This window comes from Pseudoalteromonas sp. P1-13-1a, from assembly GCF_001401875.1.
Classification (GTDB): domain Bacteria; phylum Pseudomonadota; class Gammaproteobacteria; order Enterobacterales; family Alteromonadaceae; genus Pseudoalteromonas.
On the sequence record NZ_LKDV01000008.1, the window covers coordinates 1 to 57,671 of the forward strand.

Annotated in this window: 51 protein-coding genes and 2 pseudogenes (1 of these 53 running past the window's edge); 25 read left to right on the forward strand and 28 right to left on the reverse strand. The window is 39.2% G+C overall.

Features of this window, described 5'->3' with window-relative positions; translation table 11 throughout:
* The 3 genes and pseudogenes from AN391_RS07150 to AN391_RS07160 all read left to right on the forward strand — a co-directional run.
* Positions 1-587: pseudogene (locus tag AN391_RS07150) on the forward strand (transposase); the annotation flags it as partial.
* 448 nt (positions 588-1,035) lie between these two features.
* On the forward strand, positions 1,036-1,347 hold the full coding sequence (locus AN391_RS07155; protein ID WP_055014764.1) for a hypothetical protein: 312 nt from the start codon (positions 1,036-1,038) through the stop codon (positions 1,345-1,347).
* A 95-nt stretch (positions 1,348-1,442) separates the two neighbouring features.
* Entirely contained in the window at positions 1,443-1,808 is a 366-nt protein-coding gene (locus tag AN391_RS07160) for a hypothetical protein (protein WP_055014765.1), read from the forward strand.
* 148 nt (positions 1,809-1,956) lie between these two features.
* On the opposite strand, the gene AN391_RS07165 is transcribed toward AN391_RS07160, so the two are convergent.
* Both AN391_RS07165 and AN391_RS07170 read right to left on the reverse strand, forming a co-directional pair.
* Positions 1,957-2,985, reverse strand: a complete 1,029-nt coding sequence (locus AN391_RS07165) for a methionine synthase (protein ID WP_055014766.1) — start codon at positions 2,983-2,985, stop codon at positions 1,957-1,959.
* A 29-nt stretch (positions 2,986-3,014) separates the two neighbouring features.
* Positions 3,015-3,989 carry a DUF1852 domain-containing protein gene (locus AN391_RS07170; protein WP_055014767.1) on the reverse strand — a complete coding sequence of 325 codons (975 nt, stop codon included), beginning with the start codon at positions 3,987-3,989 and terminating at the stop codon, positions 3,015-3,017.
* A gap of 557 nt (positions 3,990-4,546) precedes the next feature.
* Between AN391_RS07170 and AN391_RS07175 the strand changes: the two genes are divergently transcribed.
* The 4 genes from AN391_RS07175 (at position 4,547) to AN391_RS07190 (ending at position 7,265) form a co-directional block, all read left to right on the forward strand.
* Complete coding sequence (locus tag AN391_RS07175; RefSeq protein WP_055014768.1) at positions 4,547-5,560, forward strand: DUF5924 family protein; 1,014 nt, start codon at positions 4,547-4,549, stop codon at positions 5,558-5,560.
* A 71-nt stretch (positions 5,561-5,631) separates the two neighbouring features.
* Entirely contained in the window at positions 5,632-5,868 is a 237-nt protein-coding gene (locus tag AN391_RS07180) for a hypothetical protein (RefSeq protein ID WP_055014769.1), read from the forward strand.
* A gap of 17 nt (positions 5,869-5,885) precedes the next feature.
* Positions 5,886-6,329 (forward strand): hypothetical protein, encoded by a 444-nt coding sequence (locus tag AN391_RS07185; protein ID WP_055014770.1) that lies wholly within the window; start codon positions 5,886-5,888, stop codon positions 6,327-6,329.
* Between the two features lie 30 nt (positions 6,330-6,359).
* Positions 6,360-7,265, forward strand: a complete 906-nt coding sequence (locus AN391_RS07190; RefSeq protein ID WP_055014771.1) for a cation diffusion facilitator family transporter — start codon at positions 6,360-6,362, stop codon at positions 7,263-7,265.
* A gap of 13 nt (positions 7,266-7,278) precedes the next feature.
* On the opposite strand, the gene AN391_RS07195 is transcribed toward AN391_RS07190, so the two are convergent.
* A complete protein-coding gene (locus AN391_RS07195; RefSeq protein WP_055014772.1) occupies positions 7,279-8,478 on the reverse strand; it encodes an Nramp family divalent metal transporter in 1,200 nt (399 codons plus the stop codon).
* A gap of 638 nt (positions 8,479-9,116) precedes the next feature.
* Between AN391_RS07195 and AN391_RS07200 the strand changes: the two genes are divergently transcribed.
* Positions 9,117-9,776: an NADPH-dependent FMN reductase gene (locus tag AN391_RS07200; RefSeq protein WP_055014773.1), complete on the forward strand. Its 660-nt coding sequence runs from the start codon at positions 9,117-9,119 to the stop codon at positions 9,774-9,776.
* A gap of 41 nt (positions 9,777-9,817) precedes the next feature.
* Here the strand turns inward: AN391_RS07200 and AN391_RS07205 are convergent, their stop codons facing one another.
* Positions 9,818-11,833, reverse strand: a complete 2,016-nt coding sequence (locus tag AN391_RS07205; RefSeq protein ID WP_055014774.1) for a TonB-dependent receptor — start codon at positions 11,831-11,833, stop codon at positions 9,818-9,820.
* A 234-nt stretch (positions 11,834-12,067) separates the two neighbouring features.
* Here AN391_RS07205 and AN391_RS07210 point away from each other — a divergent pair, with 234 nt between their 5' ends.
* A complete protein-coding gene (locus AN391_RS07210) occupies positions 12,068-13,885 on the forward strand; it encodes a protein kinase domain-containing protein (RefSeq protein WP_055014872.1) in 1,818 nt (605 codons plus the stop codon).
* 48 nt (positions 13,886-13,933) lie between these two features.
* Here the strand turns inward: AN391_RS07210 and AN391_RS07215 are convergent, their stop codons facing one another.
* A complete protein-coding gene (locus AN391_RS07215) occupies positions 13,934-14,458 on the reverse strand; it encodes a hypothetical protein (RefSeq protein ID WP_082429307.1) in 525 nt (174 codons plus the stop codon).
* Between the two features lie 23 nt (positions 14,459-14,481).
* Positions 14,482-15,471, reverse strand: coding sequence for a YHYH protein (locus tag AN391_RS07220; RefSeq protein ID WP_055014776.1), 990 nt, complete (start codon positions 15,469-15,471; stop codon positions 14,482-14,484).
* Between the two features lie 166 nt (positions 15,472-15,637).
* Here AN391_RS07220 and AN391_RS07225 point away from each other — a divergent pair, with 166 nt between their 5' ends.
* On the forward strand, positions 15,638-16,069 hold the full coding sequence (locus tag AN391_RS07225) for a DUF3859 domain-containing protein (RefSeq protein WP_055014777.1): 432 nt from the start codon (positions 15,638-15,640) through the stop codon (positions 16,067-16,069).
* Between the two features lie 255 nt (positions 16,070-16,324).
* Here the strand turns inward: AN391_RS07225 and AN391_RS07230 are convergent, their stop codons facing one another.
* The 3 genes from AN391_RS07230 to AN391_RS07240 all read right to left on the reverse strand — a co-directional run bounded on the left by AN391_RS07230 (position 16,325) and on the right by AN391_RS07240 (position 18,487).
* Entirely contained in the window at positions 16,325-16,741 is a 417-nt protein-coding gene (locus tag AN391_RS07230) for a VF530 family DNA-binding protein (RefSeq protein WP_055014778.1), read from the reverse strand.
* 73 nt (positions 16,742-16,814) lie between these two features.
* A complete protein-coding gene (locus AN391_RS07235; protein WP_055014779.1) occupies positions 16,815-17,804 on the reverse strand; it encodes an MDR family oxidoreductase in 990 nt (329 codons plus the stop codon).
* A gap of 50 nt (positions 17,805-17,854) precedes the next feature.
* The gene (locus tag AN391_RS07240) at positions 17,855-18,487 is read right to left on the reverse strand and encodes a TetR/AcrR family transcriptional regulator (RefSeq protein WP_055014780.1); all 633 of its coding nucleotides are present in this window, start codon (positions 18,485-18,487) and stop codon (positions 17,855-17,857) included.
* 440 nt (positions 18,488-18,927) lie between these two features.
* On the opposite strand from AN391_RS07240, the gene rmf reads away from it, so the two are divergent.
* A complete protein-coding gene (rmf, locus tag AN391_RS07245; protein ID WP_004586522.1) occupies positions 18,928-19,098 on the forward strand; it encodes a ribosome modulation factor in 171 nt (56 codons plus the stop codon).
* Between the two features lie 66 nt (positions 19,099-19,164).
* On the opposite strand, the gene fabA is transcribed toward rmf, so the two are convergent.
* Positions 19,165-19,680 carry a bifunctional 3-hydroxydecanoyl-ACP dehydratase/trans-2-decenoyl-ACP isomerase gene (fabA, locus tag AN391_RS07250; RefSeq protein WP_004586523.1) on the reverse strand — a complete coding sequence of 172 codons (516 nt, stop codon included), beginning with the start codon at positions 19,678-19,680 and terminating at the stop codon, positions 19,165-19,167.
* A 205-nt stretch (positions 19,681-19,885) separates the two neighbouring features.
* On the opposite strand from fabA, the gene AN391_RS07255 reads away from it, so the two are divergent.
* The 3 genes from AN391_RS07255 to AN391_RS07265 are packed head-to-tail and all read left to right on the forward strand — an operon-like array spanning position 19,886 to position 21,994.
* A complete protein-coding gene (locus AN391_RS07255; protein ID WP_055014781.1) occupies positions 19,886-20,743 on the forward strand; it encodes a 6-carboxytetrahydropterin synthase in 858 nt (285 codons plus the stop codon).
* A complete protein-coding gene (locus AN391_RS07260) occupies positions 20,736-21,554 on the forward strand; it encodes a M23 family metallopeptidase (protein WP_055014782.1) in 819 nt (272 codons plus the stop codon). The genes AN391_RS07255 and AN391_RS07260 overlap by 8 nt, the downstream gene beginning before the upstream one ends.
* A 5-nt stretch (positions 21,555-21,559) precedes the next feature.
* Positions 21,560-21,994, forward strand: coding sequence for an acyl-CoA thioesterase (locus tag AN391_RS07265; protein WP_055014783.1), 435 nt, complete (start codon positions 21,560-21,562; stop codon positions 21,992-21,994).
* A 294-nt stretch (positions 21,995-22,288) separates the two neighbouring features.
* Here AN391_RS07265 and AN391_RS07270 read toward each other — a convergent pair whose 3' ends face one another.
* Genes AN391_RS07270 through AN391_RS07290 form a run of 5 tightly spaced genes read right to left on the reverse strand, consistent with a single transcriptional unit; the run spans position 22,289 to position 27,872 of the window.
* Complete coding sequence (locus AN391_RS07270) at positions 22,289-23,611, reverse strand: Na+/H+ antiporter family protein (RefSeq protein WP_055014784.1); 1,323 nt, start codon at positions 23,609-23,611, stop codon at positions 22,289-22,291.
* An 8-nt stretch (positions 23,612-23,619) separates the two neighbouring features.
* Positions 23,620-25,581: a DUF3488 and transglutaminase-like domain-containing protein gene (locus AN391_RS07275; RefSeq protein ID WP_055014785.1), complete on the reverse strand. Its 1,962-nt coding sequence runs from the start codon at positions 25,579-25,581 to the stop codon at positions 23,620-23,622.
* Entirely contained in the window at positions 25,574-26,518 is a 945-nt protein-coding gene (locus AN391_RS07280) for a DUF58 domain-containing protein (RefSeq protein ID WP_055014873.1), read from the reverse strand. The genes AN391_RS07275 and AN391_RS07280 overlap by 8 nt, the downstream gene beginning before the upstream one ends.
* A 52-nt stretch (positions 26,519-26,570) precedes the next feature.
* Positions 26,571-27,476 carry a MoxR family ATPase gene (locus AN391_RS07285; RefSeq protein WP_055014786.1) on the reverse strand — a complete coding sequence of 302 codons (906 nt, stop codon included), beginning with the start codon at positions 27,474-27,476 and terminating at the stop codon, positions 26,571-26,573.
* Positions 27,477-27,488: 12 nt separating this feature from the next.
* Entirely contained in the window at positions 27,489-27,872 is a 384-nt protein-coding gene (locus AN391_RS07290; RefSeq protein ID WP_029772290.1) for a response regulator, read from the reverse strand.
* 676 nt (positions 27,873-28,548) lie between these two features.
* On the opposite strand from AN391_RS07290, the gene AN391_RS07295 reads away from it, so the two are divergent.
* The 6 genes from AN391_RS07295 (at position 28,549) to AN391_RS07320 (ending at position 35,283) form a co-directional block, all read left to right on the forward strand.
* Positions 28,549-29,871 (forward strand): hypothetical protein, encoded by a 1,323-nt coding sequence (locus AN391_RS07295; protein ID WP_082422682.1) that lies wholly within the window; start codon positions 28,549-28,551, stop codon positions 29,869-29,871.
* Positions 29,872-30,010: 139 nt separating this feature from the next.
* Entirely contained in the window at positions 30,011-31,315 is a 1,305-nt protein-coding gene (locus tag AN391_RS07300) for a sugar ABC transporter substrate-binding protein (protein ID WP_055014787.1), read from the forward strand.
* 114 nt (positions 31,316-31,429) lie between these two features.
* Positions 31,430-32,302 (forward strand): carbohydrate ABC transporter permease, encoded by an 873-nt coding sequence (locus tag AN391_RS07305; protein WP_024033631.1) that lies wholly within the window; start codon positions 31,430-31,432, stop codon positions 32,300-32,302.
* Positions 32,303-32,304: 2 nt separating this feature from the next.
* Positions 32,305-33,135, forward strand: a complete 831-nt coding sequence (locus AN391_RS07310; RefSeq protein ID WP_004586533.1) for a carbohydrate ABC transporter permease — start codon at positions 32,305-32,307, stop codon at positions 33,133-33,135.
* 10 nt (positions 33,136-33,145) lie between these two features.
* The gene (locus AN391_RS07315; protein WP_055014788.1) at positions 33,146-34,159 is read left to right on the forward strand and encodes an ABC transporter ATP-binding protein; all 1,014 of its coding nucleotides are present in this window, start codon (positions 33,146-33,148) and stop codon (positions 34,157-34,159) included.
* A gap of 164 nt (positions 34,160-34,323) precedes the next feature.
* Positions 34,324-35,283: a sugar-binding transcriptional regulator gene (locus AN391_RS07320; protein ID WP_004586535.1), complete on the forward strand. Its 960-nt coding sequence runs from the start codon at positions 34,324-34,326 to the stop codon at positions 35,281-35,283.
* 820 nt (positions 35,284-36,103) lie between these two features.
* Here AN391_RS07320 and AN391_RS07325 read toward each other — a convergent pair.
* The 4 genes and pseudogenes from AN391_RS07325 to AN391_RS07340 all read right to left on the reverse strand — a co-directional run bounded on the left by AN391_RS07325 (position 36,104) and on the right by AN391_RS07340 (position 39,429).
* Positions 36,104-36,792 (reverse strand): annotated as a pseudogene (locus AN391_RS07325) (DNA/RNA non-specific endonuclease).
* A gap of 973 nt (positions 36,793-37,765) precedes the next feature.
* The gene (locus AN391_RS07330) at positions 37,766-38,338 is read right to left on the reverse strand and encodes a tRNA-(ms[2]io[6]A)-hydroxylase (protein WP_055014789.1); all 573 of its coding nucleotides are present in this window, start codon (positions 38,336-38,338) and stop codon (positions 37,766-37,768) included.
* A gap of 75 nt (positions 38,339-38,413) precedes the next feature.
* Positions 38,414-39,043, reverse strand: a complete 630-nt coding sequence (locus tag AN391_RS07335) for a sulfotransferase (RefSeq protein ID WP_055014790.1) — start codon at positions 39,041-39,043, stop codon at positions 38,414-38,416.
* Between the two features lie 11 nt (positions 39,044-39,054).
* Positions 39,055-39,429, reverse strand: a complete 375-nt coding sequence (locus tag AN391_RS07340) for an MAPEG family protein (RefSeq protein WP_055014791.1) — start codon at positions 39,427-39,429, stop codon at positions 39,055-39,057.
* Positions 39,430-39,548: 119 nt separating this feature from the next.
* On the opposite strand from AN391_RS07340, the gene AN391_RS07345 reads away from it, so the two are divergent.
* Positions 39,549-40,907 carry a DUF2254 domain-containing protein gene (locus AN391_RS07345; protein WP_055014792.1) on the forward strand — a complete coding sequence of 453 codons (1,359 nt, stop codon included), beginning with the start codon at positions 39,549-39,551 and terminating at the stop codon, positions 40,905-40,907.
* On the opposite strand, the gene AN391_RS07350 is transcribed toward AN391_RS07345, so the two are convergent.
* The 3 genes from AN391_RS07350 to ggt form a co-directional block, all read right to left on the reverse strand.
* The gene (locus tag AN391_RS07350; protein WP_055014793.1) at positions 40,897-41,625 is read right to left on the reverse strand and encodes an SIMPL domain-containing protein; all 729 of its coding nucleotides are present in this window, start codon (positions 41,623-41,625) and stop codon (positions 40,897-40,899) included. The genes AN391_RS07345 and AN391_RS07350 overlap by 11 nt on opposite strands.
* Before the next feature lie 151 nt (positions 41,626-41,776).
* Positions 41,777-43,471, reverse strand: a complete 1,695-nt coding sequence (locus AN391_RS07355) for an NAD-dependent malic enzyme (RefSeq protein ID WP_055014794.1) — start codon at positions 43,469-43,471, stop codon at positions 41,777-41,779.
* Between the two features lie 142 nt (positions 43,472-43,613).
* Positions 43,614-45,392, reverse strand: coding sequence for a gamma-glutamyltransferase (ggt, locus tag AN391_RS07360; RefSeq protein WP_055014795.1), 1,779 nt, complete (start codon positions 45,390-45,392; stop codon positions 43,614-43,616).
* A 97-nt stretch (positions 45,393-45,489) separates the two neighbouring features.
* On the opposite strand from ggt, the gene rrtA reads away from it, so the two are divergent.
* Complete coding sequence (gene rrtA / locus AN391_RS07365; protein ID WP_055014796.1) at positions 45,490-46,083, forward strand: rhombosortase; 594 nt, start codon at positions 45,490-45,492, stop codon at positions 46,081-46,083.
* A 29-nt stretch (positions 46,084-46,112) separates the two neighbouring features.
* Here the strand turns inward: rrtA and AN391_RS07370 are convergent, their stop codons facing one another.
* From AN391_RS07370 to AN391_RS07390, 5 genes are all read right to left on the reverse strand, one after another.
* A complete protein-coding gene (locus AN391_RS07370; protein WP_055014797.1) occupies positions 46,113-48,617 on the reverse strand; it encodes a prolyl oligopeptidase family serine peptidase in 2,505 nt (834 codons plus the stop codon).
* Positions 48,618-48,721: 104 nt separating this feature from the next.
* On the reverse strand, positions 48,722-49,885 hold the full coding sequence (locus AN391_RS07375; protein WP_055014798.1) for an endonuclease/exonuclease/phosphatase family protein: 1,164 nt from the start codon (positions 49,883-49,885) through the stop codon (positions 48,722-48,724).
* Between the two features lie 103 nt (positions 49,886-49,988).
* On the reverse strand, positions 49,989-51,140 hold the full coding sequence (locus tag AN391_RS07380) for a 5-(carboxyamino)imidazole ribonucleotide synthase (protein WP_055014799.1): 1,152 nt from the start codon (positions 51,138-51,140) through the stop codon (positions 49,989-49,991).
* 2 nt (positions 51,141-51,142) lie between these two features.
* A complete protein-coding gene (gene purE / locus AN391_RS07385) occupies positions 51,143-51,625 on the reverse strand; it encodes a 5-(carboxyamino)imidazole ribonucleotide mutase (protein ID WP_055014800.1) in 483 nt (160 codons plus the stop codon).
* A 150-nt stretch (positions 51,626-51,775) separates the two neighbouring features.
* Positions 51,776-53,365 (reverse strand): ABC-F family ATPase, encoded by a 1,590-nt coding sequence (locus AN391_RS07390; RefSeq protein ID WP_082429310.1) that lies wholly within the window; start codon positions 53,363-53,365, stop codon positions 51,776-51,778.
* A gap of 634 nt (positions 53,366-53,999) precedes the next feature.
* Here AN391_RS07390 and AN391_RS07395 point away from each other — a divergent pair.
* A complete protein-coding gene (locus AN391_RS07395; protein ID WP_055014802.1) occupies positions 54,000-55,211 on the forward strand; it encodes a porin in 1,212 nt (403 codons plus the stop codon).
* 103 nt (positions 55,212-55,314) lie between these two features.
* On the opposite strand, the gene AN391_RS07400 is transcribed toward AN391_RS07395, so the two are convergent.
* Positions 55,315-56,229 carry a LysR family transcriptional regulator gene (locus AN391_RS07400; RefSeq protein ID WP_055014803.1) on the reverse strand — a complete coding sequence of 305 codons (915 nt, stop codon included), beginning with the start codon at positions 56,227-56,229 and terminating at the stop codon, positions 55,315-55,317.
* 106 nt (positions 56,230-56,335) lie between these two features.
* Between AN391_RS07400 and AN391_RS07405 the strand changes: the two genes are divergently transcribed.
* Together AN391_RS07405 and AN391_RS07410 are read left to right on the forward strand one after the other, a co-directional pair.
* The gene (locus tag AN391_RS07405) at positions 56,336-57,511 is read left to right on the forward strand and encodes an MFS transporter (RefSeq protein ID WP_055014804.1); all 1,176 of its coding nucleotides are present in this window, start codon (positions 56,336-56,338) and stop codon (positions 57,509-57,511) included.
* A 23-nt stretch (positions 57,512-57,534) separates the two neighbouring features.
* Positions 57,535-57,671, forward strand: partial view of an MFS transporter gene (locus tag AN391_RS07410; RefSeq protein WP_055014805.1) — the beginning only. The gene runs 1,003 nt beyond the window's last position; only the first 137 of its 1,140 coding nucleotides appear in the window; its start codon is at positions 57,535-57,537; the stop codon falls past the right edge of the window.

Below are 57,671 nucleotides of genomic sequence, written 5' to 3' on the forward strand. Positions count from 1 at the left end.
GAGAGCGCCTATCAAGTATCAGCTGGTTTATGCGGTTGTTAAATGAAAACATTGCTCGCAGAGCAAATAAAGAAGATAACTGCACAGGACGATTCTGGGAGGGAAGGTTCAAATCGCAAGCATTACTAGATGAAGCAGCACTTGCAGCCTGCATGGCCTATGTCGATTTAAATCCCATTAGAGCTAAAATAGCTAACAAACCAGAAGAGTCAGACCATACCAGTGTACAAAATCGCTTAACATGCGCGGCAGAAGGTAAACAACCTAAGCAGTTACTACGTTTTGCAGGTATGCCACGTCAGATTATGCCTAAAGGGCTGCCGTTTGAGCTTAAATCTTACCTTGAACTTGTTGAGTTAACAGGGCGAATAATACGAGAGGATAAACGGGGGCACATTGATAATATGAACCCTCCTCTGCTAGAAAGACTTAATATATCCCCCGAAAACTGGTTAAAACTCACTACGCAATTTACGCGCGTATTTCATGGTGCAGTAGGCAGACCCACTTCACAAGTAAGTTACTGTGAAAATTTAAAGCGCAAACGGCGTTCAAATATTAGCAACTGCGAAAAGCTACTCGCATAAATTAAAAATTACTCAGTAAAAATTAAAACTGCAATCTTGCAGTTATTTTCATGCGTGTAATTCAGGTTTGAGAATGCCACTGACTTATTTAATCGATGAAATGAAAATGACCAAGTAATAAAAAATTAATTCTGCACCCGAGGAGCATGTTTAGTGGCACAGTTCGGTTCGCTGATTTATATTGGGTGTCAAATTTAATAATTAGTTCGCTGATTTATATTGGGTGTCAAATTTAATAATTAGGTGTCAAATTTAATAATTATGAGATTTAATAATTATTCAAAACGCCATTTAAAACAATATCAAACACTTCAATCTTCTGTGTAAAAATACAGTAATCAATTGAACCAAAATAGGAACTCAGCTATGGTTTGTTAATCAATAAAAACAAATTTAATAACGAGTTAATCTACAGGCTCATCATATGCCTAAAAGGGAGTTTTAAACAATGAAGCTTTTTCTAATACCATTATCAATCGTTGTTCTTTGCTCTTGCGCTACAACATCAATTCCAGAAGCTACAAAAACGGAAATGGATAGTGATATAAAAAGATATCTTAATTATAGGAATCAGAAAGCTTATGCAGTTGCCGTGGAAAAAGACGGCGCATGGGTAAGTGGCTATGGGTATGGATATCCGAATCAAGAACTCGCCAACAAAAGAGCTTTACTAGAGTGCGAATTACAAAAACATTCTCGTAAAATTAGTGCAGACTGTTTTGTTCTTTATGAAGATGGACGTAGAAAAAACGGCATATAACAAAACGCTAAACACGTTCACTGGGACAGTAACGCAGCGGCTCTTCGCAATTATGCAGCTACGTCACTGCTCGTTAGCTTTACAAGGAAAATTTGGTGTTTGATAGGATAAAAGTAGCGATGTCAAAGGGGGTTTGGCACGCTTTGGCGGTAATCATAGTCATGCTATTAGCTGGGCCAGAAATAATGGTAAGTATTGAACTTATGGCCATGGTCGAAGTGCTTGGGGCTTCTACCTTTGTAGTGATGTATCTCTCAGGTATTAAGCTGTTTTTCTCAAAGGTGTGGGATAAATATAAAAATTTTGAAAAGCATTCTTTTTTCTTTTTCCCAACTTTTCCTGTTTTAAAAAAAATGCCATCACTGATAGTTCATTCTATTCCTGAGCGGACTGTAGTTATTGGACTTTTTACGTTTATTACTGTTGCAATGTCAATATTTTACATACAAATTTTAATTTAGTTTAGTAAAGCTAAGTAGCACTCTGAATCAACTTTGCTAAATATACGCTTGAGCTTATAAGCCCCTTAGTCGCTATATCCACTAGCGCGCTTATTTTTAAATAAGTGCGCTGGTTTTAATTACATAGCTGGTTTTAAAGTAAGCTTTACTACCCTAATAGCTCTTTTCTTACTATTTCAGCGCCTTTGCTCAATGCATTAAGCTTAGCGTTTGCAACTTCGCGCGAAAGTGGCGCCATGCCGCAGTTTGTGCAGGGGTAGAGTTTGTCGGCATCTACAAACTGCAGTGCTTTGCGTAAAGTAGCGGCTACTTCTTCGGGTGTTTCTATTTCATTGCTGGCAACATCAATAGCGCCTACCATTACTTTTTTACCACGAATGAGTTCGAGTAAATCCATAGGTACGTGCGAGTTATGACACTCAAGTGAGATAATATCAATATTTGATTGCTGTAATTTAGGAAAAGCTTCTTCGTACTGGCGCCATTCATTGCCCAATGTTTTTTTCCAATCGGTGTTAGCTTTAATGCCGTAGCCGTAACAAATATGCACTGCGGTTTCGCATTTTAACCCTTCAATTGCGCGCTCTAAACAGGCAATGCCCCAGTCGTTTACTTCATCAAAAAATACATTAAACGCGGGCTCATCAAATTGGATAATATCTACGCCTGCGGCTTCGAGTTCTTTGGCTTCTTGGTTGAGTATTTTAGCAAATTCCCACGCTAGTTTTTCGCGACTTTTGTAGTGGTCGTCATACAGTGTATCTATCATGGTCATGGGTCCGGGTAGTGCCCACTTTATAGGTTGGTTAGTTTGCGAGCGCAAAAACTTAGCATCTTCTACAAATACGGGTTTTTGGCGGCTAACAGGGCCCACTACGCTTGGTACACTTGCATCGTAACGGTCGCGTATTTTTACGGTTTTTCGTTTTTCAAAATCAACACCGTTAAGGTGCTCTATAAATGTAGTTACAAAATGTTGGCGTGTTTGCTCGCCATCGCTCACTATATCAATACCAGCGAGTTGTTGTGAGTGAAGCGCAATGCGCAAGGCGTCTTTTTTGCCTTCAATGAGTTCGTTGTTTTTAAGCTTCCACGGCGACCAAAGAGTTTCTGGCTCTGCAAGCCATAAGGGCTTTGGTAAACTGCCTGCGGTAGAGGTAGGTAATAATTTTTTCATAATAAGGGTGACCATTTATTAAAATAAGGTTAGACGTTTGCTGATGTAAATTGCTCAAGTACTGATTTATACGGTTTTATAAAATGCTCTTCAGCAAACTTGCCTTGTTCGGCGGCTAATTTACTGCGCTCATCTCTATCGTAAATAATCTGTGTGAGTGAATGGTCGGCATTTTTTAAATTAGGCTTAAAGGCATTACCTGCTTTGGCATTGGCGTTGTAAATTTCTGGACGATAAATTTTTTGAAACGTTTCCATGGTGCTAATAGTGCTTATTAGCTCAAGGTTGGTGTAATCGTTTAGTAAATCACCAACAAAAAACAATGCAAAAGGGGCTGTGCTATTCGCAGGCATAAAGTAACGCACCTGTAAGCCCATTTTTTTAAAGTATTGCTCTGTTAACGACGATTCGTTTGGTTGGTATTCAATGCCTAAAATAGGGTGCTCGTTAGCGGTGCGGTGATAGGTTTTGTTATCTGACACACTTAAGCAAATTACCGGTGGCTTTTTAAAGTGTTGTTTATAGGTGTTTGAACTTACAAACGACTGAAACAACTTGCCATGTAACTCCCCAAAATTATCAGGAATACTAAATTGCGGTTTATTTTTATTATGTTGTTGTAGTAACACGCTAAAGTCGTAGTCACGTACGTACGACGAAAAGTTATTACCAACAATACCTTCTATACGCTTATTTGTTTTGTTATCAATAATATTTGTTTTTAATATTTCTATAGAAGGAAAGCGTTGGCTGTTTTCATCTAAACCAATATCTACAGAAATAATCTCAAGCTCAAGGTTGTAGCGCTCACCGGTGGGGTTATCCCAATTAGCAAGGGTATTAAAGCGGTTGTTGATCATATTGAGCGCTTTTTTTAAGTTTTGTTGGCGGTGCTCGCCTCGTGCTAAGTTTGCAAAATTAGTGGTAATACGGGTGTTTTCAGCGGGGTGGTAGTTTTCATCAAGGCGCTGACTTTTAATATTAAATGTAATGTTTTTATTCATGGTGACTCTATCCATTTTGTATATTTAAAACCTGAGCCTTTGGTGTGCTCAAAAGATGGTTTTGTAATAAACAGGCTTAATGCTTATAAGCGCTGGCCGATGGATAATTTATACGCTGATCGGTGTTTTAATAAAAACGGTTTAATTTCACATAAAACATGAGTTTGATTCATTTATATAAATCAATGCTGTTACTGAGAGAGCATATCTCTGTGTTTGAGCGTGTAAAACAATTGTACAGCGTCTGATTTTTAGATGTTTAGACGTCTAGGTGGGTTTGTTGTGGTGAATTCATGTTGTGCATTAATAAAATTCAGGCATGGCCGTAACCCTTATTTTAATTAGGGCTTTGTATTACCGTTTTAAAAATTACTGTCATTTTTAAAGGCGTGTTATAGCCAGTTATTCATTATAATAGCGGTTAAATGGGGTTTGTTTTTAATACAACAACTAAAAGAATACCTGCAGGCATCTATGTGTTGTTCATCTACGCTTAGTTACACTGATTTAACTAACTTGATAATAATAAAGATCATTATGCACGGACGTTTAAATAAATGAATAAACTAAAAAATCTCATTACACAATTTATAGTGGCAATGCAAAAAAGACCTGGGTTATTGGCGGTATTGGCGTTTTGTTCAGGAGTTGCAAGCTATGTAATGGTTGATAGAAAAGAGTCGTTCTCGCAGGTTATTGCTATCGTTTTACTTATTAGCTGGTTTTGGTTGATTATCGATAATTGGCTACGCGATAAAGTAGAAGAGCGCTTTGGGGTGGCGGTATCTCCCAATGTAATGCGCTTTGCCCTGCAAATGGTGCAGCAAGAAAGCCTATTTTTTGCGTTACCGTTTTTTTTAGCGGTTACGCAGTGGGATCACCCACAAGCACTTTTTACATCGCTGATTGTTTTGTGTGCATTAATATCGGTAATAGATCCATTTTACTATAAAAAATTAGCTAAAAACCGCACACTATTCACAGTATTTCATAACTTTGCATTATTCGTGGTTTTACTTGTTACCTTGCCTATTTTATTAAACCTAACCACGAGCCAAAGTTTAGCCATTGCACTTGTAACCTCTGTGCTAATTACTTTACCTAGCTTAGCAAACTTAATGCCTGATGCGCGCTGGTGGCGTTTTCCTATTTTAGTTTTAATTTTATGCGCAATAAGTGCTGGAGTTTGGCAGCTTCGCAGTTTTGTACCGCCGGCAGCCTTGCGTTTAACCGATATTACCTTGGCACACAAGATAGATGTAGAGCATAAAAAACCGTTAGGCAGCATTGATACTCTTGATTTATATACACTCCATAGTGAAGGGCTGTACACGTGGACCGCAGTAAAAGCGCCACGAGGTTTAAATGAAAAGATATTTCATGTATGGATACACAATAAAAAAGAGATTGATAGAATTACGCTCAATATTAATGGTGGGCGAAAACAAGGCTACAGAGCATGGACGCATAAAGTAAATTTTCCGCATGACGCTCAAGGTAAATGGCAGGTAAAAGTGGTAACCGAGTCGGGGCAACTTATAGGGCTTACGAAATTTATTGTTACACCTTAAGGCTATAAATACACTGATAAACAAATTTAAATTTGATACGCTATTTTTAAGTTACTTAATGGATGAGTGTTATGAGCATTGCTTTAGATATTTTTATATGGCTAATGATAGAAACCATTTTAGGGTTTATTTTGTACTCTACCGGCTGTGCAATTTTAAACGTATTCACCTTTGGTAAGTTTAAAGCTGATATTAAAGATTATGTGAGCTTTAAGGCAAATAAAGCTAAAAATGTTTACCTAATATGTTTACTTGGTTTTAGCTTTTACGCAGCGTTAATTGGTTTTGTTGCTTATATAAGCCAATAACTTAGGTTTATAAGTATATGAAGTTTAATAAGCTATTGGTTATAGCGGGGCTTTTAAGTTTTATAGCGTCACTTTTACATATTGCCTGTATTTTTGGCGGCCCTGATTGGTATCGCTTTTTTGGTGCTGGCGAACACATGGCGCAGTTGGCTAAGCAGGGAAGTACGTATCCTACCTTTGTTACTTTAATTATATCAGCCATACTTGTTATATGGGGCTTGTATGCGCTCTCTGGCGCAGGTGTTATTTTAAAGCTGCCTTTATTAAAAACGGCTTTGGTATTAATCACTGCAATTTATTTAGTGCGCGGTATTGCAGGTTTAATCATTCCTTTTTTAACTACCAGCCAAATTATTCACCATAACTCTATGCAGTTTTGGATTATAAGCTCAGTTGTATGCAGTATTTATGGGCTGTTTTATTTATTAGGTACGCTTAAATATCTTCGCACACATACATAATTAATGTTATTTACTGATGTAAGGAGTCGTATGAGTCACGATCACAGCCATCATATTAGTCATTACAACCGTGCATTTGCTATCGGTGTTTTACTCAATCTTATCTTTGTATTAATAGAAGCAGGCTATGGTTTTTTTGCTAACTCCTTAGCGCTTTTAGCCGATGCAGGGCATAACCTTAGCGATGTTGTCAGTTTATTGCTCGCATGGGGCGCCAATGTGTTAGCTAATAAAGCGGCAACGAACAAACGTACCTTTGGTTATAAAAAATCTACCGTATTAGCATCGTTATTGAGCTCTGTTTTACTTATAGCTGCACTTATCAGCATAGCTTGGCAAGCAATTGAGCGTTTTAATAACCCTCAGCCGGTTACCGGCATGACGGTTATTGTGGTTTCGCTTATTGGTGTAGTTATTAACACATTAACTGCATTGTTGTTTGTACAAGGGCAAAAGCACGATTTAAATATTAGAGGTGCTTTTTTACATATGGCGGCCGATGCTGCGGTGTCTTTAGGTGTGGTTATTGCCGGCATTGTTATTTTATTTAAAAACTGGCAGTGGGTGGACCCTGTTGTAAGTTTGAGTATTGTAGTGATTGTGTTTATTGGCACATGGGGATTATTTAAAGACTCGCTCAATTACGCCACCGATGCCGTCCCTAAAAATATTAGTATAGAAAAACTAAAGCAGTATTTTTTAAGCATTGAGCATGTTGAAGGTGTGCATGATTTACATGTGTGGCCACTAAGTACCACAGAGTCTGCGCTTATTGTTCACCTAGTAACAGAGAACAACGCATTAAATAACGACTTTTTAATTGAAGTACAGCACCATTTACATGACCACTTTGATATTGAACATGCCACCATTCAGGTTGAAAGCAGCCAGGGGAGCGAAGGTTGTATGTTTAACCATGGGCATGCCCATGGTTAAACGTTGATTAGTTTTAAAAAATCAACCCTGATAGCTTGTAACAACTTAACGAAAAAATAAGTAGTAGCACGGGTAATATAACTACATTTAAAAGTGTTGAGTTGGTGTATTTGCCCATTACTGTTTTTTGGTTAACTAACCACACCAAATACGCGGTAATTATGGGCAGTAGTAATCCATTTGCAGCTTGTGCAAATATAATCACCGCAACAGGGTCAAGTCCCAATGAAGCCACAAAAGCACCAAAAGCTAAAATAGTAATGGCGACTGTTTTAAAACGGCTGTTACTCATTTCGCTTGACCAGCCAAGCATGCCACATACAGCATACGCGCCAGCTAGTGGGGCTGTTATTGCGCTGGTTAACCCTGCAGAAAATAAACCAATAGCAAAAAAGTAGTGCGCTGCTTCGCCAAGAAGAGGCTCAAGTTGTACGGCCATATTTGCTGCACTAATTTTACCGGCATCGGTCCCATAAAAGGCAACAGATGCGGTTGATAAAATGGCAAGGGTGATCACACCACCGAGCGTAATAGATAAACCTGTGTCTAAATTAGTTTGTTTAATAATAGTGTCTTTATCACTTTTAGAATGATCTTGCGCTGCTAAAACACCAGAGTGCAAAAATAAGTTATACGGCACTATGGTTGTGCCAATTAGGGCAAGTACTGTTGTAATTGAGCCACTTGGCATTGTAGGTATAAACCCAGTAAGTACCTGAGTAATGGGTGGCGCAGCCATAATTAATGCAGATATAAATACCAGGCTCATAAGGATCACCAGCAGTATTAATGCGTTTTCTACCACCTTGTGCTTACCACTGTATAAAAGAATGGCACTGCATATAGCAATTACGGGTGTCCATATTTGAGCACTTACCCCTGGGAAAATACCAACGAGCCCCATACTTGCACCACTGAGGTTTCCGGCTTCATAAGCAGCGCTGCCTACACCAATTGCACTTATTACTAAAAAGCTAGCAAGTGCTTTAAGATAAGGGGTTTTAATGTGAGCACGTAACGCTTGCGCTAAATCTTGCCCTGTTGCTACGCCTAATCGAGCAGCCATAGACTGCAACAAAATAGTGGCCATAACCGAAAAGAGTAATGTCCAAATTAATGCAAATCCAAAGTTTGCACCGGCAACACTTGCCGTGGTGATTGTTCCGGGGCCAATAAATGCAGCTGTTACAAGTAATCCTGGGCCAAATCGCATACTGTTACCTTAATATTTGCTTTTAAATTTAGAACAACGTTTTATTACGTTGAACCTAGATTGCTGCCACTATATGTGCCATGCAGCGAGAGCCCCACCTTGGCTAATTTTTATAACAGGGTTATCAAAAAGCCGCGTAGGATACCAACTTATAAATAGAATTAAAGTGCCAAATGTTTACTTGCTGGTAAATTACACAATACGCTTAAATTGTATTTATATTTCAGCAATGTGCATAATCTATCCTACCCATAGATTGTAATACGAGCAAATAACGGTACATTTAAAAGTGTGAGCTATTTGCTAACCCTGCCGGGTCTGTAGACTTTTCAAGGTTAAAATTGCAGGAACCTATTTGGTATTTAGGTAAGTGTTTGAGCAGGCTTCGAAATCTTTGCTCGGTTTTTATTTATTATTACATGAATATAAGTGATTAGAATAACTTAGCCGCAGTTATTTAGGGCAGTAGGTCTCGCATTTCACGCTGCGATTAACTAGCTCATAGTTTGAACTAATCTTAATCCGCAAAGGTCAACAAACTCCAATCAAAATATGTTGTTATTTAAATGATCCTTTTCTTTTGATCTAACAAGACTTAATCCATAAAGTGTAATAAGTTTTTAAATAAAGAGGCATCTATGAAATTTTTAGTTTTTTTAGGCACCATCAGAGATAGCACGCCACCCAAGCCAGCTCGGTTAGGTGAACGCGTGGCTAAGTCATGCCTTGAATGTTTAAACGAGCGTTACAGCGAGCACGAGTTTGAGCTTATAGACGCGCTCGATTTTCCTTCTGAGGATGTATTTAAGCCTCATTTTGCCTATGCAAAAAGCCAAGCTCCTGAACATTTAACAGCTTTAGCAGATAAAATTAGTCAAGCTGATGGCTATATAATGGTAAGCCCAGAGTACAATCATAGTATGAGCCCAGCATTAGCTGATTTATTAAATCATTTTGGTAGCTCGTTGTTTTCGTATAAGCCAAGCGCTATTGTAACTTATTCGGCAGGGCAATGGGGAGGGCTTAGGGCAGCAATTAGTTTACGCACTTTTTTATCTGAGCTTGGGTGTTTGCCGGTTTCAGCGATGATTCATGTACCTAAGGCGCAAGAGCAGCTAAATAACGATGGCTCAACGTGTGAGAGCGAAGATAAAAAATCGTGGTTTAATTATTATTCGCGTACTTTTAGCCAACTTATGTGGTGGGCACAGGCGTGCAGTCAGCAGACTAAACGTGTCGATCCTCACAGTATGCTTAAAAGCTTTAAGACAGATCCATCTGAGCGAAACGCACCTTAATGTTGTAATAAGGTGCGATTTATATACAGTACCTTGCTCAATTAAAACAATAAGTTAATTGATAAGCGGGCTGTGCGAGGTTCAATTGGATGAAAGTGGTTATCTTCAACACCTTGCGCAGGCTCGCCCGGTAGGCGCGAAGCGTAGTAGTAATCTATATCGTGATCGGTACTGTTAAATAAATTGAGTAGTTCTAGGTCGATTTTCCAGTGCGTTTGTTTATAGCTAATAGCACTATTGACTACCGTTAATGGGTTTGACCGTTTATCACCGTCATCCGTTAATGTACGTTTACCAATATGGCGTACTCTAATTGATGACTGCCATTGTTCACTTATATGCCAGTTTAAACCTGTACTTGCTACTACCGGCACAGCCCCTTCTATGTAGTTATTTTTATCATTAATATCTAAGCGAGAATGCGTAAACGAGGTTTCTAAATCAAGACTAAACCTATCGTTTAGCCAATAATAAGCACTTAGCTCTAACCCATAACGTTTAGATGCATCACTTGGCTCTGTATTACCGGCATCGCCCACAAATAATAGCTCTGAGTCGAGGGTTAACCACCAAAGTGCAGCCGATATATTATATTTTTTATCATCAGCAAAGCGTAATCCAATTTCAGCGCCTTCACTTTTTACTAATAGGTCGACTTGCTGTGCCGGTTCTTCTGTAATTGGGTCAATTGTAATTGTAGAGCCTCGTGCATCGTTAGAATGAAATGATTGACCCCAATTAGCATAGACAGCGAGCAAATCAGTGAAACGGTAATTTAAGTTTGCTTTAAAACTAATTAAATCATCGTTTGTTTTACCTGAGTTTACAGCAGTAATACTAGTAACGTTTGTGTCAAAATAGTCGTACCTTACACCCGCGGTAGCCTCAAATTTTGGGGTAAGCAAAAATTTAGACTCCCAATAGGTTGAGTAACTAGTTTGCTTGAGTGCGTCTTGCCTTACTGTACTGAGTCGTTTTCTGGCTTTTGTGTTATAAAGCCCTACGTTATCAATGTCATCGTGGCGAAGCTCAATCCCTGTAGTATGTTGCATGATTATAGCTTGTGTTTGCGTGTCGAACTGATAGCTTACATTAGTGCCATAAATAGTGCGGCTATCTTGCTGATTAAATTGATCGCCATTAATTGGATCATTTAAAAAGTAACTAAAATTAGAATACAGATTTAAATCGTAATTAATGATATAAGCGCTGGCTTTAACATGCTCACTTTGCCAGTTAGTTGATAAACTATAACGGCTAGAACTGCCAGCAAGGGTGGTATCTAGTGAGCCTAATTGATTTATTATACCTTGGGTTACAGCCCGCTTAGGAATTTGATCTGCTGAGTTCCATGCATTGTCATAAGCCATTGCACTTATTGAAAGCTCCCCATTTAACGCTTTACCAATATAGCGTAATAGGGCATTTTTTTTATTCACGTCTTCGTTTATTTTGTTCCATGGGCCGTCGTAACCTTGCCATTCAGCTGCTGCAATTAGTTTTCCTGTTGTAAGGTTTGTAGAGCCAAGTACTACAGCACGCTTATAATTATCCTCTCCTATGCTAAGCTCGATTTGTTGATGCTTTAAATTGTCAGCCAATTTAAACTGTGCACTCCCAGCACTTGAAAAGTCACCTTGTGACGCACTGTATGACCCTTTTTGATAATTTATAGTTGAAATAGCTTCTGGGATAATAAAATTAAGATCGGTATAACCTTGGCCGTGACCATGGCTTCGCATATTGATAGGCATGCCCTCAATGCTGGTGGCAAAATCAGTACCGTGATCGAGGTTAAATCCTCTAATAAAGTATTGATTCGCTTTTCCAGAGCCACTGTGCTGAGTGACTGTCATACCCGGTATAAGCTCTAACATTTCGGCGCTTCTGAGCATCGGGCGTTGCTGTATTTCACCTTGGCCAATAATGCCGCTCGAGGCACTTATAGAGTTACCAATTAATCCATCTCTATGCCCATACACTGTAATGGTTTCAATATTTGCGTAGCTAGGTGTGTAATAAAACGCGCTTATTGAAAGTATGACTACATTTTTCATGACTAAAATCCCTATGTATTGCTATCTATAATAAGCTGATAATTTAAATACGGCTTAGCAGGTTAATTGGATGCAGTATTTGTTAAGAAGGTGCATTAGTTGTTGTAAATGTAGTGTGTGATCTCGCCTATAAGCATAGGTAAAAAGAGCTATCGGGCTATTGTAATCTGCCTATATAACACTAATAATCATGTGGCTAACTCACTAATTAACGCAAACAACAAAGAGCCTGTATTGAAAGCCAAAGAAATTCGTAATTTTTATATAAACGAAGAGCAGTCTATTTATTTGCTCTCTCACAGGGATGCAAAAAAACATCGTCAATGGCTTAATATTTGTATTAAGCAATTGACCGCACTTGGCTATAAAAATGTTGAGATGATTGGCTCAGGCGCGTTTGGGTTTGTATTTGCTGGTACTGACGAAAATAATTTACCTTGGGTGTTTAAGTTCTCGCGTATTACGCTTGCCCAAAGTGTGCGCGACCGCCTAGAAGACGAAGCGTATATGCTCTCGCAAATTAATAACCCGCTCGTGCCAACCTTTTATGCGTTTGAGCGTATAAAAAAGCAAGGCATTTTAATGATGGCCCGCGCCATTGGTGAAGACCTTGAAAAAGTATCGCTAAAAAAAGGGCGTTTTAGTGCCCACCAAACTATGCAATTAGCGGTGCGGCTGCGTAATGTATTAATTGATCTTCGTAACCATAAAAATGGTTTAACCCCTCAACCTATAGTACATGGCGATATAAAACCTTCCAACTTGGTATGGGATGAGCAAAGCGATGCGCTGTCTTTAGTTGATTGGGGAAGCTCTGTTTACGCACAGGTTGATAGTAATGGCGAGCCTATAGCCAGTAATTTTATGGATTTAATGTCGGGCGATTTAAGCACTACTAATGCCAGAATGGGCGATGTGTATTTTATAGGTGATGCGCAAATGTCGGGTGAGCAGTCATCCCCGCGCTTTGACGAGCAAGGTGTTGCCTCAACGTTATATGCACTTGCCTCTGCTCAATCATGTCGTTTTGGTGCGCAGGCCATTCCTGCAAGCTCGCTTGGTTTACCCAAAGAGCTGGCTAATGTAATTGATGGCATGCTTTCTAAAAATAAAACCATACGTGATGGTGCAGGCGATTACTTTATGCGTAACATTACCAAAATGGCTAAGGCTTATCTGCCTGAGCTTAAAAAAGAGCAGCCGCGTCCTGCTATCCCGTATTGGTTTGGCAAAGGCGATAAGCCTGACACCGTAGTATATAGCTCACGCAAACAGTTTTTACGCCAGGCCGATCATAATCAGCAACTGCTTGATGTTAACGATGCGCAACTAGACCGCTATTATAAAGAGTTTTTGTTTGATACTGGGGATACCGAAAAAGCCTTTTTGGCTTCTATTAGCCGCTTAGCTAAATACCCAGTTGTGGGTGGATTGAGTTTTCATTGGAAAGATGAGTCGTTGTTTGTTGAGTCATCGCTTATTGTGCATGATGAAAGTTTAAAAGCAGCCTTTACCGATGCTATTAACAATACCGTGATGCTGGCTCAAGCAATTAATCAAAAAGGGCTATTTAAATGTTGTTTATTTGATGCGCGTAAAACGATTCAATTAGAGCGAGATGGAACAGGGGCGTTTAAGTTTGATAATCTTCCTGAGCTTGATTATGAAGTTGTCAGTATGAAAGCCAATGAAATTGCACGGCCACATTCTTATTTTGAAGACGGTAAAGACCCTGATGAGCAGCTGCAATTGCCTAAAAAGGTAATTAAATGCGTGTTTGAGTTAAACCAAATTCATCATACGGGGTGTATTATTTTTGAAGCCTTGCCTGATAGAATGAAAATACATCATTATTATCGCTTACTCGATGAAAGCAAAGAAGCAGAGTTTAAACGGTTACTTAATAAATTAATGCAGTATGCTGTGAATATTACTGATGTGGGGGTAGCAGGATTTATGAAGCTTCCTTATAAAAACACTCGCGAATTTTCGCTTTGCGAAAAACAACCAGATAATTTCTATCCTAAAAACCCGAAATTATTAGCACATTAAAAAGGGCAGCTTAATTGTAAGTTTGCCCTTGGCTACTTAATTGTTAGTTTAAAACACTGTGCTAAAGGGCGTACGCGGTGTTAAAGCAAACTGATGAGTCATTTTTTGTTGCTTGTTAGTGGCGGTAATGTGGTATTTATTTAAATCAGAACTTTGACTAAATAACCTAACGTTTAATTTCAGCTGCTTAGTTATAACTGGCACTGTATAGCGGCCTGTAATCGTTATGTGCTCAATATTATTAGCATCATCATGCGACACTTCAGGGTTTAATAATAAGCCTTCTAGGGAAAACTTATAAAGATGATCGTTTAAATAAATGCCTTGCTTTATGATTTTGCGGATTTGCTTTTTATGGGCGTTAAATTCATCCAAAGAGACTTTTTTGTTCAAATCGTCATCAAGGTTATTAAATGCCGAAATAGGCAACGAGAGAACTATAAAGGCATGATTATCAATCACGTTTAATGTTCCGTGTTGAGCCACCATTAAATGTGCATAAGCAACTGGAGCTATAACCATGTTAGCTACTAATATAAGCGCAACCAGTGCTTTTTTTTGTATATTCATCATACTCACTTTGCCTATAGTCTAATTTACAGTTCGCCTTTCACACAGCGCTGAAAAAACGGGTAAGTATCGGTTGCGTAGTAATGGTATATGCCTTGAGGGAATTCAGGGGTAACACCAAAGCGCCCGTTACACTCATCTAAATCGCCAGAGCCAGCTACATACTCCCAATCTTGTGCAAAAGTACCCAGAGGATAAATTTCGATAGAAGGGCGGTTATCGCTTACTGTACTAATATGCTGGTAGCTACCTGTCATCACTTTAAGCGGCGAACTGGCATCATCAGCGGTGCTATAGCCATAACGCGCATAAATAGGAAACCCGTCAGCCGCCCATGCAATTAAAGTCATTGTTGAGCTGTTGCCGCCTCTAAGGGTAACAAATCCCTCTGGCATGCCATGGTAATGATAGGTGCCATCGGGCTGGACATGTGCGTTGTTATCGTCTGTACCAAAACTAAAAGTATCTTGGCTTAGAGCTTCAATACTCCAGTTGCCACTGTTATCGCCAAGCGAGCAGTTATCGCCAGAATCATCGCAGCTGCCGCCTGTACCAGCATCAATTTTAACGCCATTTAGTACTATGCCTAATACGCCACGAGGGCCGCCCATTAAGGTTGTGGTATCGCTTTGTATAGGCGTTAGCGTAAAGCTTTCACTCACAGTTTGTTCAGAAATGGTGTTTGGATTATCGGGGTTAGGGAACGTGCCTACATCATGATCTGGAATGCCATTAGCGACCACATCGCGTGTTGTCCCTGTGCATGCCCAATCAGCAGAGCTGGTGGTTTGCACTGATGTAGAGTCGTTGTATTCATTGTAAGTGTAATCACATAGCACTTGCTCGGTAGAGCTGCTACCTGTTGCTGTTGTACTGTTACTGCTTGAAGGTGTACTTTCATCGGTGGCGGTTTTTAGGCTTTGCTCATCACTACCACATGCAACAATAGAGCAAATTGCTGCGCTTAATAACGAAATTTTTAATAGTTTAATTTTATTAGGTAGTGAGTGATTCATTGTACACAGCCAATTAAGTACTAATTGACGCTATTTTTAATCTTAAATGTGCAAGCAATGTGCAAAAATACAACAACATTGAGTATGTATGTTAATGGATGATTTTACTTAAGATGTAAGTATTATAAAATCAGTGTTTTAACAGCCCAAAATAAAGAATGGTGTAATGGCAAAATCAAAACCTGAGGTGTCAATTCAAAGCTTCGGCATTTATTCTACATGGGATAGTAAAAGTAAGACGCTGCCACAAATTGAGCAATTTACAACCAATGTTATTGCTAAGCTTGATGTTGAATTTGGTTTAATAATTAATATCAAAAAAGCCAAAGGGGAAAAACTCCACTTTTGTATTTATCACCCTGATATACCAGACAACAATGGTGAAATAATGCCGCCCTTTGCAGGCGTTGAATACATTAAAGAGAATGACTGGCAGTTTTATTTAGGGGATACGCTGTGGGAGCCTATTGAAAATAAATTAGGTGATTGGCGGATGACACTTACCCTGAACAATAAAATTATTGCTGATAAAACATTTAAAGTTGCGCTTGAAGAGCAAGGCTCAGTTAATGACTTTTGGCGCAAACGCGGTTACTAAGCCCTTATATTGCAGCGCTAAAAAAAGCCAATATACATTGGCTTTAAAAATATAACTTAACCTGAACTCTGGTTTAGAGATACACCAACATAATGTATCATGATGATCTTTAAGCTTAATTCTCTAGCCAGCGGTTTTCGGTGAAAACAAGGCGAATTTACGCGTCAATAGCTAGCCTATTGCAAGTAAATTCAACGCTGTTAGCGCTGAAAATAGCTGCTAGAGATAGATGTATTATCTAGAGTTGAGGTTAACTTAGTTACCCCACGGGTTACTAGCGTTTGAGCGTTGCTTTCGTGCTCTGGCGCGTTGTTTAGTGGCCTTTTTTTCCATAATTCGCTTTGCATCACTAAAGCTTAGTTCGCACGGCTCCCCCGGTTTATGATCCGCAGGAATAACTCTATCTCGTGGCGGTAATTGGTATTGTACATCGTCGGGCTTAGGCAAGTTTTTAAGACGGTATAGGTAAAAGTTATCTACCTTTTCTTGTGCCCATTGTGTTTTACGTAAAAATTTAACCGCCGATTTTATATCTGGATTGTTTTTAAAACAGTTTAATTGCAAATAAGCGTGCAGTAGCTCCCACCCATATTGCTCAACCAGTTCTTCAACCACTTGCTCTAATTTTACGCCTTGCAGTGGGTTATTACTGTAAAGATCTTGGTTGCTCATAGGTGTTGCCTCATTAATAAAAATACAAATGTCATTATAAATTTAATAACGAGGCTTTAATAGATAAAATTGCTTAACTTTGGCAATTAACAACGACACGGCCGCGAATTTTACCGTCCATAAGTTGCTCGGCATTTTCAATGACTTGCTCAAGTGTAATGTCGGTCGAGATTTTATCAAGGTAATCTGCTTTTACTAAGCTTGCTAGTCTGTCCCATGCTTCGATTCTGTCTTTTTTAGGGCGCATAACACTGTCTATCCCAATTAATGACACACCACGCAAAATAAAGGGCGCTACTGAGGCGGGTAAATCCATCCCTTGGGCTAAACCACAGGCAGTAACTACCCCTCCATATTTAAGTGATGCACAAATATTGGCAAGCGTATGGCTGCCTACCGAATCTATAGCGCCAGCAAAACGTTCTTTTTGAAGTGGCTTACCTGGGATTGAAAGCTCATCGCGGCTAATAATTTGTGATGCACCCAGCTCCTTTAAGTAATCGCTTTGTTCCATTCTCCCTGTTGCAGCGGTTACGTTATAGCCCAGCTGATTTAATAAATAAATGGCAAAGCTGCCAACACCACCGTTTGCGCCGGTCACTAATATTTCACCATCACTTGGTGTAATACCTTGTTTTTCAAGGGCAATAACACTGAGCATTGCTGTGTAACCCGCAGTGCCAATTTGCATTGCTTGTTTTGGCGAAAGCGCTGCAGGGAGGGGGATTAACCAGTCACTATTAAGCGATGCCTTTTGTGCAAGGCCGCCCCAGTGTTTTTCGCCTACACCATAGCCATTTAAAATTACATTATCGCCAACACTAAATTCATCCGTACTTGTTCCACTTACTGTACCCACCAAATCTATGCCGGGCACCATAGGAAAGCTACGCACGACAGGGCCTTTACCTGTAATGGCTAGCCCATCTTTGTAATTGAGCGTGCTATAAAGTACATCAAGTTGCACGTTTTGATCTGGTAGGTCACCTTGCTGCACTTCACTAAGCGCGGCAGCGTAGTTTTCGTCTTTCGTAATTACAATAGCTTTAATTGGGTTACTCATAACATATCCTTTTAGACCGAACGGTTTTTAATGGTTAAATAAAATGCGCATTAGGTGAGTAATGCGCGTAAAAACATTTCTGTATACAGCGTAAGGGGCTTGCTTGATTGGGTTAATTTAGCGCGCATAACAGCGCCTTCCCAGCCAATCCAAAAATATTCACTCATAAGCTTTGTATTAACAGATTTAGCAAGTGTGCCTTGTTGTTGTGCTTCATTTAAACACTGCTCAACTTGCTGCTGCCATGCTACATAGCTTTGTAATAAGCGGGTTTTAAACTCATCACTTAAATGGTTGAGCTCTTGATTTAAGTTTCCGACTAAACAACCGCGTTTGTACTGATATTTTTGCATGCCCATTATGGCACTTTGCGTAAAGTGTATTAAACGTTCAAGGGGCGGGGTGCTGCTATCGGTTAAGTATTTTTTAAGCTTAGTGATAAAGTATTCGTCGTAGGCATTTACTAAAGCAATACCAAACGCCTCTTTACTTTTAAAGTAATGATAAAACGAGCCTTTAGGCACACCGGCTTTTTTTAAAATGGTATCAAGGCCAGTTGCGCTAAAACCAAATTCAGTTAAGGTTTCTAGGCCAACCCTAATAAGGTGCGCTTTCGTATCAGCATTTTCGCGAGGTGTTTTAGGGGGCCTTCCACGCCGTGCAGGTGCCTGAGCTGTATTCATTATTAGTAACCCCTAATTAGTCTTTTTAGTGTTAACCCATATTAGACCGATCGTCTTTAATTAATCAAGCACTAATACCAGTTGTTCAAAAATAAATCATTTAAACTGTTTTTTATTCAAAATTAAGATTGCAATAAAATTGTCATGATTACATTATTGTAGGGAACTAAGCCAAAAATGGTGTGTCCGACATTAAGCACATAAGTGCATTTAAGCGGTTAGATAGCCGTATTGTAAATTAAATAAGCAGTAAGAAATTAAGTGGTATGACCACTGTGTTTTTATAAATGTTAAATTATTTTTGCATCAGCAGGTTAGTTAATGTCAAACAAATTAATTAATTTTGCTATTTGAATTTAACATTTTTATTAACTATTCATTAAATGTAGATTTCACTAATGCTACAAAATTTATAATTAAAAAAGGTGAGGATATTACCGATGAAGAGACAAAAAAGAGATCGTTTAGAAAGAGCTCATTCTCAAGGTTTTAAAGCAGGTTTGGCTGGGCGCTCTAAAGAGCTATGCCCTTATCAGCAAATCGATCCTAAGTCTGAATGGTTAGGCGGTTGGCGTGAAGCAATTGAAAACCGAAACATGTATAAAACCTAATTCATCACAAAAGAATTAAAGTAAAAAGGCCTCCATATGGAGGCCTTTTTGCATAAATATATAATATTAAAATGCGCTCGTATCTTGAAATAAGCCCACTTTTAGATCTTTTGCTTCGTAAATAACGCGGCCGTCTACTTCAACTGTGCCATCAGCCATGCCCATAAATAATTTACGCTTGATTACACGTTTCATATCAAGGCGGTACGTTACTTTTTTAGCTGTAGGTAAAATTTGGCCGGTAAATTTAACTTCACCTACACCAAGCGCGCGGCCTAAACCAGGGCCACCAGACCAGCCTAAGAAAAAGCCAACCAGTTGCCACATAGCATCTAGGCCTAAGCAGCCTGGCATAACTGGGTCGCCTTTAAAGTGGCAGTCAAAAAACCAAAGGCTTGGGTCAATATCAAGCTCAGCTACAATTTGGCCTTTACCGTGCTCGCCGCCATCAGCAGTGATTGAAGTAATACGGTCCATCATTAACATGTTGTCGCTTGGTAAACGGCAGTTACCTTCACCAAACATTTCACCTTGACCACATAGGATCAAATCTTCTTTTGTATAGCTATTTTTAGGTTCCATAACACTTATCTTCGCTTAGAAATTGCCAAGTACTTTAGCGTACACTTGTACGCCAAACAACTCGGAGCAGTTGAAAAAAGACACTTTTTTGCGTGATTTATCGCCAATCAGTAGTGGCGACGGCTTTTTAGACTATAAAACCGCGCAATTACAATCAGAAATCATTATAATTACCCCTGACTTATAACCAGTTTAAAGGAAGTTTATGATCCTTTTTGTTAACTCACTAACAGTGATTGATTTTTCTTACTTATGTAACAAACGCGGCGCCGTTGGCGAGAGCTGGATTGTTGACTTAACGTTGCATGGCAAGCTAAACGAAGAGTCTATGGTGTTAGACTTTGGCTTAGTTAAAAAGCAAATTAAAGGCATAATTGACGATTGTTTAGACCACAAACTAGCCATTGCTAAAGGTTTAAATGGCACGGTACAAGAATTTGATACTTACAAAACGCTCGATTGTACATTTGGTGATAACCACCATTTAGCTATGAGTGCTCCGCATCAAGCTTATTGCATGATAGATGCGCCAGAAATTAGTGTTGAATCAGTCACTGAATTTTTAATCGACACTATTTTACCTAAACTACCAAGTAATATTGAAAAAATTGAATTGTCGCTAAAACCAGAGCACAGCCAAAGCTTTTATTATCACTACAGTCATGGCCTTAAAAAGCATGATGGTAACTGTCAGCGCATTATTCATGGCCATCGCTCGCAAATAGGTATTAGTTTAGATGGTATGTCTATGCCTCGCTTACAAAAGCAATGGGCTGAAAAATGGCAAGATATTTACTTAGCCACACGTGAAGACCAAATCGCTGCAAGCGAACTTAAACACATTAGTGCTAAAGGCGATGATGTGTGTTTTGCTTACACCGCAGCGCAAGGCTATTTTGAAATGGCTATTAGTGAATCTCGTTGTGACATTTTACCCGTAGATACAACGGTAGAATGTATTGCTCACCACCTAGCAGAGCAAGTAAAGGCAGAATACCCAGACAAAGACGTAAAAATTACCGCTTATGAAGGTGTAGGAAAGGGATCGATTAGTTATGCTTAAAACTCTTTTAGCAACAGCGCTTGTAACCACAACTAGCTTTAGTGCATTAGCGCTTGAGCTAAAAGGGCACCTCACTCAAGGCGGCTTAGTGACAGGCAAGCTTGAAAATGTAAAAACCGTGTCGTTAGATGGTAAAACATTAAAGTTAACTCAAAATGGGGATTTTGTATTCGGTTTTGGTCGCGATGCTGAATCAAAGCACACTCTTGAGTGGGTAGATAGAAACGGTAAAACACACACGCAAGATTTAATGATCACTAAACGTGATTATAAAATTGATAAAATTACCGGTGTGGCAAAAAAATATGTGTCGCCCCCTAAAGAAGTAAGCGCACGTATTAGCCGTGAAGCGCAAGCAATACGTAAAGCGCGCGCTGTTAACTCTGATTTAGAATATTTTTTAGATCCTGTACTTAAGCCTGCTCAGGGTCGTATATCGGGTGTTTATGGCAGTCAGCGCTATTTTAATGGCGAACCACGACGCCCACATTTTGGTTTAGACATTGCTAATAAAACCGGTTCACCTGTATATGCGCCTATTAGCGGCACCGTTGTGTTTGCTGATCCCGACTTATATTACTCAGGTGGCACACTTATTATAGACCATGGGCATGGCGTTACTTCAACCTATATACATTTAAGTAAGTTGGACGTAAAAGTAGGCGATACTATCACTCAAGGCGATAAGGTTGCTGAAATAGGTGCAACAGGGCGTGTAACAGGCCCACACCTAGATTGGCGTTTTAACTGGGAAGGCGAGCGCCTAGACCCAGCATTATTGATGCAAGATAAACTTGCTAATAAAAAGTAGAGACTATGACAGAAACAAACCGTGATGCAATTATTGCAAAGCGTATTAAAGACTCAACCACCTCGGTTACTAAAACTGTGTTTCCTGGGCGTACTAACCATCACAATACATTATTTGGTGGGGATGCTTTAGCATGGATGGACGAAGTAGCTTTTATTGCTGCTACTCGTTTTTGCCGTAAGCCCTTAGTGACTATTTCATCAGATAGGGTTGATTTTAAAGAAGCAATTCCAGTAGGTTCTTTTGCTGAACTTATTGCTAAAGTTGTTCACGTGGGTAATACCTCTTTAAAGGTAGATGTGGATATATGCATTGAAACTATGCATAAAGATGATAAACACTCTGCTATTTCAGGTAGTTTTACATTTGTAGCCGTTGACGATGACCACAGACCCACACCGGTTGTGTGCGATAAAATGATTTATGGCTTTGATAAGTAGAGCATCGGATAATATACCAATCTCTAAAAGCTATTTTCAGCGTTAACTGTGTTGAATTTACCTACAAGAAACAAGCTATAGATGCGTAAATTCGCAATTAAATAAGCACCTAATTAAGGTGCTTATTTAATTGCAGTAAAAGAACACATCATACTAAATTCAATGTATAACCAATCATAGCAACTATAAAAATATATAAATTTAATATTCACAATAGAGGGGGGATATAAAAAAGGCATGAAATACATGCCTTAAAAATAATGAACTATCCAACAAACCATAAGTGCAAAAGTATTAAAGCACCATAGCCGCAATCCAACCAAATATAAGTAGAGGAATATTAAAATGTATAAAGGTTGGGATTACAGAGTCTCTTATATGGTCATGTTGGCCATCGGCATTTAAACCCGAGGTTGGCCCAAGTGTAGAGTCAGAGGCAGGGGAGCCCGCATCACCTAATGCACCGGCTGTGCCTACTAAAGCTGCGGTTGCCATAACCGAGAAACCTAAATCTAAACACAAAGGCACAAATAAGGTAGCAATAATGGGCACTGTAGAAAACGAACTACCAATCCCCATTGTTATCAATAATCCCACTAACAAAATAGCTGCTGCAGCAAGGGGCTTATTGCCATCAAATAACGCAGCGCCACTGTGTACTAAACTTGCTACATCACCAGTTGCTTTCATTACTGAAGCAAATCCTTGGGCTGAAATCATAATAAAACCAATCATCGCCATCATGGCGACTCCTTTACTAAATACGTCGCCGTTTTCTTCCCACTTAACAACGCCAAATACACTAAATATCATTACACCTACAAGGCCGCCCAATATCATTGAGCCACTTAGGTTTTGAGCAACTAATGATGAAATCACAGCAAATAAACCGACTATTATCACTTTTTTCGGTTTCTCAATGTCGGTAGCTTTACTTTGTGTTGTTAACGGTTGCGCATTGTAGTCACGGCGCTTAACGTAACTTATAAACACCGCAATAATTAAACCAATTAACATACCACAGGCAGGAATAATCATTGCCATAGGCACTTGTGTGTTTACAATTTCTAGGCCGTTATCAACTAAGTTTTTATGCAAAATAGAATATAAGTAAATGCCACCAAATCCATAAGGCAATACCATGTAAGATGTAGCTAAACCAAACGTTAATATACAGGCAATGGCACGGCGGTCCAGGCGTAGTTGATTAAATACAACGAGTAAAGGGGGTATTAAAATAGGGATAAAGGCAATGTGCACAGGCACTAGATTTTGAGAAGAAACAGCAAAGGCTAATATAATTAATAAAATAAAATAGCTTAAAAAGGTTTCGCTACCTGCACCTTGTGCATTCACTTTGTTTAATAGCTTTTCGGCAAGGATACGGGTTAATCCCGATTTTGAAATAGCCACTGCAAAGGCGCCTAACATTGCGTAACTTAAAGCAATTTCAGCGCCGGCAGATAGGCCAGAATTAAATGCATCAACACTTTCTTTTATCCCTAAACCCGCTGTTAAACCGGCTACAAGTGCACTAATTATCATAGCTACAATGACATTTACACGGGCTAAGGAGAGCCCAAGCATTAAAATAACGCCTATAACAACCGCATTCATAGTTTTCTCTATTTTGAAGATTTAATTAATTTTATCAGATCTTTAGCCTGATTTTTACGTTCTTTAGTAAAAGGTTTTTTAGCATATCGCACTTGATTAAATAAATAGCTAAATTCGATTAAAGGTGCGGCCGCCACAGGGCTTTGCTCTGCAAAGTATATTAGCTGCTGATTAGGAGAATAGTGACTAGGCGCCGTTATGTTGTTTTTATTTGCCCAGAGCTTAATGGCTTCAAATTCTGCAACTAACGGCGGGCGCTTACTTTTGTTGCGTGGCCAATTTAAATAAATAAAATAAGCAGCAAAGCTAAAAGCAAGCCCTAAAATAACTGCTAAAGGTACCAACCAAAGGTGTTTACTACCAAAAAGTGATTTTAAAAAGTTACTTTGTTTTTCTTCGTCAAAACCAAGTACCCAGCTAGTCCATTGGTAATCAAGGGTTTCTAGTTTTAGCCTTAACCAATTAACGGCTGCAAAGTTACTTAAGCTCACTAAGCCAAAATCAAGGTTACTTTTAAATTCGTCATTTAGTTCTTCGTTTTGCGAAAGTGAACCATTTAAACGCTCGGGAGCAACCACCGCTGTGGCATCGAAAATTTGCCACTGATTATTAATATACACTTCAACCCAGGCGTGGGCATCGTATTGGCGAACCGATAAATAATTATTTGATTGATTTTTTTCACCACCTAAATAACCGCTGGCCAAGCGTGCGGGAATACCGGCGCTTCTAAAAATATACGCTGCTGCACTGGCGTAATGGCCGCAAAAGCCGCGCTTTTTATCAAATAAAAATTGATCAATAGTGCTGTCACCGGTCATTGGCTCAGGGGTTAACGTGTAGCTAAATTCTTGTTTAGCAAAGTAGCTAAGCAATGCATTATAAAAGTCACTTTGCGAGGTTGTTGATTGTTTAAGTGTGGCTGCAAGCTTGGCTGCTTGTTGGTTTGTTTGGTTATTTAAGCGTGTGTAATAAGCGGTTTGCCAATTTGAAAGTTGCTCACTACTCAGTGCTGCACTTGATACCTGATACTGCAAGCTTTTAGCTTGATATTGCTTTTTTCGTAACAGCCCTAATGCATTACTTTCAACATTTTTATTATTACTGGTTGCGTAATTAAGCCCATATAGCCACTTTTGATTAGCAGGCTCGGCAATAATAGTGTAGGTATTTTGTACCAATATTTGTTCATTGTGATCCGCGCTTTGATTATTATATTTTAATAAATCAGATGTTTTCCACGCTTTACCATCAAAGGTGTCGTGCACAAGTGCGCGCCAATAATAAGGCGAGGCAGGCGTTTTATTATCAAAGCGGGCTCTAAAAACCAGTTCATCAGAATTAGACAACTTTGCAATGTCAAACGGGTCTACCTGTTCAGAGAGGCCTGTTTTAGCAAGCTTTGGCCCAGGTAATTGCCAAAAAGCGGGCATTTTAGGTAAAAACAACAACAAAAATATAGCTAAGGGCAAAGCAATAAATAACAGCTTAGCACTTTGTTTAGAGGCTAATTTTAAACTATGAGAAGATTCGATTAAGCTCAATACCGTAAAGTTGAGTAAAAATAGGGCGCTCATAGTTAAGGTGGTTATTATGCTTTGGTTAAACAAATACGCCGATGAAATAGAAAAAAACGTAAGTGTAACAATAATATGGTAATGCTTTTTCGTTTTAGCCTGCAGTAGTTTAAAAATACTAGAGAGCAATAACATAGCAACAAACAATATTACTGTATCGCCTATACCTAGGGTGTAAATCATTAATATTAAAGCTAATCCAGCCAAAATATTTGCAAGCCACGCGTTAGGTTTAGGGGTGTTAGTCAGTGTTAAGTACACGTTCCACAGGCATAACAACGATAAAACCCCAATAAATAGTATGGGCATATGCGATAAATAAAACGCAAACAAACAGGCATAGATAAAGCTCATTGCTAAATTTATTGCCCGGTAATTTAATAGCTCAGCCATTAATTGCTCCGCCGTATTCGCTCAGAAGTGCTAAACATTGTGATTTGTCGTGCGTGTCATTGGTTGCTTTGTAACTTGCTGAGGGCAAAATGAGAGTAAACGGTGTGTTGTTTTCGCATGCATTGCACACTAAAAAGCAAAGCTGACTCAAGCGTTGCTCGGTATTACCCGTTAGCTGGTTAAAATCAAAAACAATATCGGACTTTTTATAATCACTAAATTCTTTTACGAGTAACTGTTGTGATTTAGCGTAATGCTTCCATGAAATTCGCTGCAGTCCCATTTCTGGTAAATGCGTAATTAGCTCATCAAACTCTTCGCTGCCGCTCTGTTTAATACTGCCTGTTTGCGTTGTATGTTCAAACGTATTGTTGTAAGTGTCGTTTAATACATGCTCTGGCGCAGGGTAAACGTAAACAGAGTCATTAGGTTGTATATAACTCCACACGCTTACCAGCCCAAATGGGTAATTACTATGTATTTTAAAACGCTTGAGGGGATATTTACCGCGGGTATTATAGGGTAGGTTAATAATTAACGAGCTGTCATTGGGCGTAACTTGCGCTAAGTGCTTTGCGTATTTTGAATCACTTGAGTAGCTAAGCGATACTGATTGCGTAAGTGTTGGGGCTTTTAAAATAAATTTAACCGATCCTTTATTTGGTGAGAAGCTGGCAACGCTTTTTATATATTCAACCTTTAGCCCTTTGGCATTTGTATAACCAAGCAGTACGGCAATAATCATCACCACAAACATTAAATAAGCCATCACCAAAATTAAGTTATTTTGATAATTAATCCCCATAACAAAATTTAAAATAGCGACAATAATAAAGTAAAAGCCGAGCTGCGAGGGCAACACATAAATATTGTTATGAGCCAGCGTAATGGATTGCTTTGAATGCTTGTTTTTAAGTAGTTTATTAAGTAAACGCATTTTTAATGCGCCTAATATACTGACCTTTTTAGCTTTTTTTTTAAATAACACGTTAAACTGGCACAGCTACAGTTTTTAAAATTTCATTTACTTGCGCTTCGCCCGATTCGTTATGCAGACCTAATCGGTGCTGACACACGCTTGCAAATACAGCTTGTACATCGTCAGGGGTGACAAAATCACGCCCTTCAATAAATGCCCACGACTTAGTCGCTTTGGCAAGCGCCATACTTGCACGAGGAGACAGCGAGCCTGCAAATGCGGCGCTTTGACGAGTATGCGTTACTAATTCAATAATGTAGTCGAGCACAGGGCTACTTATCACAATTTGATTAATTATGGTTTGAATTTGCTGTAGCTGCTTAGCGTCTATTCTTTGCGGTAATTGGCTGTAGTCTCGCGGTTTAATGTTTAAAATAAGGTGTTTTTCAGCCTCTTTAGGAGGGAAACCTAAACTTATGCGCATTAAAAATCGATCTAACTGCGATTCAGGAAGTGGGTAAGTACCCGATTGATAAAGCGGGTTTTGCGTGGCAATTACAAAAAAAGGATTTGGTAACGTGTACTTACTGCCATCTACTGTAACTTGCTGCTCTTCCATTGCCTCAAGTAATGCACTTTGCGTTTTAGGGCCCGCGCGGTTTATTTCATCTGCTAATACAACTTGGCTAAAAATTGGCCCTTTATGAAAAGTAAAGGTGTGCTCATTAGCGTTAAATACATTGGTTCCTAAAATATCGGCAGGTAAAAGATCGCTAGTAAATTGTATACGCTGATACGACAGCCCTAGCACAGCAGCAAGTGCATGTGAGAGCGTAGTTTTACCCATACCTGGTAAATCTTCTATCAGTAAATGCCCTTCACTGAATAAGCAGGTGAGTGCTAGTTTTATTTGTTGTTTTTTTCCAAAAATAACACTCGATAAATCGTCGATAATTGCCGAAACAGTGTTTTGCATACTGACCTTATTTTATTCGCTTAGTTCGAGGCGCTTCATAACAGAATTAACTTTTTTAGCGTTAAAAGGTTTTTCTATAAAGCCTTTGGCACCTAATTCCCATGTGTTTTGCACGTTTTCAAGGGTGTTATGACCCGAGCACATAACAACGTGCGCGTGGGGGTAACTATCATTAATGTGTTCTAGAATATCAGAGCTTTCAGAGTCAGGTAAGTCTACATCCAAAAATATGACATTGGGTGATTTTTTATCAAGAAGGGGTTTAGCAGAAAGGTAATCGTTGCTTTCTAAAATATCTTCAAAGCCTAGCTCCGTTAATATTTGGTTTAGGTAGTCACGTATTTCCTTAACGTCATCAATAATAAGTATAGGCTCAAGCGGGCGCACAAATTCCATATGTTAATTACTTCTATTTATAATACATCTAAAGTAATTTAATTTTATGCTAAGCACTGTATAAGCTCAAGAAAGTAAATCAAAAAACAATCAATTAGCGCTTTAGTGCGCCTAAATCTGCCACATTCATTAAACACCCAAACCATTAAATTGGTTAACAATACCAATCCGCAATAATATTTAATCATTTTCAGGGGCTAAACGTGTCGCTATCTGCGTTAAAAAATTCTCATTTACGACTGCATGGATGCAGAAGGTAGAGCAATGCAGGAGCAATTGCCGAGAACAACTAAATAGCGAATTTTTTGCCTTGCCATCAACACGTTTATCCATCCTCAAAATAGATCACTTAATTATGCGGATTGGTATAAATGTTAAATAACGCGCTTCAATAGGCCTCTGTAGTCCAGTTTAAATAAGACTTTAGTCATAAATAGTAATTTTATTTTGAAATTCGAAACTATTAACCCCTTGTTTATAAATATAAATTTTTATAAATACGATTTCATGTAAATGTTTTGTAATAAAAGATGTTGACGTTACATTATTCATTTGTGATTATGCTCACTAGCTGAGCCAATGCTCATTGAGAAGTTTAAAAACACATTTTAGTAAAATGCTCATTTGCTTTAGCTGCACACTGAAAATACACAACACACTAAATAGAGAGTTCATTATGTTAAATAATAAGAAAGCTAAATTTGCGCTAACGTTAGTAGCAGCAGCGTTGGCGGCGCCAGCACAAGCAGATATGTCAGATTACTTTGACCGCCTTGACGTTAACTTTCTAGCAATGCAAAACTTTCAGTCTATTCAAGCTAAAGACGGTTCATTTCGTCCTGAAGATGAAGAGCAATCATCAGGTTTTGGGCGTATAAGAGCTAACTTAATGCTTAAGTTTCATATCAATGAATACATTACTGCCGACATTGATATAGCCGAAGAGCCAAACGATTTTGGCGGCGGCGACCGTGATTTTTCGTTTCATAATGACTTTGCAGGTATTGAATTCGATTTACTTGGCTTATACGGCACACCAAACGAAAACGAAAATTTAACGCTTCGTTTAGGTAATATTGGTGCCTCTCCATTTCAGTTTAAAGGTTTTCAAGATGGCGCTGATAACCAAGGTAATGCCTTAATTGGTAACGGCATTAACGACTACGCAACCGCAGAAAACGGTGCACAATTAAGCTACACAGAAACATTTGACAGTGGTGTGCTTCGTTCTTACAACGTGGCGGGTCATATTACAACATCAAGTTTTGGTGAAGCATTCCAAGAAGATAGAGGCTTTAACTACCGCTTACAAGGTACGTTAGAGTTTGAAGGTGGCTTTAAAGTTGGTTTAAATTACTTACAAGCTAACCAAGGCGACCAGCTTCGTTTTGAAAATGGCGTAGCAAGCTTAGATGGACTTACTACAACAAATTACCGTTTTGGTGATGGCGAAAACTATAACTTTTCGGCTTCTCCTTCAAGCGAACGTGATACTCACGTAGGTGTTATGCCAGGCCTTGATCAGTCTATCATTCAATTAAATTTAGCGTATCAGCCATCAGATCAAACCAGCATCATATTAATGTTAGGTAAATCGTCTGACGATTACACCTTTGCAGACTCTGCAGGTAACGCAGTGGCAGGTATTACCTACTTTGGCACAAATGGCGTAGCAGACGAAAACGGCACCACATTTGATTCAAACAGCGTAATTAAAGGCGAGAGCTCAGTAGAATATTACGCAGTTGAAGCGCAGCAATACATTATTCCTGAAAAACTTTACGTAGCCGCACGCTATGCAGAGTCAGAAAACACTTCCGATTTAATCAGCCAAAACGATAACACCGTTGAGCGCTTACAAGTAGCCGCAGGTTACTGGTTTACTGATTCAACACTATTAAAAGTTGAGTATGTAAACCAAGAAGAAGGCGCAAACTCAGGTGGTCAAATTGGCCGTGGTTTTGACGGTTTCACCTCAGAAATCTCAGTTAAATTTTAAATAGCTTACTAACTTACTGTTTGGTTTAAAGGTAATTTCAGCGTTGTAAATACGTTGAAATTACTCACCGCTTTATTTACTAAGGCGCTTTACAGTTATTTTTTAAGCGTCATTTAACATATTTATGAGGGTTAACCCGATGAAAACTAAATTATTAATGCTCGCGTGTTCAGTTATGGCTATTAACGTAGCCGCTAAAGAAACCATAACCATTGCCACTGTTAACAATGGTGACATGATCACCATGAAAGAGCTAAGCAATCATTTTGAAGAACAAAACCCAGATATTTCATTAAAATGGGTAACACTTGAAGAAAATATTTTACGTCAACGTGTAACAACCGATGTTGCCACAAAAGGCGGCCAATACGACGTAATGACTATTGGCACCTATGAAGTGCCAATTTGGGGTAAACAAAACTGGCTAACTGAGCTTGATAACCTAGGTGAAAATTACGACGTTGATGACTTACTACCTGCTATTCGCAGTGGTTTAACGATAGATAACAAATTATACGCGGCCCCATTTTATGGCGAAAGCTCTATGGTTATGTACCGTACAGATCTAATGGAAAAAGCCGGTTTAGAAATGCCAAACGCGCCTACGTGGAGCTTTATTCAAAAAGCTGCAAAAGCAATGACCAATAAAGATGAAGGTGTTTATGGCCTTTGTTTACGTGGTAAGGCAGGTTGGGGCGAAAATGTGGCTTTAATTACTTCAATGGCAAATTCGTTTGGCGCTCGTTGGTTTGATGAAAATTGGAAACCACAATTTAACACCCCAGAGTGGAAGGCTACACTCCAGTACTATGTAGATGTTATGAAAGAGTCTGGTCCTGCGGGTTCGTCAGCGAATGGCTTTAACGAAAACCTAGCGTTATTTCAAACGGGTAAATGTGGTATTTGGATTGATGCAACGGTTGCTGGCGCATTTGTAACCAATAAAAAAGATTCTGAAGTAGCTGATAAAGTAGGCTTTGCACTTGCACCTGATAATGGCCTTGGTAAACGTGGTAATTGGCTATGGTCATGGACACTTGCAATTCCTTCAAGCAGTAAAAAATCTGATGCTGCAATGAAATTTATTAGCTGGGCTACATCAAAAGAATACAGCCAATTAGTTGCCGATAACAAAGGCTGGGCAAAGGTACCACCAGGGACTCGCGCATCACTTTATGAAAACGAGCAATACATGAATGCAGCACCGTTTGCACAAATAACGCTTGATTCTATTAATTCGGCCGACCCGAAAAATCCTACTGTAAAACCCGTACCTTATGTTGGCATTCAGTTTGTGGCTATTCCTGAATTTCAAGGCATTGGCACGGCTGTTGGGCAACAGTTTTCTGCTGCACTTACTGGGCAAATGACTGTTGAGCAAGCGTTAAGCACATCACAGCGCTTAGTTGAGCGCACCATGCGTAAAGCACGCTACCCTAAATAAGTAGGCGGGTAAGTTAAATGCTTACCTCGTATTTTTCGTCAGCATTAGCATGTTATCTAGTAGCCGTTTGTCGTTGTTACTAAGGTTAATGCTGACTTTTTGAAGGTCACTGATATGGCAACTACACAGTCTCGTACGCTTGCACGCATAATGCTATTTCCTAGTGTAATTTTATTACTAGGATGGATGATAGTGCCGCTGTGCATGACACTCTATTTCTCATTTGTAGATTACAACTTACTTATTCCTGGTGAACGTGAATTTGTAGGCTTTTTAAACTACGAGTTTTTTTTAACAGATCCTGCATTTGTTGAATCCTTTTTTAATACCCTTTATTTAGTAACGGGTGTATTAGCTATCACTATTTGTGGTGGTATTGGTTTAGCTGTTCTCCTCGACCAAGCAATATGGGGGCGAAACTATGTTCGTATTATGGTTCTCGCCCCATTTTTTGTTATGCCAACCGTATCGGCTTTGGTGTGGAAAAACATGTTTATGAACCCTGTAAATGGATTATTTGCACATTTTGCAATATGGCTTGGGTTTGAGCCAATCGACTTTTTTGCACAAATGCCGTTGTTTTCAATCATTATTATTGTTTCTTGGCAGTGGTTACCGTTTGCAGCGTTGATATTACTCACGGCAATTCAATCGCTTGACCGCGAACAACTCGAAGCTGCCGATTTAGATGGTGCCGGGCCTTTTAGTAAGTTTTTTTACATAGTGCTACCGCATTTATCACGCGCTGTTACCGCTGTTATTTTAATTGAAACTATATTTTTACTGTCTATTTTTGCAGAAATTTTAGTGACAACCAGTGGCGGGCCTGGGTATGCATCAACCAACATTACCTACTTAATTTACACCCAATCGTTATTACAATTTGATGTAGGCGGGGGCTCAGCAGGAGGCATAGTTGCAGTAATTATTGCCAATATTGTAGCCATATTTTTAATGCGCCTTATTGGTAAAAACTTAGAGGGTTAATCATGGCTAGTGCAGCAAATAAAAAATCAAAACTAATTTATACCCTGGCAGCATGGACCATCAGTGGGATGATTTTTTTCCCAATTTTGTGGACATTAATCACCAGTTTTAAAACCGAAGCAGAAGCAATATCAGCCACACCCGCGTTATTTGCTTTTGATTGGACGCTGGAAAACTACCAAGATGTGTTAGCGCGCTCGCCGTATTTTGACCACTTTTGGAACTCAGTGGTTATATCACTAGGCTCAAGTTTATTGGGCTTATTAATAGCGGTACCAGCCGCGTGGTCAATGGCGTTTGTACAAACGAAAAAAACTAAAAACCTACTTATGTGGATGCTTTCTACAAAAATGCTCCCGCCGGTAGGGGTGTTAATTCCTATTTATTTACTCTTTAGAGACTTTGCTTTGTTAGATACAAAACTGGGCTTAGTTATTGTTATGACCTTAATAAACTTACCAATTATGGTATGGATGTTATACACCTACTTTAGAGAAATTCCGGGTGAAATTTTAGAAGCGTCACGAATGGATGGCGCAACTATTGGCGAAGAAATATTTCATGTATTACTGCCAATCGCATTACCTGGCATAGCCTCAACATTACTGTTAAACGTAATTTTGGCATGGAACGAAGCATTTTGGACACTCATTTTAACCGCTGCGAATGCCGCACCACTAACGGCATTTATTGCCAGTTACTCAAGCCCAGAAGGGTTATTTTACGCCAAGTTGTCGGCAGCTTCTGCCATGGCCATTGTGCCAATATTAATTCTTGGTTGGTTTAGTCAAAAACAATTAGTGCGCGGCTTAAGCTTTGGCGCAGTAAAGTAGGAGAACACACATGGGCAGCATCACACTAAAAAAAGTAACTAAAAGTTTTGATGAAGTAAACGTAATTAAACCGCTTGATTTAGAGATAAAAGACGGCGAATTTATTGTATTTGTAGGGCCGTCTGGCTGTGGTAAATCAACATTACTACGTATGATTGCCGGATTAGAAGACACAACCAGCGGCACAATTGAGATTGATGGCCAAGATGCAACACAGACGCCACCGGCAAAACGTGGCTTAGCTATGGTATTTCAATCATACGCTTTATACCCGCACATGAGTGTACGCAATAATATTGCGTTTCCACTAAAGCGTGCAAAAGTAAGCCCTGCTGAAATTGAAAGTAAAATAGCAAATGCCGCTAAAATACTCAATTTAACTGATTACTTAGACCGTAAACCAGGGCAATTATCGGGCGGGCAGCGCCAACGTGTAGCAATAGGTCGCGCAATAGTAAGGCAACCGTCGGCATTTTTGTTTGACGAACCGCTTTCAAATTTAGATGCATCGTTGCGTGTAAATATGCGCTTAGAAATTTCAGAGCTACACAAAAGCTTAGCTACAACAATGATTTATGTAACACATGACCAAGTTGAAGCAATGACAATGGCAGACAGAATTGCCGTATTTAATGGTGGCATTATTGAGCAAGTTGGTACGCCACTTGAGCTGTATCAGCACCCGGTAAATAAATTTGTGGCAGGCTTTATTGGTTCACCAAAAATGAACTTTATTGAAGTAGATAACGATAGCCATGCACAAACGCACAGTTTAGGTGTGCGTCCTGAGCACTTTGAAATTTCATCTGAGACAGGTACTTGGCAAGGTACTGTAGGCGTAATCGAGCATTTAGGTTCTGAAAGCTTTTTACATGTAACCATTGAAGGTGGCAGTACGGTTACAGTAAAAGCAGATGGCGATTGCCCACTAAAATATGGCGACACTATCTATTTAAGTGCGCCTGAGCACAAGGTACATAGATTTGATAAAAATGGGTTAACGATTAAAAACCCAACAGTTTAATCCGCTGTTTTAAACCAATACTTTAGAAATAGCAAATTTACCTAAAGTATTGGTTATTAAATTAATGTGACACTTCGGCATTTTATAAATGAATGATATATTTGCAAATATTATAAAATGATTTATCGCTAAAATTAAGCGGCTTATCAAAATAAGAGGTTTATGTGGCAAAGCTATCAAATACAGAAATACGTAAGCTCGATGATGCAGCTAGAGCAGGGTGGCTCTATTATGTTGCGGGTAAAACACAAGACGAAATTGCCAAAAAGCTCAATGTATCTCGTCAATCGGCTCAGCGTATGGTGGCATTATCTGTAAGCCAAGGGCTTATAAAAGTAAGGCTCGATCATCCTATTGCTAAATGCATGGATTTAGCAGAAAAAATTAAAAGCCGCTTTGGTTTAGACTCCTGTGAAGTAGTGCCAAGTGATGGTTCAGATCCAAACTCTACAGTGGGTTTAGCGCAAGCCGGCGCAGCTGAGATACAGCGCCATTTAAAATCGGAAACACCGAAAATTTTAGCTATGGGTACTGGGCGCGTATTACGTGCATGTGTTGATGAACTGCCAACGCTAGATTGTAGCCAACACAAAGTAGTGGCTATGCTTGGTAATATGGCACTTGATGGGTCGGCTTCACCTTATGATGTGGTTGTTAGAATGGCCGAGCATATAAATGCAAAGCATTACCCAATGCCGCTTCCTGTATTACCAAGAAGTGTTGAAGAGAAACAGCAATTGCATTCACAGCATAATATTACCAGTAACTTAAAATTGGCCACTCAAGCCGATGTGACTTTTGTTGGTGTAGGTAGCTTAGGCGAAAAATCGCCATTACATATCGATGGCTTTGTAGATGAGCAAGAACTAAAAGAGCTACAAAATTTAGGAGCTGTTGGCGAAATGATCAGCTGGGTTTACGACAAACGCGGCCAATTAATTGATTGCACTGTAAACCAACGCGTTGCCAGTACGCCATTAAAAATTGAAGGTAATAAACAAATTTATGCCATAGCTGCAGGTGAAGATAAAGTACTTGCGATACTGGGTGCAGTTAGATCAAATATGATCAGCGGTTTAATTACTAATGAATACACCGCAGAACGTATTTTAAGTATGGATTAGCCTAGGTTGTTTTAGGCAACTTTTTAAAACCTACGGTAAAGCTGGCTGAATGAGTTTTTATTTTCAAAAAGGAAACCTAACTGGCTTTTTTAAATACGAACAAACTTTGTATAAATTTAGGCATTTTAAAACGTGTTTAAAAAGTACTGTGATGAATGAACGTTGATGAAAATTACAATCTAAAAGCCTATGTGTTTAAAACTTTAAAGTAACCAACGCTTAAAGTACTTTGTGAGAAATACAGTCAGTAAAGTGCTGAGTGTAATGAATAATAAAAGCGTAATGATCAGGAATAAACTAAAAAGCATAGTTTGCTAAAAACAAACCTAATGTCCGATACCGTCTAGTATTGGACATAGCAGGAGTGTATTACACACTCCTTATTATAATATACATAACTACCTATAATTTATATTATGTTAAATAAGATAAATTATTACATAACCAAAGTAAGTAGCTTCTATTATTTGTGGTTAAACCCCTATTTTTGGTGTTTTGAGTAATACCGTTTAAAGTTGCTCTTTCAGTTGGTCATTTAAAACGTTATGAAAAACTTTTAACACTATTTACGCACTACATTTTACACCGATATTTTCGATAATATTTATGTAGCCATTTAATCTTATAAAGCCTAGCAATTACAAATTCCATCTAAACTCCCTTTATAAAAACTAATTGCCTTTATTTAAACAGACTCAAATTTTGTAACCCTCGTTTAACTTACTTCTACAAGAATTTATAGCGCTTCATATCAGGTTTAGTATAAGGCCTTAGATTTAAGTTTTTCAAAACCTAAGGCTTTAATCAAAAATAATATGACTCAGTTACAACCTAGCTCAGACCTTAAACCATACACTGATGATTCAATTGTATGTGCACTGTTATACGATAAGTTTGGCATTACATTTATACCAGAGCGCGATTCAACTTCATCAATACTTACTTCGGTATTACAAAAGTTATCACTGCGACTCGCTGTTTGCTCCATAATAAATGCCGACGTTTTAATTATGCTACCAGTTTGCTGCATAACAATTTTAAAATAGCCACTTGGAATGGTATGCGCTTCGTTAGCTTGTGGTAACTCTGCAAAATAATATTTGTATAATGGACCTGTTACTACATATAAATCATTTCCATTTCCTACGTGATTTTGCACTGCAGATTCAAGCCTAACCCATGGCCCTTGATTTAATGCGGATGATTGCGGCGTAATATTAGAAAGTAAGTTTGTTACTTTCCATTCAGCCGTTTTGCTAAAAGATACTAATGGAACTTTATGGCCTCTATCGGTATTTATTGTTGCATATGCATCGGTGTAATCATCGGGTTTAAGGGCGTGCCTGTCATTCGAGATTGAATTTGCAACAGTAAACTATAAATACTTCGCTCAATTGTATTGCCATTATCTAAACCTGTTGGGCAACCTTGTAAACAGTTGTCTGCACTTGCACTGTGCGCAAAACATAACCCTGTAAGTACTATTGATGCCTTTATTATTGTCTTCATTGTTTTATCCTCAATTAAATGAGGGTAAAAATTAGCAGTACATTATTACAGCAATATGTATCTAACTAATTGTTTATAAATACAATAATATCGTCTTAGGCTTTTGGTATTACTAATATAAGTCGCGAGTATACAGTTACCCTCGCCTTATATTTAACGCAATAACGTTGTTTGTAGATCTAGCGAATAAAGGGTTTTTTATATACCTACATGTATTATGTTAAATTGAGCTCTTTGTGGTTTTCTATGTGTAATCACCCTAACATAAAGCGTATACGCACACTTATAGCGTATAAATATTAATCAATTAAAAGCGATTTATACTTTAATGGTTTAATACTAAAAAATAGATGAAAACAAAAAAGCGGTTTGAGTAACCTAATTATATAAAAATTAATACAGCTCTAACGGCATGGTTTTATGTTCGTGTTAGCCAAAATGGTTAACTAGGCCTTTAAAACTAAGGTGTTTTGAAACTTTTTATCAGCGAAAAATTCACCCATTAACGAAGTTACTCGTACTAGTTTTTCATCCATTACTCAGTGCCCTGCTTTTTCGGTCCTAGTATGTGTTACGTTTGCTAATAATTGAACTAATTTAAGTGTGTAACCTCATAAAATCTGGGGTTCATGTTCTAAGTTTTTAAACTCACCTGTCATTATTTTTTTGCACTGGGCATTAAGGTACATCAGTATTTTTGAAGTATTTGATACACCATAGTTAAACAAATCGGGTGCAATAACTTTGTGTTATTTGGTAATGTGAAATAAAGGCGTGAACAAATGAAAGGTTTACAGCAAAGTTTATTGGTATGGTACACAACAAAGCTGAGCTGCTTTAATTTTAAAGGCGCATACTCAAATAAAGAATTAAAAATAAAAAGTATTTCAAGTCCTAATAACTATGTCCTTTAAACAAGGGCATAGTAAAAACCATACCCCAATTTATGCACAAAAAAGTGCCCTATTTATTCTTAATGCAGTGCAGCTGTAAAAGGAATACTTTTACAAATTTCAGCTTCTGCTACTAGTAGCTCTTCTAAACGAACGTCAACTTCTTCTTTATCAAAGTATTCGTACGCTAACTCTACAAATAAGTTTTTATGTTTCTCTTCTGATTTAGCTATGGCTACATAAAAGTCTTTTTCTTTACCCTCTGGTAATGCTTGAGCAACTAACGAAAAACGCTCGTGGCCACGGGCTTCTATTACGCCGCCAACCAATAATCTATCCATTAAAAATCCATCGCGGCCATGTCTAAATAAAGCACGTATTTGTTTGATGTACGGATCTTTTTTGTCATCGCCTAAGTTTGTATCGCGTTCTATAAGCAGTTTAAGCACTTGTTTAAAATGGATTAATTCTTCTAGCGCTAAATCGGTCATGGCTTTTACCAATTTACGTTTGTCTGGGTAATGAGACAGCATAGAAATAGCCATGCCCGATGCCTTTTTTTCAGCAGCGGCGTGATCTTGTAAAAATGTATTAAAGTCGGCTAAAACCGCTTCGGTCCATTCAAATGGGGTGTTGTATTTCAATTCAAACATTTTTTGTACTACTTAGAAAATTATGCGAGGATTTTAGCGTATTTGCCAGTAAAAATCTTGCAGCCTAGCGCAAAATTATCGCAAATAAGGTAAATGCTTATCTATGCGCCCTTTTGCTGTTGAGTCAATTTTTAAAGGGTGTTTTATATCGTTCCAGGCGGTCACTTTGCCGCCACTATTCATTTTTTCAAAGTCGGTGCGCTCGGCTTTAATAGCCAAAAACGCAGTGAGCTGAGCAAAACTTTGTGGATTAGCTATATCAATTTCTAAATAATCGTTATTACGGTGCTTAAAATACTCCCGCGCCTGTGTTAAATGGGTGTCGTAACACGTTGATAAATAATCATCATTGTTAATGTTATCAATAGTTAAGTCATTAAAGGTCGTTAAGTAACAACGTTTAATATGAATATTAAACCCGCCATCTGGGCGCGTTAAATTAGTGTACATACGCTGCAATAATTGCCTAATTGAGGGGATCCAAGCTGTTTTTTCGCGGACTAAATAGATAAATTTAGCGCCGGGGTAATGGTTATCTAATGCTTTGTAGTCATTAAATACAGGGGTATCGGCTATAGCTGTGGCATTTTCAAAACAATACGCGGTGTACGCGGTGTGCGCAGTGGCAATGCCAAACTCTAAAAAAGCGTGGCATACACTCGTGGTGCCTGTACGAGGAAGTCCAATTATAAATAGTTTACTCATAAGGCTATTACTTAACTATTTCGTGTTACAAGTAATATAAAGGCACTAATAACCATTACTAAAAAGGTGGCAATGGTCCCAATTTGGCGGTATTTAAGGTTCTTTTCAACTATGCCTAAATTGTGAAACACGCGCCCTATCAATAATGCGCCACCTAAAATATTACAATAATGGCTGGCAAGGCCCTGGTATTCGGCTAAAAAAAGCAAAATAATCGCAAATGGTACGTATTCCATAAAGTTGGCGTGAGCACGCACAGCACGTTGTAATTTAGTGTTGCCGTTATCGCCTAGCGACACTTGCTCACTGCGGCGCACTTTGATCACATTAAAACTTAAGTAAATATAATAAAACGCTAAAAGCGCAGCATACGTTGAGATTATCACGGTATTGTCCTGTTTTTATTTTTGGCAATAATAACATAGTTTTGCACAATCATAAGTTTACTTGGTAAGTATGCTAAAGTGTGTATTAGTTGAACTTAATAATGCAATTAAAGGAATTTATGTTTGTCCCACGCAAAGTAGCCGACCGCTACCGTGAAATGATCAATAGCATTGGCTTTTATCCTTCTGTACTCTCGGTTGGTTTTTTACTTTTTGCTGTTTTAACCATGTCGCTAGAATATATTGCACCTGTAGAGCAGCTTAAATCGTTTATATCTGTGATGTTAGTAGATAGCACAGAAAATGCCCGTACAATTTTAAGCACCTTAGCGGGTAGTATTATTTCGCTTACCGTATTTAGTTTTTCTATGGTGATGGTGGTATTAAATTCGGCCAGTGCCAGTTTATCACCACGAGTTGTACCTGGGCTTATTACCCGAAAATCGCATCAAATGGTATTGGGCTTTTATTTAGGTAGCATAATTTACTCAATTATTATGCTCATTAATATTAATAAGCTCGAAGGCGGCGACACGGCTATTCCATCGCTTGGGGTGTTGCTGTCTTTGGTGTTTGGCTTAGTGTCGCTTGGTTTGTTTGTATTTTTTATTCATTCAATATCTAAAGCTATTCAAGTAGATAATGTACTTAATGGTTTATTTAGCCAAACAAAACGCGAAATTAAAGCCATTGTTGATAGGCAATCAGAAAAGCCATTCACTGACTTTCCTGATTTTACACAGTGGCACTCAGTTAATAGTACGACCGAAGGGTATTACAAAGGCGTACACACAGATAAATTATGCGCCATATTAGCCGAGGAAAACATTCGGGTGTATATCTCGGTAAACCAGGGCTATTTTACCGTTAAAGGCTATCCTTTTTTAAAATGTGACAAAGACATTTCTAATAACGATGAGCTAATAGCTAAAATTTTAGATTGCTTTATTTTTTATATAGAAGAGTACATTAGCGATCATTACCGTTATGGTTTAACGCAAATTTCAGAAATTGCCGTAAAAGCGATGAGCCCAGGTATAAACGATCCCGGTACAGCGGTTAAATCGATAGATATGCTAAGTATTTTATTAATTGAGCGGCTGTCGCTTAACGATATAAACTATTCGTTTAAACACAGTGACAATGCCCCTTTGCTCTTTATACACGAAACCAGTTTTGATGAGTTGTTACACGATAACTTTACGCCACTGCGCAATTACGCAAAAGCGGATGCGTATGTGATGACGAACGTTTTAGAAGCTTTTAAAAATATATTGTTTGTGGCGCATAAAGATGAAGATGCACGAAATAGCCTATTTAATTACTTAATCGCCATAGTCGATGACATAAATGAGCATGTGAGTAACGAATATGATAGACAAGAAATTACCAACATGCTCAATGCTATAGCCCGTATTAGCAAGCCTCAAGGGGAAAAACTAGTGGCTCGTTTTACAAACCAACAGACTAGTCAATAATATAAACCGCATAGCTTGACGCAGTTATTTTAATTTCTCCAGCATGATACGCATCAGGAACAAAATTCCCTGGTGCACTATCTGCCACCATCATGGTTTTTTCTGCACGGGTATAAGGCTGCGCAGGTACGTTCATTGGGCTAAGTGACGCCGTATACAGCCCTTTTAGTTCAACACCATAATCTGTACTTAATTCTTTGGCGGCTTTACGGGCATCTTTAATGGCCAGCTTTTGCGCTTGTTTGTGTAGCTCCTCATAATTACTCGCTAAAAACTGAGTTTGGTTTATTTGGTTAATGCCATTATTTACTAAGTTTTGTAACAACTGAGGGTATTTTTCCATTTCAGAGAGTTTAACGCTTAACGTGCGTGATACCCTAAAGCCTTTAAACTCTTGATTACCCGATGTGCGGTTATATTGGCTTTCACGATTTATAGAAATATGCCCTGCATTAATATTAGCGTCTTTAATACCCAGCTCTTTTACTAATTTAATTGCTTTGGCCATGGTTTTATCGGCTTTGTTTTTAGCATCAATTAGGTCTTTATTTATTTCTACAATGCCTACGCTTAATTGTACGTAATCAGGCATAGTGGTAACGGTTGCTTCACCTTTAACATAAATATGGGGAGCGTTAGGCGTTGAGTTTGCATGCGCAGCAAGGCTTAAGGTACTTAAGGCAATTGCGCTACTTAATATAAGAATGTGTGTTTTCATTGCATTATCCATTGTATTTCGTTGTCTCTATTAAAGAGCCTACGTGGTTAACAATAAATGAACAAGCACAAAAAAACAGGCAATTGCCTGTTTTTTATAACGGGCTGTAACACAGTGTACAGCCTTATTTACTTTACGTGACTCAGCGTAATTAAATGCTACAACGTTTGTAGTTACGGTATTTAGGTAACCAGTAATTTTTGTTAATAGCAGCCCACAGTGCATCATCGCTAATCTCTAGCGCTACGCCCTCTTCGATTGCTTTTTTAGCTACTGCAAATGCAATACGCTTACTTAATGTTTCAATTTCGGTAAGTGCAGGTAATAAGCTGCCTTTGCCAGTGTTTGCACGAGGTGATGACTCAGCAAGCATTTCACTGGACATACTCAGCATTGCATCAGTAATGCGTGTTGCCTTTGCTGCAATTACACCCAGACCAATACCTGGGAAAATATAACTATTATTACATTGTGGAATTGGGAACTCTTCACCATTAAATTCTACTGGCTCAAAAGGACTACCCGTTGCTACAAGTGCTTTACCTTCAGTCCATTTAATAACATCGGCTGGGTGTGCTTCAACCTGCTTAGATGGGTTACTTAATGGGAATATAATCGGTTGCTCACAGTCTGAGTGCATAGCGCGGATAACTTGCTCAGTAAATAAGCCCGGTTGCCCCGATACACCAATTAAAATATCAGGTGCTGCACAGTGCATTACATCTAATAATGAAGCGTATTCGCCGCTGTAAGTCCAATCACTTAAAGCCGCTTTTGGTTGTGCTAGTGCTTGTTGGAAGTCGCGTAAGCCTTCCATGCCTTCTGTTAGTAGGCCAAAACGGTCAACCATAAATACTTGGCTGCGCGCTTGCGCTTCGCTAATGCCTTCAAATACCATTTGGCTAATAATTTGTTCAGCAATACCACACCCGGCTGAGCCTGCACCAACAAATACTACTTTTTGCTCGCTAAGGGTTGAGCCTTTAACACGACACGCAGCTAATAAAGAGCCTACCGTTACCGCTGCTGTACCTTGAATGTCATCGTTAAAGCTACAAATTTCGTTACGGTAGCGTTTAAGTAACGGCATAGCGTTTGGCTGTGCAAAATCTTCAAATTGCAGTAATACATTTGGCCAGCGACGTTTAACTGCTTTAATAAATAAGTCTAAAAACTCATCGTACTCATCTTGCGCTATACGCTTATGACGTGCGCCCATGTACATAGGGTCGTTAAGAAGCTTTTCGTTGTTAGTACCTACATCAAGCATTACAGGTAATGTGTACGCTGGGCTAATACCACCACACGCTGTGTAAAGTGATAATTTACCAATAGGAATACCCATGCCACCAATACCCTGATCGCCTAGGCCTAAAATACGTTCACCATCGGTAACCACTATTACTTTTACTTTGCCTTTGGTAGCGTTGCGAAGGATATCGTCAATTTGATAGCGATCTTCGTACGAGATAAATAAGCCACGTGCACTGCGGTAAATATCTGAGAATTTTTCACACGCATCGCCAACGGTTGGCGTGTAAATAATTGGCATCATTTCTTCAAGGTGATCACGCACTAAACGATAGTATAGCGTTTCGTTGTTATCTTGAATGGCACGTAAGTAAATATGCTTGTTTAAGTTATCGTTAAAGCTTGAATACTGCTGATAACAACGCTCAACCTGTTCTTCAATTGTTTCAAAACGTGGCGGAAGCAAACCGGCAAGGTTAAAGTTTTCGCGTTCTTTTTTACTAAACGCACTGCCTTTGTTTAAAAGCGGGGTTTCAATTAGGCCAGGGCCAGAGTAAGGAATATAAAGGTAGTTAGGATCAGTATTAGTTGTCATATTTCCAGGCTTTAACGGAGTCTTAAGTTATGATCTGCCATTATCATTGTAAAAGGTTAAATTGCAATGACAATTCAGCTTGTCAGACCATTGAGAGAAAACACATGCAGGCATCACTGCCTGCATGGCTATTATACATAAATTAAAATTTGATAGTGGCGTTTTTGTCAGTTAAATCCGACAAAGCAACCCCTTCGCGACGCGGGTCGGCACCGCCATACAATTTATTATCTTTGACCTCTACCGCATGTAAACCAGAGTTTAAATCAAGTACACGCACATTATGGCCGCGTTTAGTTAATTGCGGTGCTATGGCTTCAAGCGCGGTGCCTTTTTCAAGGCTAGTGTAATCGTTACGGTTGGTGGTTCTTGGCAGGTTAATCGCCTCTTGGGCCGATAAGTTCCAATCCAGTACACCAATAACCACTTGCGCCACATAATCAATGATACGGCTGCCGCCTGGCGAGCCAACCACTAAACGTAAGCTGCCGTCGTTGTTAAACACCATTACCGGCGACATAGAGCTGCGTGGGCGTTTTCCCGCTTCAACGCGGTTAGCTACTAATTTGCCGTCAATACGTGGCGAAAGCGCAAAATCGGTTAATTGGTTATTTAAAATAAAGCCATTAACCATCACCGTTGAGCCAAACGCCATTTCAATTGAGCTGGTCATAGATACGGCATTACCAAAGCTATCTACAATGGATACGTGAGAAGTTGATGGCAACTCAAAAGAATCATCTTTTGCGTAGCTTAAATAGCCTACGGGGTTACCTGCTACTGCTTTTGTGTCTTGCTCAGTAATAAGCTTGGCGCGTGATGCAATGTACTTTTTATTTAACAGCTCTTTGGTAGGCACTTGCGTAAAATCAGGGTCGCCCATGTACATATTACGATCGGCAAATGCTATGCGTGAGGCTTGGCTAAAGTAATGAATTGCCTCTTCGCTATTAGGCTTAAGCGCACTTATGTCTTTGTGTTCAAGTAAGCCTAAAATTTGTAATACCGCTACACCTCCGCTACTAGGTGGGGCCATAGAGCACACATTATAAGCACGGTATTTAATACACACAGCATCGCGTTGCTTGCTTTTATAATTAGCCAGGTCTGATTCGCTTAATGTACCCGGTGCAATTTTTGAATTTTGCACTGCGTTTACCATTTGTTTAGCGTTATCGCCTTTATAAAATGCATCAATGCCTCGTTTAGCAATGTCTTTGTATAAATTTGCTAAAGGCTGATTTTTTTTAATAGTACCGGCTTTAATTAACTTCCCATTAGGGTAAAAGTACTCGTTAATCACCGGCATGCTCATTACACCTGGGTTTAATTGGCGAGCCAATAACCCGTGTAAACGTGGCGACACCTCAAAACCCTGCTCGGCCAGTTTAATAGCGGGTTTAAATAACTCGCTCCAAGCAAGCTTACCGTATTGTTGATGCGCGTTTGCAAAGGCGTGCAAAATACCTGGCACACCTACAGAGCGACCGCCAACAACCGCCTCAATCCATTTAACGGCTTTACCGTGTTTATCTAAAAACAGGTTTTCGTCTGCATTTTGCGGTGCGGTTTCACGGCCATCAAAGCTAGTGAGAGTGTTATCGGCTTTGTTGTAGTACATCATAAATGTACCACCACCAATGCCCGACGACTGTGGCTCAACTAAGGTCAGAACTAATTGCGTTGCAATTGCCGCATCGACTGCGCTACCGCCTTTGGCTAGAATTTGCTGCCCTGCTTGCGAGGCATAAGGGTTGGCTGCGGCAACCATGTATTGCTCACCTGTGACTAATTGCTTTTGTACAATTGAGGTGGTGGCTTCTGGCTCGCGAATTTCTACTTTGGTAGGTTGTTTGGCTATTGTTGGCAGCGTTACTGCAAACAAACCAATAGTAAATAATGACTTAAGTTTAAAATGCATAAAAATACTAAAAACACTTAATTACGTAGTTGTATTTGGCATCTTAAAGTTAAACGGGCACAATATGCAAAAATTTTGACTAAAAAAATACAATAAAATGCTTAATTTACCGCTTCAACCTCGTTATTTACTTCCACCATTATTTTTGATGCTTTTTAGTATTATTTTTGCTGCATTTGATTTAAATAATTTACTTGAATTTAACCGAGCGCTCATTGAAAACGGCGAAGTTTGGCGGGTGTTTACCAGCCAATTTGTACATGCTAATTGGGTTCACTTAGGGTTAAACGCATTAGGTGTATTTTTAATTTGGTTACTTCATGGTGAGTACACATCGCCTGGGCGTTATGCCTTTAATGTGTGTTTTTTAGCCCTTTGGTGTGGGCTAGGCGTATTATGGTTCTGCCCAGCCATATCTATATATACGGGGTTAAGTGCCCTATTGCATGGTGTCATTATTTGGGGAGCGGTGAAAGACATTACCCTGTCGCTTAAATCGGGTTATTTGTTATTTATAGGCGTGTGGATAAAAATAATAATGGAGCAAGTAAACGGCCCCGATGCCACTATAGGTCAATTAATTGATTCAACCGTTGCTATTGATGCACATTTAATTGGCGCTGTTGGCGGCACATTGCTTGCCTTCCCATTGTTAACTAGCTACGTAAAAAATAAAACGCCACTTAATTAAGTGGCGTTTTTATACGTTTTATAAGCTATTTACAGGGTTTCTTTAAATAACTTATAGATACGGCGGTATTCATCTAACCAGCTTGATGGCTGCACAAAGCCATGCGGTTCAACTGGGAAAATAGCCGTTTCAAAGTTTTGTTTCTCAAGTTCAATTAATCGCTGTACTAAACGAACTGAGTCTTGGAAAAACACATTATCGTCAACCATAGGCGCGTTAATTAATAAGCGCTTGTTTAACCCCTCAGCGAAGTAAATTGGTGAGCTGCGCTCATACGCAATAGGGTCTACATCAGGGTGGTTTAAAATATTAGCCGTGTAAGCGGTGTTGTAATGTGCCCAATCGGTTACTGGACGAAGTGCTGCCCCCGATTGAAACAGCTCAGGTGCAGTAAATAGTGCCATAAAGGTCATAAACCCGCCGTATGAGCCACCGTATGTACCTACTGCGTTGGTATCAACATTGGCGTTTTGCGCCATCCATTTTACGCCATCTGCCAAATCTTGCGTTTCAGGTGTGCCCATTTGACGATAAATGGCAGTACGCCAATCGCGACCGTAACCTTTAGAAGCGCGGTAATCCATATCCATCACTATGTAGCCTTCATCGGCAAGTAATGAATGAAACATAAACTCACGAAAATACACAGACCAACCCATGTGCGAGTTTTGTAAGTACCCTGCGCCGTGGTTAAAAATAACCGCTTTACGGGTTTTGCCTGATTCACCTTCTACATAGTCACTTGGGTAATACACTTTTGCGTAAATTGGCTGGTCGGTATGACTCGATGGCACAGCAACAATTTTAGGTGCGGTGAGCTTTTTAGCTAAAAACTCCTCCGATACAGTGTAAGTTAAACGCGTAGCTTGTGTATTTGCTTTAGCATCGGCAACATAAAGCTCTGTTGGCATTGTAATTTTAGAGTGCTTAAGCAGCAATTTACTTTCATCCGGGCTTAGCGTGTAGTCGGTCATACCGTTTAGATCAGTAATTTGCTCATTTTTACCTGTCTGCGGGTTAACACGGTAAATTTCGTAAAGGCCTGGGTGCTCTACGTTTGCCTTGTAATAAATAGCACTGTTATCGTGCGTTAACGTAATGTCCGATACTTCAAACTGGCCACTCGTTAAAGCGGTTGCTTTGCCATTAAGGGGTTTTTTGTAAAGCTGGCTATAGCCCGATTCTTCTGAGAGGTAATATAAGGTGTTGGAATTATGTAACCAGCCAAAATTGTTAAACGCGTAAGCTATCCACGCATCATCATGTAAGCGGTGCTGCGATACAAGCTCGTTTTTATCAAAGTCGATTGTGGCTATCCAGCGGTCTTTGTTATCCCATGCTTCTAGCATAATAGCGACTTGTGTGCCGTCATCATTCCATACTATGGGGGCTTGGTTTAAACCCCAATTAGTGATTAAGTTAATGCCACGTGGTGACTTTTTAGATTTATACGTTTTACCCTCTCGCGCGTAGTTTTCTTTTTTAACCTCAGCTAAAACATCTTCATCAAAGCCCGGTAGCGTATCAAAGCTCAGTGGCGTTTGTGTTTTATCTACAAGATTAATGTGTATTACACGTGATGTTTGCTCTTTTGCATCAGCAACACGACGGCGCACTTTTTTAGGCTCAATGGTGGCATCATCGGTGATGTAGTTAGGCATAATATCGCCTTTATCACGCCAAGATTGCTGCTTTTGCAGAACAACAATTAAAGCATCGCCGTTTGGAGATAGCTGCGCTTCTTTAATGACGTTGCCATCACCTAAGTAAAAAGCAGTGTTAGCAATGGAGCTATTTTGCGCGTTTATTTGCTCATTGCGTGTTTGACTGTCCTGTTTGTTTTTATGCTGTAGCGCCACAAATTCAATTAGTTTGTGCTGCTCTTTGGCTAGGTAACTACTTGGCTCTTGTAACCCTTTTGGTTCATCTGCCAATTTTAAGTTAACAAGCTCTGTAGTTAGCCCTGTTTTTAAATCAACTTTAAAAAACACATTACCTTGGCGGTAAACTAAATCACCATTATTTAAAAACTGTGGTTTAGACTCGGTTGCAGAGGTAGCCGTTATTTGTTTAAGTTCACCTGTCGTTAGGTTTTTAACAAAAACATTGCCTTTAAACGTATAAGCTTGAAGTGTTCTATCAGATGAATAAACCGCTTTAGAAGCGCCTATGGTATGTAGCTTATCCAGTGATACCTGTTGAGCATTTTTACTATTAATTTGTTGGCTATAAATATCGTTTAGGGTGCTGCCTTGCTGCTTTTGAGCATAAATAATGCTAGTTGAGTCACCTGCCCAGTAGGCATTTTTAGGCTGGTTACCTATCCAATCTGGGTTTGCCATGGCCTGTTCTAAGGTAATATTTTGTGAGCCGGCATCAGCAGGTGTGTTTACAACCGCTGCAACGGGAGTTGCTTGTAAAGCGCTTTGCTGTGATAAAGAGGTATTAGCGGTAGCACTACAACCTGTAAGCATAATGCTTGAGGTTACAGCAAGCGCTACTAATGTTTTTGATGACGATAAGTTAAAAATCATAGTGCTTCTGAACGATTATTATAATTGAACCGTATTTAAGCAGAAGCACTTGAGTTATTGCAATTTTTTAAGATAAATAACACATTTGCACGGTAAAGCTGAGTTTACTCTATTAGCAAATCTAGCCACACCAATCGATGATCGCTCGATGCGTTTCTGTCTTTTATTAATCTATATTGCTCGCTGTTTTTAGTAGGCCAAAACACGCCGCCGTCTTTTATTTTAAACCCATAGGTAGAAGGTAAAACATAATCTACACGTGCTTGCCAGTTAGCGGTAAAATGCTTAGCGTATGGCTGCGGGTATTGCTCTTTAGCACCAGCGCTTTGTGGTATAAATTGCGAATTTATTAGCGGGTTATTTAAAATTTGATTGGTGGTTTCTAGCCGTGCTTTATCCCCTTCAGGTGCGGCGTTTAAGTCACCTAATATTACAAACCGCGAGTTTGCATCTAACCCGCCTTTTTGGCCTTTATCGTCATAAATATAGGGCTGATTAGCAACATAATCAGCAATTAATCTCACTTCATCGTGATTACGTTTGCCGTTTCTGTCTTCATCACCATCAAATACCGGTGGTGTTGGGTGCGAAGCAAGTACATGCACTGTTTTATTGTTTACGACAACGGGTACATCCCAAAATGATTTAGAGCTGAGCCTAAGCGCTTGCCATTCTTGCGTGTTATACCAATTTTCTTTTGTTTTAGGGTCAATTGGCATTTGCGCATCAGGCATATCTTTATATTTAAAGGTTTGTAATGTACGTAGTTTTTCAATATTAATTGGGTATTTAGACAATACAGCCATGCCATAATGCCCTTCAAAAAAACCAAAGCCTTGTGCATCCCCCATTACTTTTGTTTTTTTACCGTTGTTATCAAGGTCAAAGTCAGTCGCTAAGCCCGTATTCACTGGGGCTATAAAGCTGTATGGGTAATCAATTGGTGATTGTTTATTTTGACTCACATTTAAAAAATGGCGTTTAAAATAATCTATACCTTGCGCTTTTGGTACGTAGTCAAACTCGTTTAATAAAATAATATCAGGGCGAACACGCTGAATTATTTCGGCAATATTTTTTATTTGCTGGTGGTTTGATTTTAGTGCATTAACAAGTGCATCAGGATTAACTTGCTCGCCTTTTGGCGTGTGATTAGTCGCATCCATACTCACGTTAAAGGTGGCAATACGAAGGCTTTCGCTGGCTGTAGCATTTAAACTAAATGAAGCGACAATGGCTAATGCGCCATAAAGTAATTTTTGTTTCATTTTTTTACTTCAAAAAATTAAAAAATAGACTTTACCAGTATTACACAAGTAATACCTATTTTTATGACAAAAAAATACCGGCTAAAGCCGGTATTAAATTACGCTACTCACTTAGCATGAGCGCGGTTGCTGCTTTTAAAACACCGGGGTAGTCCTGCTCAGGAAGGTAATCGGTAAGTTGCCCAAGTTTATCGGCTAAATTGTTAATGCTATCTGCAGATACATTAATATGCCCCATTTTACGCCCAGGTTTTGCTGCCTTTCCGTACCAGTGGCTAGTTACATCACTAACGTTTAAAACCTCGGTAGGAATACATCCTTGGCCCAGCACGTTAATCATGGCGGTAATATGTTTAAGCTCTGTATTACCTAGCGGTAGACCTGCAACAGCGCGCATATGGTTTTCGAACTGTGAACAATGGCTGCCTTGCTGTGTCCAGTGCCCAGAATTATGAACCCGCGGCGCAATTTCGTTAACCAGTAAAGTGCCGTTAACATCAAAAAATTCAATGGCAAGTACGCCAACGTAATTAAGCTCGTTGGCAATTTTTGTAAATGCACTATGGGCTTGCTGCTCAATCAGTGTGTTATTTTTACCTGCAATCGATAATGTAAGCACGCCGTTGGTGTGCTCGTTTTCAGTAATTGGGTAAATAGCTACATTACCGTGTTTATCGCGTGCGCCAATAATAGAGACTTCACGGTCGAACGGGATCATTTTTTCAGCAATAATACTGTGCGGTGCATCCTGAGTGCCTGAGGCAATAAAGTCAGCCATTTCAGACCAAATTTGCTCTATTTGGTCATCTGATTTTAAACGCCACTGGCCTTTCCCATCGTACCCTGCTTGGCAGGTTTTAATAACCAGCGGCTTACCAAGGTTTTTAACCGCTAATTCTAAGTGCGCTTTTTCTGTGATCAGCTGGTAAGGCGCACATGCAACGTTTGTTTTATCGAGTAACGCTTTTTCTAGTGCGCGGTCCCCACCGGTTTTAATGGCGGCTTTTCCTGGATAAAATTTATTACTGTTACAGCACAGTGTTAGTACATCATCAGGAATGTGCTCAAACTCAGCCGTAATCGCATCAGCGTCACTAATTGCTTGCTCAAGTGTGGTAGTGAAAACTTCACCTGTTAGCGGGTGCATAATCTTTTGGCTGCCTACATCGTACGCAACCACATTTAAATTAAGGGGGGCGCCTGCTAGGCTCATCATTCGCGCAAGTTGGCCGGCACCTAAAATTAAAATTTTCATTTTTACTCTGCAGGATTAGGGTTAGCTAAAATACTCTCGGTTTGCTCTTTACGAAATGCTTCAATTTTTGCAAAAATCTCTGGGTTTTGGCACCCTAAAATTTGTGCAGCCAGTAAACCTGCGTTAGCAGCGCCCGGCTCACCAATGGCAAGTGTCCCTACGGCTACACCTTTTGGCATTTGGCAAATAGACAATAACGAATCGACACCGTTTAAGGCTTTAGATTTAACCGGTACACCTAGCACAGGAAGCGATGTAAATGCTGCAGCCATACCGGGTAAATGTGCAGCGCCACCGGCGCCAGCAATAATCACTTTTATGCCACGATCGCTTGCTGAATTTGCATAATCTGCAAGAAGTTGAGGAGTGCGGTGCGCAGAGACCACTTTCGTTTCGTACTCAATACCAAATTTTTCGAGCATGAGTGCTGCGTGTTCCATGGTTGGCCAATCTGATTTAGAACCCATAATAATGCCAACAGTCATAAATACTCCTCAGTAATGTATTTTAAAAATAGCGGACTTATGTCCGGTTTTAGGCGGGTATTATACCCAAACCAAGTTTAATTGCGACTCACAAAAACAAAAAAAGCCATGTTTAAACACGGCTTTTACAGAGATGCAATTACAAAGCGATTATACTTCTTTGCTCGCTAGGTATTCACTGTAGTTGCCTCTAAAGTCAATCACCTGGCCGTCTTTAATCTCCCAAATACGGGTAGCAACTGATGATACAAACTGACGATCGTGCGAGACAAATAATAATGTGCCTTCATAGGCTTCTAATGCAAGGTTTAACGCCTCGATAGATTCCATATCCATGTGATTTGTAGGTTCGTCCATTAACAGTATATTTGGTTTATGCATCATAATTTTACCAAATAACATACGGCCTTGTTCACCACCTGAAATAACTTTTACAGACTTTTTAATATCGTTTTGCGAAAACAACATACGCCCTAAAAAGCCTCGGACCACTTGCTCGTCGTCACCTTCTTGTTGCCATTGCTCCATCCACTCAAACAAGTTCATATCTTTTTCAAACTCGTCAGCATGATCTTGCGCATAGTAACCAATGTTCGCATTTTCAGACCATTTAAACTCACCCGTTTTAGGTGCCAAACGCCCTGCAAGTGTGTTTAGTAATGTTGTTTTACCAACACCATTTTCACCGATAATGGCAATTCGCTCGCCAACTTCCACCAAGCCTTCTAAATTTGAAAACAAGGTATTGTCTTCAAAGCCTTGGCTAAGGTTACTTATCTCCAGCGCGTTACGAAATAGTTGCTTTTCTTGCTCAAAGCGAATAAATGGAGACTGGCGAGAAGAGGCTTTCACTTCTTCTAGCTGAATTTTATCAATGCGTTTTGCACGCGAGGTAGCTTGTTTAGCCTTTGATGCGTTTGCAGAAAAGCGTGATACAAACTGCTGTAGTTCAGCAATTTGGCTTTTCTTTTTAGCGTTTTCGCTTAATAGGCGTTCACGAGCTTGCGTTGCTGCAAACATGTACTCATCGTAGTTACCCGGGTAAATACGAAGCTCACCGTAATCAATATCGGCCATGTGCGTACATACTGAGTTTAAAAAGTGACGGTCATGCGAGATGATGATCATGGTGCAGTCGCGCTGATTAAGTACATCTTCTAACCATTTAATGGTGTAAATGTCCAAGTTATTGGTGGGCTCATCCAGTAACATAATATCAGGATCAGAAAACAGCACTTGCGCAAGTAATACACGTAGTTTAAAACCTGGCGCTATTTCAGACATTGGGCCGTAATGCTGCTCAGTACCAATACCAACACCTAGTAAAAGCTCACCGGCTTTAGACTCTGCAGAATAGCCGTCCATTTCGGCAAATTCAGTTTCTAAATCGGCTACTTTCATGCCATCTTCTTCGCTCATTTCTGGTAATGAGTAAATGCGGTCGCGCTCTTGCTTAATATCCCATAATTTTTTATGACCCATGATCACCGTATCAATTACAGAGTATTCTTCGTAAGCAAACTGGTCTTGGTTTAGTTTAGCCACGCGTTCATTTGGATCTGTACTTACGTTACCTGAAGATGGTTCTAATTCACCACTTAGGATTTTCATAAATGTAGATTTACCACAGCCGTTTGCACCAATTAAACCGTAACGGTTTCCTTCGCCAAACTTTGCAGATATGTTTTCAAATAACGGTTTAGCACCAAATTGCATGGTGATGTTAGCTGTACTAATAATAGCGCTACCCTCCAAGGGGACATGATGTATTTAAATTGCGCGCAGTTTAAACTAAATACAGCTTTTTTTCTATGAAAGTTTAGGGTTGAAAGCACCCGAACTGTACCCTATTCCACTCATTAAATACCTAAATTAATCCCTAGCAAAGAGTGCTTAAAACGTGATTAAGTCAGTGAATGCTTATTCAACTAAAAAATGAGCTTATATCAAATATCACAGTTCGATTCATGCGCCATTACACAATTTTACTTGCCACCAATAAAGCCATTTAACTTAATAAGTCGATTGTTTATCGCAAAGCATTTTATAAAACAGATAGCAGCGTATATATTTATGATATAAAATGCTTTTTAGAGTTTTTACACTAGCGTTTTATTTTTATTCAACTTGAAAAATTCTCATTTTTAGCGCAGTTTGAACGCGCGTTTTTTAATCCTATTTAACTAGCTTTTAATCAAATAAAACCCATTCCTTAACAGTATAAAAACACCATTAACCTCCAGTGAATATTTATTCAAATTAGATCCTAATTTCAATGATAATTTTTCACTTTTGAGCCCATAATGGCTTTGCTAGTCTCATCCTTTGAAAATTTAATCTCATATTTAAAGTTAACACACACAAGGCATCACAAATGATTAAAAACTTTGTAACCCTGCTATTAGGAACAAGCATTGTAGTCGCGCCAGCGGTTTCAGCAATAGAGCTCTATAAGGATGATAAAAACACAATTAAAGTGGGTGGTTACCTTGATGTGCGCGTTATTAATACCCAAAACCAAACCGAAGTGGTAAATGGTACATCGCGTATTAACTTTGGGTTTACTCGAGAGCTAAAAAAAGACTGGTCTGCACTTGCGCTAGTTGAATGGGGTGTAAACCCTGTTGGTAGTAGCGATATTATTTACAATAACCGCTTTGAGTCTATTCAAGATGAGTTTTTATATAATCGTTTAGGTTATGCTGGCCTATCTCACGAAAAATACGGACAAATTACCATTGGTAAACAATGGGGAGCGTGGTACGACGTCGTTTACGGCACCAATAACAGCTTTGTATGGGATGGTAATGCTGCGGGTGTTTACACATACAATAAAGACGACGGTGCAGTAAATGGCACAGGCCGCGGTGATAAATTAATTCAATACCGTAATAGCTACAATGAATTTAGCTTTGCAGTTCAGGCACAGCTTAAAAACAGCGAATTTTATACCTGTGATGTTGATAATATTTCTGAAGATGCATGTGAAGCCCTTTGGAATACTGGCGACAGTGCAGCCCAAGAAGTTGAATTTAACTACACATTTGGTGGTTCTGTAACTTATAACGCAACCGATATGCTAACGCTAACAGCGGGAATAAACCGTGGTGAATTTGATGTAACGTACGGTGATGGCACTACCCAAACCGTTGAAGATTTAATTTTTGGTGCCGGTGTTATGTGGGGCAGCATTGAAAATCCAGGTTTATACGTTGCAGCTAACATTAATAAAAGTGAAAACCACGATACGGATAACCTAGGGCGCTTAATTAAAGACTCTATTGGTGTAGAAACGTTTATGTCGTACCGATTTGACAACGATGTGCGCCCTTTTGTCGCTTATAACATTTTAGACGCTGGTGACGACTATGTTATTCAACCAAACTTTAATGCAGATCCTAACGATGTATTTAAGCGTCAATTTGCTGTAATTGGCGTTCATTACTTAATTGATGAAAACACCATTGCCTATGCTGAAGCACGTAAAGATTTTAGTGACTTTGAAAGTGACGATAAAGTTCAACAAGCGCAAATGGAGCAATCTGAGGACGATGGTATTGCTATTGGTTTTAGATACAAGTTTTAGATGCGACTGAATTTTAAAAAGCCCTGAGATATCAGGGCTTTTTTGTGTCAATTTTGCTATAAGGCCAAGGGTAACCCCTTAATTAAACTTATAATCGAAAATGTTAGCATTGAGTCATGCTTTTTTGAATTTCTGTCCGCGCGTTCAGTGCAATTTCAACAAATGCATCAACTGCGGCGTTGGTAAGTGTTTTTTTAAATTGGATTTCTACTGGTATTTGCGTAGTAATATCGTTAAGTGAAATAAAATGGCACCCTGCACTGTACAACTTGCGAACGCAGTATGGTGCAATAGCGACCCCAAGCCCTGCTGCTACCTCCGTAACTAATGTTTGCATATGCCTAGGTTGGCTAATAATATTTGGCGAAAAACCAGCTTTTTTGCATTGCATAATGGTTTCATCAAACAAGCCAAGCGCTTCTTCACGGTTGAAAATAATAAACTGCTCGTTTTTGAAAACCGCTAAATCAATACTGTCAGTAGTAGCAAGTGTATGATTGGTATTTACAATAGCGACTAAAGAATCCACATAGATACAGTGACTAAAATATTCATCAACTATTGAAACCGGTAATGGCCGTGAAAACGCAATATCTATACGCTCGTTTTTAAGCGCCTCTATTTGCTCTGTGGCTGTCATTTCAATAAGTGTAACGTGAACGTTTGGGTATTTTTCTTTGTAGCTACGCACAATCGCTGCCATAAATGTTAAACATGCAGAGCTTAAATGGGCAATGGTGAGAGAGCCAATTTGGCCGATGTGGGCACGTTTTACATTTGTTGTCGCTTGGTCTGTGAGCGCAATAATTTTATTAGCATCATTTAATAATTGCTCACCGGCTTCCGTAATAACTACATCGCGCGAGTTGCGAACAAACAAACTTACACCTAGTTCGGCTTCAAGACCAGATACATGCCTGCTTATTGCGGGTTGTACTGTATGTAATTCTCTCGCCGCAGCAGAGAAGCTCTTATGTTTAGCCACACTAATAAAACTTTTTAGTATTTTAATATCCACAACTTAACCAATAATGAAAATGTATAGATTCTATAAAATAATAACATTTTTGTTATTACACAAAAGGTTTTATTGTTTACACATTAATTAAACATGGGTATTAAGTATGTCTAGGGTAGAAACTAGTAATCATATAAGTCGATTTTTATTATTGTTAATGACAAGTGCCATTGCTGCAACCACCGCAAACTTGTATTACAACCAACCTATCCTGCCCTTAATAAAAGAAGCGTTTAATTTAAGCGACGCGCAATTAGGAAGCATTCCGGCATTAACACAATGTGGCTATGCCTTTGCACTTTTATTCATATCCCCCCTTGGTGATTCAATCCCAAGGCGAAGACTAATCACTATTTTGTCTGGTTTGTTAGTTGCAGCGTCGCTCATTGCGGCATTAGCGCCCAATTTAACCGTATTACTTATAAGCGTATTTTTAATTGGCGTAGGCGCTAATATTACACAGCAACTTATTCCTTTTGCGGCATCAATGGTAAGCGCTGAAAACAAAGGCGCTACGCTGGGTACATTAATGATGGGCTTAACCCTTGGAATATTACTTTCCCGTACGTTAAGTGGTTTTGTGGGTGAGCATTTAGGCTGGCAAAGTGTTTTTTATATGTCGGCAGCATTGGCCTTACTATTTGGCGCCCTTCTCTATGTGTTTTTACCGCTTAATAAACCATCCGCTAATTTACGTTATTTAGCGCTTATAAAAAGCAGTTTGAGTTTGTTTAAACAATATAAACAACTGCGTATGTTTACGTTTTCAGGCGCATTTTGGTTTGCCGCTTTTAATGTGCTTTGGGCAACGCTTGCTATTTATGTAAGTGATGAGCCATTTAATTACAGTGCGCAACAAGCGGGACTCTTTGGTGTTATAGCCCTTGCTGGGGTTATTGGTGCAAAATTGGCGGGTAAGTTTGTAAATAAGTTTGACTCTACAAACGTTATTACACTATCGCTTTGCTTAATTGCGATAGGCTTTTTAATTACAGGACTATTCGGTAGCAGTTTAGTGGCGTTAATCGTTGGCATAATACTCATAGACTTTGGGGTGTTTAGCGCCCAAGTTTCAAATCAAGTACGTGTTTTTAGTATAGAACTCAGTGCACAAAGCAGGATAAACGGCATTTATATGCTCGGTTATTACCTTGGCGGGGCTATTGGTTCTGCTGCGGGTGTAAAAGCATTTGATGTATATGGCTGGTATGGCGTGATCACTATCAGTATTTTTTTCATCGTTACAAGCGCCCTATTTAATGCGCTTGCTAAAAAAGCGTAAATTTAACATAAATTGGAGAAACTATGAATTCACTTAAAGCGGCCGGTAGCTTAACATTATTATGTATAGCTAGCTTAACCATTATGGTTGGCACTCTTTTAGCACCTGGTTTAGTTACCATTGCTGATGGTCTAGGCATACAAAGCAACAGCGTGTTATT

Bases quoted from the DNA above. Each gene is read 5' to 3' on its own strand.
- AN391_RS07155 (WP_055014764.1), top strand. From the start codon at position 1,036: ATGAAGCTTTTTCTAATACCATTATCAATCGTTGTTCTTTGCTCTTGC.
- AN391_RS07165 (WP_055014766.1), bottom strand. From the start codon at position 2,985: ATGAAAAAATTATTACCTACCTCTACCGCAGGCAGTTTACCAAAGCCC.
- AN391_RS07170 (WP_055014767.1), bottom strand. From the start codon at position 3,989: ATGAATAAAAACATTACATTTAATATTAAAAGTCAGCGCCTTGATGAA.
- AN391_RS07175 (WP_055014768.1), top strand. From the start codon at position 4,547: ATGAATAAACTAAAAAATCTCATTACACAATTTATAGTGGCAATGCAA.
- AN391_RS07180 (WP_055014769.1), top strand. From the start codon at position 5,632: ATGAGCATTGCTTTAGATATTTTTATATGGCTAATGATAGAAACCATT.
- AN391_RS07185 (WP_055014770.1), top strand. From the start codon at position 5,886: ATGAAGTTTAATAAGCTATTGGTTATAGCGGGGCTTTTAAGTTTTATA.
- AN391_RS07190 (WP_055014771.1), top strand. From the start codon at position 6,360: ATGAGTCACGATCACAGCCATCATATTAGTCATTACAACCGTGCATTT.
- AN391_RS07195 (WP_055014772.1), bottom strand. From the start codon at position 8,478: ATGCGATTTGGCCCAGGATTACTTGTAACAGCTGCATTTATTGGCCCC.
- AN391_RS07200 (WP_055014773.1), top strand. From the start codon at position 9,117: ATGAAATTTTTAGTTTTTTTAGGCACCATCAGAGATAGCACGCCACCC.
- AN391_RS07205 (WP_055014774.1), bottom strand. From the start codon at position 11,833: ATGAAAAATGTAGTCATACTTTCAATAAGCGCGTTTTATTACACACCT.
- AN391_RS07215 (WP_082429307.1), bottom strand. From the start codon at position 14,458: ATGATGAATATACAAAAAAAAGCACTGGTTGCGCTTATATTAGTAGCT.
- AN391_RS07220 (WP_055014776.1), bottom strand. From the start codon at position 15,471: ATGAATCACTCACTACCTAATAAAATTAAACTATTAAAAATTTCGTTA.
- AN391_RS07225 (WP_055014777.1), top strand. From the start codon at position 15,638: ATGGCAAAATCAAAACCTGAGGTGTCAATTCAAAGCTTCGGCATTTAT.
- AN391_RS07230 (WP_055014778.1), bottom strand. From the start codon at position 16,741: ATGAGCAACCAAGATCTTTACAGTAATAACCCACTGCAAGGCGTAAAA.
- AN391_RS07235 (WP_055014779.1), bottom strand. From the start codon at position 17,804: ATGAGTAACCCAATTAAAGCTATTGTAATTACGAAAGACGAAAACTAC.
- AN391_RS07240 (WP_055014780.1), bottom strand. From the start codon at position 18,487: ATGAATACAGCTCAGGCACCTGCACGGCGTGGAAGGCCCCCTAAAACA.
- rmf (WP_004586522.1), top strand. From the start codon at position 18,928: ATGAAGAGACAAAAAAGAGATCGTTTAGAAAGAGCTCATTCTCAAGGT.
- fabA (WP_004586523.1), bottom strand. From the start codon at position 19,680: ATGGAACCTAAAAATAGCTATACAAAAGAAGATTTGATCCTATGTGGT.
- AN391_RS07255 (WP_055014781.1), top strand. From the start codon at position 19,886: ATGATCCTTTTTGTTAACTCACTAACAGTGATTGATTTTTCTTACTTA.
- AN391_RS07260 (WP_055014782.1), top strand. From the start codon at position 20,736: ATGCTTAAAACTCTTTTAGCAACAGCGCTTGTAACCACAACTAGCTTT.
- AN391_RS07265 (WP_055014783.1), top strand. From the start codon at position 21,560: ATGACAGAAACAAACCGTGATGCAATTATTGCAAAGCGTATTAAAGAC.
- AN391_RS07270 (WP_055014784.1), bottom strand. From the start codon at position 23,611: ATGAATGCGGTTGTTATAGGCGTTATTTTAATGCTTGGGCTCTCCTTA.
- AN391_RS07275 (WP_055014785.1), bottom strand. From the start codon at position 25,581: ATGGCTGAGCTATTAAATTACCGGGCAATAAATTTAGCAATGAGCTTT.
- AN391_RS07280 (WP_055014873.1), bottom strand. From the start codon at position 26,518: ATGCGTTTACTTAATAAACTACTTAAAAACAAGCATTCAAAGCAATCC.
- AN391_RS07285 (WP_055014786.1), bottom strand. From the start codon at position 27,476: ATGCAAAACACTGTTTCGGCAATTATCGACGATTTATCGAGTGTTATT.
- AN391_RS07290 (WP_029772290.1), bottom strand. From the start codon at position 27,872: ATGGAATTTGTGCGCCCGCTTGAGCCTATACTTATTATTGATGACGTT.
- AN391_RS07295 (WP_082422682.1), top strand. From the start codon at position 28,549: ATGTTAAATAATAAGAAAGCTAAATTTGCGCTAACGTTAGTAGCAGCA.
- AN391_RS07300 (WP_055014787.1), top strand. From the start codon at position 30,011: ATGAAAACTAAATTATTAATGCTCGCGTGTTCAGTTATGGCTATTAAC.
- AN391_RS07305 (WP_024033631.1), top strand. From the start codon at position 31,430: ATGGCAACTACACAGTCTCGTACGCTTGCACGCATAATGCTATTTCCT.
- AN391_RS07310 (WP_004586533.1), top strand. From the start codon at position 32,305: ATGGCTAGTGCAGCAAATAAAAAATCAAAACTAATTTATACCCTGGCA.
- AN391_RS07315 (WP_055014788.1), top strand. From the start codon at position 33,146: ATGGGCAGCATCACACTAAAAAAAGTAACTAAAAGTTTTGATGAAGTA.
- AN391_RS07330 (WP_055014789.1), bottom strand. From the start codon at position 38,338: ATGTTTGAATTGAAATACAACACCCCATTTGAATGGACCGAAGCGGTT.
- AN391_RS07335 (WP_055014790.1), bottom strand. From the start codon at position 39,043: ATGAGTAAACTATTTATAATTGGACTTCCTCGTACAGGCACCACGAGT.
- AN391_RS07345 (WP_055014792.1), top strand. From the start codon at position 39,549: ATGTTTGTCCCACGCAAAGTAGCCGACCGCTACCGTGAAATGATCAAT.
- AN391_RS07350 (WP_055014793.1), bottom strand. From the start codon at position 41,625: ATGAAAACACACATTCTTATATTAAGTAGCGCAATTGCCTTAAGTACC.
- AN391_RS07355 (WP_055014794.1), bottom strand. From the start codon at position 43,471: ATGACAACTAATACTGATCCTAACTACCTTTATATTCCTTACTCTGGC.
- ggt (WP_055014795.1), bottom strand. From the start codon at position 45,392: ATGCATTTTAAACTTAAGTCATTATTTACTATTGGTTTGTTTGCAGTA.
- rrtA (WP_055014796.1), top strand. From the start codon at position 45,490: ATGCTTAATTTACCGCTTCAACCTCGTTATTTACTTCCACCATTATTT.
- AN391_RS07370 (WP_055014797.1), bottom strand. From the start codon at position 48,617: ATGATTTTTAACTTATCGTCATCAAAAACATTAGTAGCGCTTGCTGTA.
- AN391_RS07375 (WP_055014798.1), bottom strand. From the start codon at position 49,885: ATGAAACAAAAATTACTTTATGGCGCATTAGCCATTGTCGCTTCATTT.
- AN391_RS07380 (WP_055014799.1), bottom strand. From the start codon at position 51,140: ATGAAAATTTTAATTTTAGGTGCCGGCCAACTTGCGCGAATGATGAGC.
- purE (WP_055014800.1), bottom strand. From the start codon at position 51,625: ATGACTGTTGGCATTATTATGGGTTCTAAATCAGATTGGCCAACCATG.
- AN391_RS07395 (WP_055014802.1), top strand. From the start codon at position 54,000: ATGATTAAAAACTTTGTAACCCTGCTATTAGGAACAAGCATTGTAGTC.
- AN391_RS07405 (WP_055014804.1), top strand. From the start codon at position 56,336: ATGTCTAGGGTAGAAACTAGTAATCATATAAGTCGATTTTTATTATTG.